General features: G+C 41.6%; 39 protein-coding genes. 23 read left to right on the top strand and 16 right to left on the bottom strand.

Translation table 11 applies throughout. The features are described 5' to 3' along the window. Nucleotides 1-279: 279 nt before the first annotated feature. A complete protein-coding gene (locus IQ246_RS11185; RefSeq protein WP_194002947.1) occupies nt 280-2202 on the top strand; it encodes a DUF1565 domain-containing protein in 1923 nt (640 codons plus the stop codon). Nucleotides 2203-2896: 694 nt separating this feature from the next. On the opposite strand, the gene IQ246_RS11180 is transcribed toward IQ246_RS11185, so the two are convergent. Continuing rightward, nucleotides 2897-3631, bottom strand: a complete 735-nt coding sequence (locus IQ246_RS11180) for a hypothetical protein (RefSeq protein WP_194002945.1) — start codon at nt 3629-3631, stop codon at nt 2897-2899. Nucleotides 3632-3758: 127 nt separating this feature from the next. Further along, on the bottom strand, nt 3759-5849 hold the full coding sequence (locus IQ246_RS11175; protein WP_194002943.1) for an S-layer homology domain-containing protein: 2091 nt from the start codon (nt 5847-5849) through the stop codon (nt 3759-3761). Nucleotides 5850-6150: 301 nt separating this feature from the next. On the opposite strand from IQ246_RS11175, the gene IQ246_RS11170 reads away from it, so the two are divergent. Then, nucleotides 6151-6654, top strand: a complete 504-nt coding sequence (locus IQ246_RS11170; protein ID WP_194002941.1) for a hypothetical protein — start codon at nt 6151-6153, stop codon at nt 6652-6654. Between the two features lie 205 nt (nt 6655-6859). On the opposite strand, the gene IQ246_RS11165 is transcribed toward IQ246_RS11170, so the two are convergent. Continuing rightward, complete coding sequence (locus IQ246_RS11165) at nt 6860-7054, bottom strand: type II toxin-antitoxin system HicB family antitoxin (protein ID WP_194002939.1); 195 nt, start codon at nt 7052-7054, stop codon at nt 6860-6862. Nucleotides 7055-7207: 153 nt separating this feature from the next. Here IQ246_RS11165 and IQ246_RS11160 point away from each other — a divergent pair, with 153 nt between their 5' ends. The 6 genes from IQ246_RS11160 to IQ246_RS11135 all read left to right on the top strand — a co-directional run bounded on the left by IQ246_RS11160 (nt 7208) and on the right by IQ246_RS11135 (nt 13259). After that, nucleotides 7208-8221, top strand: a complete 1014-nt coding sequence (locus IQ246_RS11160) for an ABC transporter ATP-binding protein (protein WP_194002937.1) — start codon at nt 7208-7210, stop codon at nt 8219-8221. Continuing rightward, a complete protein-coding gene (locus tag IQ246_RS11155) occupies nt 8222-9034 on the top strand; it encodes an ABC transporter permease (RefSeq protein WP_194002935.1) in 813 nt (270 codons plus the stop codon). A 70-nt stretch (nt 9035-9104) separates the two neighbouring features. After that, nucleotides 9105-10766: a Gldg family protein gene (locus IQ246_RS11150; protein ID WP_194002952.1), complete on the top strand. Its 1662-nt coding sequence runs from the start codon at nt 9105-9107 to the stop codon at nt 10764-10766. Between the two features lie 123 nt (nt 10767-10889). Then, nucleotides 10890-11513: a DUF4340 domain-containing protein gene (locus IQ246_RS11145; RefSeq protein ID WP_194002933.1), complete on the top strand. Its 624-nt coding sequence runs from the start codon at nt 10890-10892 to the stop codon at nt 11511-11513. 11 nt (nt 11514-11524) lie between these two features. Continuing rightward, nucleotides 11525-12379, top strand: coding sequence for a formyltetrahydrofolate deformylase (purU, locus tag IQ246_RS11140; RefSeq protein WP_194002931.1), 855 nt, complete (start codon nt 11525-11527; stop codon nt 12377-12379). 202 nt (nt 12380-12581) lie between these two features. Beyond that, nucleotides 12582-13259, top strand: coding sequence for an ATP-dependent Zn protease (locus IQ246_RS11135; RefSeq protein ID WP_194002929.1), 678 nt, complete (start codon nt 12582-12584; stop codon nt 13257-13259). Between the two features lie 108 nt (nt 13260-13367). Here the strand turns inward: IQ246_RS11135 and IQ246_RS11130 are convergent, their stop codons facing one another. Continuing rightward, nucleotides 13368-14390 (bottom strand): diguanylate cyclase, encoded by a 1023-nt coding sequence (locus IQ246_RS11130; protein ID WP_194002927.1) that lies wholly within the window; start codon nt 14388-14390, stop codon nt 13368-13370. Nucleotides 14391-15118: 728 nt separating this feature from the next. Here IQ246_RS11130 and IQ246_RS11125 point away from each other — a divergent pair. Next, nucleotides 15119-15529 (top strand): amino acid-binding protein, encoded by a 411-nt coding sequence (locus IQ246_RS11125; RefSeq protein WP_194002925.1) that lies wholly within the window; start codon nt 15119-15121, stop codon nt 15527-15529. Between the two features lie 3 nt (nt 15530-15532). After that, nucleotides 15533-16693: a hypothetical protein gene (locus IQ246_RS11120; RefSeq protein WP_194002923.1), complete on the top strand. Its 1161-nt coding sequence runs from the start codon at nt 15533-15535 to the stop codon at nt 16691-16693. Nucleotides 16694-16800: 107 nt separating this feature from the next. Here the strand turns inward: IQ246_RS11120 and IQ246_RS11115 are convergent, their stop codons facing one another. The 3 genes from IQ246_RS11115 to IQ246_RS11105 form a co-directional block, all read right to left on the bottom strand. After that, nucleotides 16801-18387, bottom strand: a complete 1587-nt coding sequence (locus IQ246_RS11115) for a glucose-6-phosphate isomerase (RefSeq protein WP_194002921.1) — start codon at nt 18385-18387, stop codon at nt 16801-16803. Nucleotides 18388-18499: 112 nt separating this feature from the next. Further along, on the bottom strand, nt 18500-18757 hold the full coding sequence (locus IQ246_RS11110; RefSeq protein WP_194002919.1) for a cytotoxic translational repressor of toxin-antitoxin stability system: 258 nt from the start codon (nt 18755-18757) through the stop codon (nt 18500-18502). Nucleotides 18758-18802: 45 nt separating this feature from the next. Further along, a complete protein-coding gene (locus tag IQ246_RS11105; protein WP_162396960.1) occupies nt 18803-19000 on the bottom strand; it encodes a hypothetical protein in 198 nt (65 codons plus the stop codon). A gap of 204 nt (nt 19001-19204) precedes the next feature. Here IQ246_RS11105 and IQ246_RS11100 point away from each other — a divergent pair, with 204 nt between their 5' ends. Beyond that, nucleotides 19205-20338 (top strand): branched-chain amino acid ABC transporter permease, encoded by a 1134-nt coding sequence (locus IQ246_RS11100; protein WP_194002917.1) that lies wholly within the window; start codon nt 19205-19207, stop codon nt 20336-20338. Next, a complete protein-coding gene (locus IQ246_RS11095) occupies nt 20328-21110 on the top strand; it encodes an ABC transporter ATP-binding protein (RefSeq protein ID WP_194002915.1) in 783 nt (260 codons plus the stop codon). The genes IQ246_RS11100 and IQ246_RS11095 overlap by 11 nt, the downstream gene beginning before the upstream one ends. Here the strand turns inward: IQ246_RS11095 and IQ246_RS11090 are convergent. Next, nucleotides 21099-21347, bottom strand: coding sequence for a hypothetical protein (locus IQ246_RS11090; protein ID WP_244141992.1), 249 nt, complete (start codon nt 21345-21347; stop codon nt 21099-21101). The genes IQ246_RS11095 and IQ246_RS11090 overlap by 12 nt on opposite strands. An 18-nt stretch (nt 21348-21365) precedes the next feature. Between IQ246_RS11090 and IQ246_RS30835 the strand changes: the two genes are divergently transcribed. Continuing rightward, complete coding sequence (locus tag IQ246_RS30835) at nt 21366-21488, top strand: hypothetical protein (protein ID WP_255515525.1); 123 nt, start codon at nt 21366-21368, stop codon at nt 21486-21488. Here IQ246_RS30835 and IQ246_RS31120 read toward each other — a convergent pair. The 3 genes from IQ246_RS31120 to IQ246_RS11075 form a co-directional block, all read right to left on the bottom strand. Next, nucleotides 21477-29816, bottom strand: coding sequence for a hypothetical protein (locus IQ246_RS31120; protein WP_304952580.1), 8340 nt, complete (start codon nt 29814-29816; stop codon nt 21477-21479). The genes IQ246_RS30835 and IQ246_RS31120 overlap by 12 nt on opposite strands. Before the next feature lie 499 nt (nt 29817-30315). After that, nucleotides 30316-31224: a GNAT family N-acetyltransferase gene (locus IQ246_RS11080; protein WP_194002912.1), complete on the bottom strand. Its 909-nt coding sequence runs from the start codon at nt 31222-31224 to the stop codon at nt 30316-30318. Nucleotides 31225-31245: 21 nt separating this feature from the next. Beyond that, the gene (locus IQ246_RS11075) at nt 31246-31494 is read right to left on the bottom strand and encodes a hypothetical protein (RefSeq protein ID WP_194002910.1); all 249 of its coding nucleotides are present in this window, start codon (nt 31492-31494) and stop codon (nt 31246-31248) included. Nucleotides 31495-32346: 852 nt separating this feature from the next. Here IQ246_RS11075 and IQ246_RS11070 point away from each other — a divergent pair. The 3 genes from IQ246_RS11070 (at nt 32347) to IQ246_RS11060 (ending at nt 35648) form a co-directional block, all read left to right on the top strand. Continuing rightward, entirely contained in the window at nt 32347-32526 is a 180-nt protein-coding gene (locus IQ246_RS11070) for a hypothetical protein (RefSeq protein ID WP_194002908.1), read from the top strand. Nucleotides 32527-32750: 224 nt separating this feature from the next. Beyond that, entirely contained in the window at nt 32751-33620 is an 870-nt protein-coding gene (locus tag IQ246_RS11065) for a substrate-binding domain-containing protein (RefSeq protein ID WP_194002906.1), read from the top strand. A 12-nt stretch (nt 33621-33632) separates the two neighbouring features. Further along, nucleotides 33633-35648, top strand: coding sequence for an ATP-binding protein (locus tag IQ246_RS11060; RefSeq protein WP_194002904.1), 2016 nt, complete (start codon nt 33633-33635; stop codon nt 35646-35648). Nucleotides 35649-35685: 37 nt separating this feature from the next. Here IQ246_RS11060 and IQ246_RS11055 read toward each other — a convergent pair whose 3' ends face one another. The 4 genes from IQ246_RS11055 to glpX form a co-directional block, all read right to left on the bottom strand. Next, complete coding sequence (locus IQ246_RS11055; protein ID WP_194002902.1) at nt 35686-36276, bottom strand: Uma2 family endonuclease; 591 nt, start codon at nt 36274-36276, stop codon at nt 35686-35688. A gap of 40 nt (nt 36277-36316) precedes the next feature. Then, nucleotides 36317-36889 carry a metalloregulator ArsR/SmtB family transcription factor gene (locus IQ246_RS11050; RefSeq protein WP_194002900.1) on the bottom strand — a complete coding sequence of 191 codons (573 nt, stop codon included), beginning with the start codon at nt 36887-36889 and terminating at the stop codon, nt 36317-36319. Between the two features lie 100 nt (nt 36890-36989). Further along, nucleotides 36990-38276 (bottom strand): glutamyl-tRNA reductase, encoded by a 1287-nt coding sequence (locus IQ246_RS11045; protein ID WP_194002898.1) that lies wholly within the window; start codon nt 38274-38276, stop codon nt 36990-36992. Nucleotides 38277-38498: 222 nt separating this feature from the next. Next, nucleotides 38499-39536 carry a class II fructose-bisphosphatase gene (gene glpX, locus IQ246_RS11040; RefSeq protein ID WP_194002896.1) on the bottom strand — a complete coding sequence of 346 codons (1038 nt, stop codon included), beginning with the start codon at nt 39534-39536 and terminating at the stop codon, nt 38499-38501. Nucleotides 39537-40007: 471 nt separating this feature from the next. Between glpX and IQ246_RS11035 the strand changes: the two genes are divergently transcribed. The 4 genes from IQ246_RS11035 (at nt 40008) to IQ246_RS11020 (ending at nt 42571) form a co-directional block, all read left to right on the top strand. Further along, nucleotides 40008-40580 (top strand): DUF981 family protein, encoded by a 573-nt coding sequence (locus IQ246_RS11035; protein ID WP_194002894.1) that lies wholly within the window; start codon nt 40008-40010, stop codon nt 40578-40580. A 55-nt stretch (nt 40581-40635) separates the two neighbouring features. Further along, nucleotides 40636-40950 carry a glutaredoxin 3 gene (gene grxC / locus IQ246_RS11030; protein ID WP_194002892.1) on the top strand — a complete coding sequence of 105 codons (315 nt, stop codon included), beginning with the start codon at nt 40636-40638 and terminating at the stop codon, nt 40948-40950. A gap of 253 nt (nt 40951-41203) precedes the next feature. Next, complete coding sequence (tadA, locus tag IQ246_RS11025; RefSeq protein ID WP_194002890.1) at nt 41204-41689, top strand: tRNA adenosine(34) deaminase TadA; 486 nt, start codon at nt 41204-41206, stop codon at nt 41687-41689. Nucleotides 41690-41800: 111 nt separating this feature from the next. After that, complete coding sequence (locus IQ246_RS11020; RefSeq protein ID WP_194002888.1) at nt 41801-42571, top strand: 1-acyl-sn-glycerol-3-phosphate acyltransferase; 771 nt, start codon at nt 41801-41803, stop codon at nt 42569-42571. A 154-nt stretch (nt 42572-42725) separates the two neighbouring features. Here IQ246_RS11020 and IQ246_RS11015 read toward each other — a convergent pair whose 3' ends face one another. Continuing rightward, nucleotides 42726-44828 carry a S8 family serine peptidase gene (locus tag IQ246_RS11015; RefSeq protein WP_194002886.1) on the bottom strand — a complete coding sequence of 701 codons (2103 nt, stop codon included), beginning with the start codon at nt 44826-44828 and terminating at the stop codon, nt 42726-42728. A 173-nt stretch (nt 44829-45001) separates the two neighbouring features. On the opposite strand from IQ246_RS11015, the gene IQ246_RS11010 reads away from it, so the two are divergent. The 3 genes from IQ246_RS11010 to grxD all read left to right on the top strand — a co-directional run bounded on the left by IQ246_RS11010 (nt 45002) and on the right by grxD (nt 46513). Then, nucleotides 45002-45616, top strand: coding sequence for a hypothetical protein (locus tag IQ246_RS11010; protein ID WP_194002948.1), 615 nt, complete (start codon nt 45002-45004; stop codon nt 45614-45616). Nucleotides 45617-45836: 220 nt separating this feature from the next. Next, the gene (locus IQ246_RS11005; RefSeq protein WP_194002884.1) at nt 45837-46094 is read left to right on the top strand and encodes a BolA family protein; all 258 of its coding nucleotides are present in this window, start codon (nt 45837-45839) and stop codon (nt 46092-46094) included. A gap of 95 nt (nt 46095-46189) precedes the next feature. After that, nucleotides 46190-46513, top strand: a complete 324-nt coding sequence (gene grxD / locus IQ246_RS11000) for a Grx4 family monothiol glutaredoxin (RefSeq protein ID WP_194002882.1) — start codon at nt 46190-46192, stop codon at nt 46511-46513. Nucleotides 46514-47196: the final 683 nt, after the last annotated feature.

Below are 47196 nucleotides of genomic sequence, written 5' to 3'. Positions count from 1 at the left end.
GGGGATGGGGGATGGGGCATTGGGCATTGGGTAAGCTAATCGTCATTCATTTTTCCAGAGTGATTCGCTTGTAGCAAGGGCTTCAGCGCTGGTTTTATGCAACTTAAATGCTTATTAGCTTATTGGGTATTTATTCACCTTGTCCCCCAGTCCCTAGTCCCTTCATTTATTACTCTGTATTAAAAATCGTGAATAGGTCAATATGTGAGTAATATTATCGACATATTAGTGTTTGAGAGTATAAGAATTTATTGTTAGTTATAAGGATTTGTGTTAAATATGATTCCCCCTGTTGTATTTCCTAAGTACCGTAAAGAAAATGTCTTACTAGTAAAGCTGAGGTTTCTGGAATCAGCAATGCTTTCAATTTTTCATCCTTCAGTATTATCTTTTACTGTAAGCATGGGAGTAGTAAGTATAGCGTTCCTGGGCACAAGCCCTGACAGCGCCATTGCTCAAGTCCCATCTGCACCAGATTCGAGGCCACTGGGTGAGAAAACAATTTCTCAGGTTAACGTGCTGTTTGTCAACCCAAGTGTTGGAGATGACAATGCAGGTAACGGCGGTGATGTCTCTCGACAAGCCGCTACGGGTTTACGCACTCCTTTGAAAACGATTACCCAAGCCCTGCGCTTAGCTAATGCCAATACTGTAATTATGCTCTCCACTGGCACTTACAGTGCTGAGACTGGAGAGGTATTTCCTTTAATAATGAAATCGGGTGTTTCAATTCAAGGAGATCCTGGGAATAAAGGCAAGGATATTACCATCCAGGGAGGCGGTGAATACCTTAGTCGGAGCTTTGGCGGTCAAAATGTTACAATTGTTGGGGCAAGCCAAGCTGTGCTCACTGGGGTGACGGTGACGAATTCCAATCCTCGTGGTTATGGTTTGTGGATTGAATCTAGCAATCCAGTAATTGCGGAAAATACCTTTAGTGGCAGTACTCAAGATGGGATTTCCGTTACTGGTAAAGCTGCGCCGATTATTAGCAAGAATTACTTTTATCTTAATGGAGCAAATGGGATCACAATTGCTGGTAGTTCCAGTGCTGAGGTACGGGAAAATATCTTGCAAAAAACGGGCTTTGGAATCAACATTGCCCAAAATGCGGCTCCTATAGTGGTAGGTAATCAAATTCAGGACAACAGATCGGGAATTTTAGTACAGGCAAATGCCCGCCCGATTTTGCGGAATAATTTTATTCAAGGTAGTAAAGAAGATGGTGTAGTTGCGATCGCTCAAGCAATGCCAGATTTAGGTAGCGCATCTGAACCAGGAGGTAATGAGTTTCGCAACAACACTCGCTACGACATTAACGCCAGCGCTGCTAAGCAGGTAATTTCTGCCTTTGGCAATAACTTTACTGGCAATAAGATCGCTGGCAATGTAGATATTAAAGGCATAACAGCACCCAGTGCCCAAAATCAACCTACACCTGTCTCCAACAATGTGGGGCGAGAAATCTCCTTCTCAGCTCCGGGAGTCTCTGAAACTCCCAACACGCAAACACTGCCATTACCCAGCAATAGCTTTTCCCAAAATAACGACGCTGCACAATTGAACAGTCAGCTATTGCCACTTTTGCCAGCCAATGCACCGATTTCTGTGCCCAAATCGAATCAACAGCCACCAACCTCTAGAGTTGCCGGATTTCCGATTCCCAGCAGCTTGTTAAATAGACAGATACCGACAGGCACTCAAGGTGCTCCAAGGGCAAATATAATTCCTAAACCAGCAAGTCTGCCTGATGTGCCGCAGATGAATTATGTGCGGATTGATCCCAACACGATTGAGTTTACTGCACCCCAGGCTCCATCGGATGTAGTACAGGCACAAGTACCAAGGGCAAGGGATCAAAGGCAGCCGTTAGCCACATTAGAAGCTGCTCCCCTTGGCGATTCATCACTTTTGCCACCAGGCGATCGCCATCTACAAAAACAGCCAACTCCAACTCTGGCTTATGGTGGAGATTTGCCGCCTGCTACACCGTTTGGTGTTCGTTATCGTGTGATGGTGCAACTAGCAACTGATAATCAGCGTGATTTAGTGCGATCGCTTGCTCCTGGTGCGTTTTCCACAGTCTGGCAAGGTAGAAGAGTCATGCAAGCGGGTGTCTTTAGCAGCGAATATAACGCCAAGGAAATGGTCAGAACACTAAATAGTAAAGGTTTAAGAGCTGTTCTTGAACCGTTGAATTAATCAAGTTAGCAATTAAAAAAAACCTCCATTAACTTAGGTTGATGGAGGTTTTAACAAGTGGATTTGTGTAGTTATCAAATAAGTACAGTAGGAACAATGATTGGCAAAAAATTTCAGGAATAAGCCAGCAGGTAATACCATTTCACCTTAATCACGATACATTCAAATCCTGTATAGCCGTGCCATACCACGTCTATACAAAAAATTATGTTTCCCGTTTAAAGTAACTTGGTATAAGTCCTGACTACTACAGCAAGGCGTACATCCAGCTACGATCCCAATGAACCAGACTTGGGGCTTAAGCCCGTTGTTAAAAGTAGGTAAACTTCCGCCCAAGTAGACTAGCTATACCTGAAATAAGATGCCTATAAAACGAATATTATCAGTCGAATATGACAACAACAATAGACAAGAAACATATATGCAATATCTCTAGGACTTACGCAACTGGCACACAAGGCTTCTGGTATAAGAGTCAAGGGTCAAGGGTCAAGAATCAAGGTTTTTTGGACTTTTGACCTTTGACTCTGGACAACCTCTGGCGTTAAAAATATGACACTTGCGTAAATTCTGATCTCTAAAATATTGCGATTAAAGCACAATTTCCGAATCGAGAATACCTGTTAGTAAAATACTCATAATTCGAGCAATAGTATATTTATCATTTGCGTCAGATGCTTGCTTAAACCAGTGGCTAACGCTGTTCGCCAGACATCGCTTTGAGTTTTGATGTGAAAGATTCAGAGCGATCGCTTTTTTCTGGAGTAAATTGCCCTATGGGAGGATGAATAGCCGCAGGTGGTAGCAGTTTTGTTTGTTTATTGGGGATTGGTGATGGAGCCGGTGGTGGACTCACGTCAGAGGTTGGCTTTTGGCTGACAGCAGACGCCAACTGTCGTGTTGCCAAAGAAGCAAAGTCCCTATAATTAGCAAACTTCGGGACGTTTTTATTGTCCTTACTTTCCTGCTTTACTTCTGCGCCTAAAGGTGCATTCTGTTCTCTACTTATCAGTTGCATGGGTGCAGTATTGCTTTGTTGATAGCCATTACCGACCCTAGCAGGTGGTAATTGAAGATTCTTCGCTTTTTCAACAGTGGTGTTTTTCTTGACAGGCGGTAGGGCTGGTGCAGCCGATGCGGTTAGGCTTTCGGGAAATTTGCTACAAATCAGGCGTTCAAATTCCATATTGAAATGATAAGTAGCTTGTCCCCGCCGTTGCCAAAAGACTAAAATTTGCTGTACAGAAACCGCTTTGTAACGACCTTGATACAGCGCCTCAATTACTGCTAGGTGTAGCCAATAAATTGGATATTGCGTTTGCCAACGGTTAACTAAATCAACGGCGTTATACCCACCAAGATCAAAACTATAGTGAATTAATAAGGCGGTAGCTAAATCGGCGAAAGTATCTGGAACTGTTTTTAACATGGGCTATTAGCTTCAGGCAATAGGTATAAGTTTTTGACCCATCGCATATAGCCTAACGTGCTTTTAACTACATGGATTATTTTCCAAGAGTTGCTAGGTTGATAGGCAGTGTTTCCCATTCTACTTGTCAACTGCTGGAATGCAACACTATATAGGGCGAGTTGATCGCGGGTGTTCGCTTAATGGCAACTAATGCTTGATAAATCATTGCTGCAACTTCAGCGCGTGTTGCTGAACGGGAAGGTTCAAGCAGTTTGGAGTCTGGGTAATTGACGACGATTCTTTGTTGTGTAGCAGTGGCAACAGCTGTCTGTGCATATTCAGGAATGAACTGACGATCGCTGTAGCCTTTTAAGGCATTGTTATCAGCTGTTGATAATCCCAAGCCGTTAACTAGGGAGACAATTACCTGTAATCTTTGCACATTTTGATCGGGGCGGAAGGTGCGATCGCTAAATCCACCGACAAAGCCACCACTAGCCGCGATTTGCAGAGCATTATACGCCCAAAAATTTTTCGGTACGTCCGTAAAATCGGGTGCTGGGCGTTTGGGAGTAGGATTAAAGGCCACCGCCACTAACGCCGCATACTGGGCGCGAGTCATGGGTTTGTCTGGCTGGTAGCTACCATCGTCAAAACCATGAGTTAAGTCCATACTCACTAATGCACGAATGAATACTTCTGCCCAGTGTCCCACAATGTCTGTAAAAGAAGGTATGTCTATCTGGGGATTGACAATATAAGCAGATGTGATAGCATTTTCCTTGCCACTGGCGACTAAGGCTTGATAAATTAATGTCGCCACTTCCGCACGAGTGATATCCCGTAGGGGTTCGAGTTGTTCGGTTTGAGGATAATTCACCACTAATAGCTTTTGGGTGGCAACGGCTAGAGAATTAGTGGCGTAACTGGGAATTTGAGCGCGATCGCGGTATACACTTAACACATTCGGATTCCCTCCACTCAGCTTTAACCCATTGACAACAGATACTATTGCCTGAATTTTGGTCAAATTTTGCTCTGGTCGAAACGACCCATCGGGAAAGCCGCTGATAAAGCCCATATTCGCTGCACTTAAGATGACTGAAGCCGCCCAATAATCCGGCTTTATATCCGTAAAACTACGCTGATTATTACTTGCAGGCAACTGAAAAACCTTGGCAACCAGAGCAGCATACTGAGCGCGGGTAATTGGCGCATTTGGGAGAAAGGTTCCGTTAGGAAAGCCCTTAATCAAGCCTTTACTCACTAATGCTTCGACAAAAGTCGCCGCCCAATGACCATCGAGGTCGGAGAAACTAGTGCTAATTCCTACTTGAGCGGGAGTATCTGCTGTGGTGGCGATAAATTCTACCAGCCCTTGGACTTGGGTAGGATTCAACTGATTGCCAACGGAAACCAGCTTTTGTGATGTGGTATTTTGTAAATCAAATTCGCCACTCTCACGAAAGATATTGTTTGCGGGATCTTGGGCGCTACCTAAGTCAGGGACTGCATTTCCATTGACCAACAAACCACCTTGGGTATTTTTGGCAATCAGATTCTGACGCAGTACAGGACGAGCGTCTCGTGAAAGCGCGATCGCTGTGCGATTTTCTGATAATTTATTATTTGCAATTAAAGGGGCAGCAAAATCACTAACTGCTATGCCCAAAGGATTTTTTTGAAAAACGTTCCGTAAGACTTCCCCCTTGCTATTGCGCGCCATGAACAACCCGCTAGCAAGGTTTTGTACAAACACGTTATCCACAATTGCGGGTTTAGCATTGCCGGTTGTGAATACACCTTCTCGCCCACAGTTAATCAAAGTATTGTTAGCTACAGTAGGCGCAGCCGATTCAATCCAGACACCAGTACCCTTTGCTATAGCATTTGTAACTGTCACACCCAAGAGACTAGCATTGCCTAGTAGGAGCAGCGTGATGTTTTGCATACCAAAGCTGGGACTCTGATACTCACCACTTCCAGCAATTATAATCCCTGTACCTTTGTTAGCTTCGTTACCCACTACTGTTACCCCCCCAGGGATGACCAGTGGAAAAACCTCGCCAGTAGTGGCTTTGTAAATTCCCGATGCTAGTTGAATGATCGCGGGCGTTTGGGTTGCTTTTAAGGCACGGGTGAGGCTTTTAAACGGACTCAACCGTGAACCAGGATTGGCATCATTCCCCGTAACGAGGTTGACATAGATTGTTGCAACGAGGGTAGAGTTCACCATTGATAATCGTGAGTCAACTGTTTAAATTATGACAATCATAAATGACACTACTTATAACAAACTTTTTTAAAGTAGTATCCCTCTGTATAGAAAATATATCCGCCTGAGATTTTCTTGTAAGCGGTTAGTGTACACCACACCAGTTATAGACTCTCATGCAACGTTTGGAGTTCGTTTTAAAATTGGAAGTTTTCAGTTTGGTATTAATAGCTTTAGTTTTTGCGTAGGCGTAGCCCGTCGTAGACATTGCCTCTTTCACTTTGGGAATACTGAATTGAGAGCACCCGAAGGAGTATTGAAAATGTCAGATAATCGCATCAGTGCGAATCTTTCCCAGAGAGATCGAGAAGAAGTCATGCAAGCAATCACTACTATTCGAGAAAAGTTACCGTTTTTGATTGATTTGACCGCAGAGGAGCGCAGATCTTTACCTAAACTAGGTGACAAAAGTCGAGCATTTGTTAGTAAAGCGTTGGAAGTAGCAACCCAAAACCAAGATTTTTTGCCCCGGTCGTTTGATTTAGATGAAATGCGCCGGGATGTAGAATTATTTGATGCATTGTATCCAGTACTGCTATCTTTGACACAACTGCAAGAACTGGTAGATGATACTTTTATTGCATCTGGGAGTGAAGCTTATACAGCAGCTCTCGCAGTTTATAACTATGCCAAAGCTAGTGGTAATGTAGCGGGTTTAGATGCAGTCATTGATGATATGGGGCGCAGGTTTAGCCGTAAAGCTCGAAAAGTTCAACCGCCCAATACCATCGTTAGCTACAAAAATAACTCGGTGATTCAACCTTAAAGGTTAAAATTTTAAGTTTTGAAGCTCGGAGTTTGAGTGTAAAGCTCAAAATTCCGAGCTTTGAGCTTGAAGTTTCAAGTTTCAAGCTCAAAGTTTCGAGTTCCAAACTTGATGCTTTAAGTTCCAATCTCCAAATTTCGAGTTCCCAACTTGGAATGCTCAGCTCTGAGGTGGAAATTCCAAGTTCCAATCTGGAAGTAGGAGCCTACAAGCTGCATATTGGTATCCACTTCAAAACCTCTTGACCAAATGTCTCGACATGGTAGCGGATAGCTGATTTAACATCAGCTAGTGCTTCCTCATAGGTGTCCCCTTCACCAACCACAATCCCCTTAATACCCAAAGGATAGGCTACGTAACCGTCTCTATGTTTTTCAACAATAATTTTGATTGCTCTCATTGATTTTCTCTGTAGTCCAATTTCATCTAATTTGCATATTTTCAGCTTTAGGAGAGAACAGTCAAGGCATAATTTCCGTCTCCTCCTCTGTCAGTTCCTTGGGTGATCTAAGATTGTTGGGTATTCTATAAATTTGCGATCGCCTAATTACCGATGATTGAAGTTGAACATCTGAGTAAGATTTACGGTTCAACCCCAGCGATTACTGATGTCACTTTTAGCGTCGAGCCAGGGGAGATTTTAGGGTTTTTGGGGCCGAATGGTGCTGGTAAAACCACAACCATGCGAATTCTGGCCGGTTATTTACCTGCAACCAATGGTAAAGCCAGGATTGCTGGTTATGATGTCCATGAAAATTCACTGGCTGTGCGCCAACGAATTGGTTATTTACCAGAAACACCGCCGTTATATCCAGAAATGACGGTGGAGGGATTTTTGCATTTTGTCGCGCGAATTAAAGGAGTATCAGCAGGCGATCGCGCGAGTAAAGTCATAGCAGCAATCGAACGCTGCAATTTAGAAGAAAAGCGCCGGGTAATTATCCGCAAACTTTCTAAAGGATATCGCCAAAGAGTCGGCATTGCTCAAGCGATCGTCCACGATCCACCAGCGATCATTTTAGATGAACCCACCGTCGGACTAGACCCCCGACAAATTATTGAGGTGCGGAATTTAATTAAAAGTCTCGCAGGTACTCATACAATTATTCTTTCTACGCACATTCTGCCAGAAGCAAGTATGACCTGTAGCCGCATAGCCATTATTAATCGCGGTAAAATTGTCGCAACTAATACACCCGAAAACTTGATGATGCAGTTGACAAGTGGCTCTGGCTATGAATTAGAGATAGAGGGAGAAGCTGCTTTAGCGAAACAAGTACTGCAAAATGTCGCTGGTGTAGGTCTAGTAGAATCGTTTCCGACAGCAGGAATGCATAGTCAAACCCCTCTTCGAGATCAACGTGCTTACCTGCGAGTGATATCGCAACCGGGAAAAGAACCAGGACGAGATATTGTCACAACATTAGTCCGTGCGGGATTTGGTTTACATGAAATGCGGCGTGTCAACGCTACTCTGGAAGATGTGTTCTTACAACTGACCACAGAAGAAAAGAATTTAGAAACTGAGGTAGATTCAACCGCAGCCAATGAAGGAGAAGCAGCATAAATGGGTGTAGTACTGGGTAATATCATTGCCATTTATCGCCGAGAGTTACAGAGTTATTTTGTATCACCTTTGGCTTATGCGATCGCTGGCGTCTTTTGGTTTATTGCTGGGTTATTTTTCATCATGATTTTGCTGGGCCCAGATGGGATCTTGCCAGCAGTTGCAGCAATAGATTTACAAGGGCAACAAATAGGAGTACCAGTACCGCCAATAGATGTCCCTTACGAATTTATTCGGGCATTTTTGGATCGAATGGGATGGCTATTATTGTTTGTGCTGCCAATTCTCTCAATGGGACTTTATGCCGAAGAACGCAAGCGAGGCACTTTAGAACTGTTAGCCACTTCACCAGTCACCAACTGGGCAGTAGCTATAGGTAAATTATTAGGAGTGCTAACATTTTTTACAGCGATGGTCGCGCCTATGCTAATTTTTGAAGCGATCGCAATTAGTGGATCAAATCCACCCATGTCACCTTCAATTCTCTTGCTGGGTCATTTTGGATTAATCTTACTAGCAGCAGCAATTTTATCTTTAGGAATGTTTATTTCCTCTTTAACAGAAAGCACAATTCTGTCTGCTGTTCTCACCTTCGCAGTTATTTTATTACTATTATTCATTGATTTAATTGCCAAATTCATCCCTGGCCCCATAGGCAAAGCCTTGGGTCATCTATCGTTACTAAAACATTACAACACTTTAATTCAAGGAATTTTCGATACTAGTAGCTTGATTTTATTTGCCAGTTACATTTTTTTAGGCATCTTTCTCACGGCTCAATCAATTGATGCACTACGTTTTCAGCGTCAGTAGTCATTAGTCATTAGTCATTAGTAAAGACAAATGACCAAGGATAAATGACCAAGGACAAATGACAAATAACATGAAAAAAATCGCCAAAAATAACCTGTGGAAATATCTATTTTGGTTAGGCCCGTTCCTATTTATTGTTGGCTTAACAGCTGGTTTAGTGTCTGAACAGTGGGGAGCAATCCCATTCGCATTCCTGACTTCAGGGATTGTCATCAGTGGGTTGTGGGTAGTATGGCAAAGCCAGCAGAGTAACTGGTGGAAGCGTCGTTCTACCCAGGCTGGGACTAATGCCTTGGTGGCAACTTGGGCAATTTTGGCAATTTTGGGGTTGATTAACTTTTTAGGCGATCGCTACCATTTGCGGGCAGACTTAACAGAGACTCAGTTATTTACCCTTGCCCCTCAGTCACGAGAATTGGTGAGTACCTTGCCACAGCCAGTTAAAGTGTGGGTATTTGATGTTACTCAAAATCCTCAAGACCGAGAATTGCTAAATAATTATCAGCGACAAAGTTCAAAATTTAAATTTGAGTATATTGATCCCCAAGCTAGACCTGGATTAGCAGACAAGTTTGGCGTTAAAGATTATGGGGAAGTTTACCTAGAATCTGGAGAGAAACGGCAATTAGTACAGGTGGTGAATGAAAATGAACGCCTGTCGGAGGTTAGGTTAACTAGTCGCCTGCAACAAATCACCAGTGCAACCACAGCTAAAGTTTACCTACTCCAAGGTCACGGCGAACGCCAACTCTCAGCCGCTAAAGGTGCAATATCACAAGCAATTCAGGGGTTAGGCGACAAAAATTACACAACATCACCGCTGAATCTAGCAGAAAATCCCAAAGTTCCTGAAGATGCTGCTGTGGTGGTGGTAGCTGGGCCCAAGCGAGGGCTGTTTGAGAGCGAAGTCAAAGCCTTGCAAGAGTATCTCAATCGCGGCGGTAACTTACTGCTGATGATTGATCCCAATACAGATCCCAAACTTGAGAGCTTGTTGCAAACATGGGGCGTTCGTCTAGATAATCGTTTAGCCGTCGATGTCTCCGGTGAAAAAGTCGGACTTGGCCCCGCTGCTCCCCTAGTCAGTGAATACGGACAACATCCGATTACCAAAGATTTTGGCAATGGTATTTCTTTTTATCCACTTGCAAGACCTCTCGAAATTACGCCAGTAGCTGGTGTTGAAGCGACTCCCCTACTGCAAACTAAACCTTATCCCAACAGCTGGGCTGAAAGCGATCTGCAAAGCGAAAAATTAGAGTTTAATCCCGATAAAGACCTCAAAGGGCCTCTGACTTTAGGCGTGGCTTTAACAAAAAAACTACCAGCCAAATCTACTTTTACTCCGCAACAGCCAACACCTTCACCCCTACCATCACCAACCACCCAAAATAAAACTACCCCCATCCCCCCCCTCTCCCCCTCTCCTCTTCCTCCTCCTTCTCCCTCATCTCAAATAGCCACCGAATCACGGTTAGTGGTTTTAGGAAATTCTGATTTCGCTACCGATGGCTTATTTCAACAACAACTAAATGGAGATGTATTTCTCAACTCAGTTACTTGGCTGAGTCAACAAGATCAGCAACCCCTTTCCATTCGCCCCAAAGAAGCCAAAAACCGACGCATAAACCTGACAACTATGCAAGCCAATCTTTTAATACTGTCGTCTCTATTGTTTTTACCCCTAATTGGCTTGATTGCCGCAGCTATTATCTGGTGGAAACGACGGTAAGGAATGTGGGGGAGTGGGAGAATAAATAATAACCCTTGACCCTTGTAGAGAAGCGATTAATCGCGTCTCTACTCTTAATGACCAATGACCAATGACCAATGACCAATGACCAATGACTAAAAAATGAAATTGCCCCGAACGACTTTAATTTTAATACTGCTAGCGCTGGGTTTAGGTGGTTTTGTTTACTTCTATGAAATGAAAGGTTCGACTCAGCGAGAAGAAATCAAGGAGAAAAAACAGCAAATTTTCTCTTTTGGAGAAGATGATGTGCAGTCTTTAACAATAAACACTAAAAATATCACCCTTAGTCTGGAACGTAACACTCAATCTAGCAATCCTAAGTGGGTAATAAAATCGCCCACATCTGTACCAGCAAATGATGCTATTGTTTCTTATTTGATGGATTTGTTAGTCAAGGGTAAAAGTGAGCGGACTTTATCAATTCCAGCTAACCAACGTGGAGAGTTTGCTTTAGATCAACCCCAAGCAACTATTAATATCACCCTGAAGAATCAGAAAAACCATCAGTTGATTTTGGGTAAACCTGACTTTAGCGATCGTTTCTTATATGCTCAAACTGAGCCTACTGCTAAACCAGATGGAAATATAGATATATTGTTGGTATCTAAAGATTTTGCAAATGCGGTGAATCGGGAACTATCAGAATGGAGACAACCTGTAGATAACAGTCAGAAACTACCTCCACTAAATATTCCTCTTCCGACTCCGACAAAGAGCAACTAAGCAATATTTCCATGACTAACCCGACCGCAACACTGCTAATTTCTTGCCCTGATCAACGGGGACTGGTGGCGAAAATTGCTAATTTTATCTATGCAAATGGTGGTAATATTATCCACGCAGATCAGCATACAGACTTTGCTGCTGGATTGTTTCTCACCCGTATTGAATGGCAGTTAAACGGGTTTAATTTGCCACGAGAGTTGATCGCACCAGCATTTAATGCGATTGCTCAACCTTTAAATGCCAAATGGGAAATACGCTTTTCTGATACAGTACCACGCATTGCCATTTGGGTAAGTCGGCAAGACCACTGTTTATTTGACTTGATTTGGCGGCAACGTGCCAAAGAATTTATTGCAGAGATTCCTTTAGTTATCAGCAACCATCCTAATTTAAAGGTAGTTGCAGAGCAATTTGGTATCGATTATCAGCATGTTAATATCACCAAAGATAATAAACTAGAACAGGAAGCCCAACAACTAAAATTACTCCAAAGTTACAAAATTGATTTAGTTGTATTAGCAAAGTATATGCAGATTATTAGTGCAGATTTTATTGCTAAATTTCCAAAAATTATTAATATTCATCATTCATTTTTACCAGCCTTTGTAGGTGCAAATCCCTATCACCAAGCTTTTGAACGTGGTGTCAAAATTATTGGTGCAACGGCTCATTATGCCACCGCTGATTTAGATGCCGGCCCCATTATTGAGCAAGATGTGGTGCGAGTTAGCCACCGCGATGAAGTTGACGATTTGGTGAGAAAAGGCAAAGATTTGGAGCGAGTTGTATTAGCTAGAGCAGTGCGCTTACACTTGCACAATCGGGTGTTAGTCTATGGCAATCGTACAGTAGTGTTTGAGTAATTAGTTGGATTATTCTATATATTTTAGATAAAAATCAATATGATTCAGTTCAGGTTTATTATTGATTGATTTGTTGATAATTAATGTGGAATTTTATTTGAAAAACATATATAACCCACGGAAAATTGTCTAATCACACTTCCCCCGCAGCTAATTTCGCCTCATAATGAAGAAAGATTAATCTGCATTTAAAAAATTTGCAATGAGCCAGACTGCCTTAAATTTAGTTGCAATATCTGTCTTTTTGATCACTTTTTCCAGCCTATTGGGGCCATTTATTCATTTGTCGCCCACAGTACCAGCACTTGCAACCTTCACTATCTTGGGTATAGCCACATTAGATAGTTTCGGCTTGCAAGGTAAGGGAGGTACTATCTTTTTAGATTGGATTGCTAGTTTCTCTCCTGAACACCGCGATCGCATTATCCATCATGAAGCAGGGCATTTTATCGTTGCTTACTTGCTAGATATTCCCGTTACCAACTACACACTCAGCGCGTGGGAAGCCTGGAAACAGGGACAGGCTGGGCAAGGTGGCGTTACCTTTGATGATGCGGAATTAGCAACTCAACTGGAAATGGGAAAAATCAGCGCCCAAATGTTAGAACGCTACTGCACTATTTGGATGGCGGGTATTGCTGCTGAAACCCTAGTTTTTGATAATGCTGAAGGTGGAGGTGATGATAAAAACAAGCTCGCAGGTGTATTGACAGTTTTGGGTTTTTCTGAATCTACTTGTCAGCAAAAACAGCGGTTTCATGCCCTTCAGGCAAAAAACTTACTCCAAGAAAATTGGTCTAGTTACCAAGCCTTAGTTAAGGCTATGCAACAACGCGCCTCGGTAACAGATTGTCTGAGTGTAATTAGTAGTGCTGAGTGAAGAGCACTCAGTACTGTTAAGTAATCGGACAGAAATATTTACACATTAGATTTTATGCTACATAAGGGTTTCAGGTCGAAATTTGTGTAATTAATTTTGTCTTACTACTTAAGAAGAAACAGCTTTTAAATGTGAGACATGGTATGAATATTCCCAGCCGATCGCCCGGTTACGTCCAGCAGCTTTAGCCTGCAATAGGCATTGATCGGCACGATACAGTAAACTTTCTCCCTGATCGTCATCTTCTGCTTCTAGAGATGCTGTGCCCAGGCTAATTGTAATATTAATAGTGAGTTTATTGTTGAGTGCAAACGGTTGCTCGCTAACTATGCGATTGAGACGACGTGCCACAATTAATGCTTCTTCACTGGTAGTGTGAGCCAGAATAACCACGAATTCTTCGCCACCATAGCGAAATGCAGTGTCTTGAAAACGCAAATTGTGTCGCAGCCGTGTACACAGCAATTGTAAGAGGCGATCGCCAATTAAATGCCCATGAGTATCATTGACTTTCTTGAAATAATCGACATCCAAAATAATCAAACTCATCTGCTCTCGCTGAGTCCTGGCTCTTTTAATTTGCCTGGGTAACTCCCATTCCAAAGCACGGCGATTATTCAATTCTGTTAATGAATCAGCCAAAGCGATCGCTGACAACAAATCATTTGTTCGGATCAGATCGCGGTATTTTTGCGCTTTCCGCAAGCCAACTGTCAACTGAGCTAGTATTAGTCGATGATTGGTGATCAATGCCAAGTCAGAGTCTGTTTGATCTTCAAGAAGCTGCCAAATATAAGCATCGGCTCCTTGTTTTAGTGCAGCAGCAGTCATTTCTAGTTCTCTGTGCCAGCCATACATACTTCTATCTGTAAGCTGTTGAGGACGATCCTCGAAAAGAATACAGTATATCCAGGATAACTTTGTCTGGTTTTTCAGCCAATAACATAGTTCCATACTGCCATCTAAGCTAGCTTGCACAAATATTACATCGGGCGGCGTGATTTGAATACGCGATACTGCCTGATCCAAATTGGTAATAACTTCTACACTAAAAGCGCTTGTAAAACGGATCTGATCTGGAAGTTTAGCGAGAAAATTATTACTTCCAAAGACCAGAATAGAAATATTCATTGCTTTGCTTTTATTCTATTTTTACTTCAAGTGGATTAACTTAGTAAAACTTGCCGCTATTCTTGCTAATAATAAAAACTCTGGGATTTTTGGTTAGCGTATATTCCTGGTATTTACCCATTTTATTGTTAAATTCACAGTAATATTGCATTTTTAATCTCCTCTTAAGATATAGTCCGTAGGACTGCAACTTATGTTTTATGTTACCTAATGTCATCTTTACAGTATGTTTTTAAAACGGTATAAATACTGAATATTCTTCTTTAACATAAAAGTATTACTGTAATTTCCAGGTGTTAGTTATCTCAACTAATGTCAAAACAAACAGTTTTCACTATTTACCATATCAAGTAGGAAGAAAAATTTTATAGAGATATAAAGCTAAAGATTTTACTAAATTTTTAACTGAACTGCAAAATTCAAGATATTGTATTGTGGACTATTAAAATGCCAAACTCTAGCAAAATTAATTAACATCCAATCAATAGTTGAGATACCCGCTAAAATCGCATTTATTTATTTTAGAAAGCACGCGCATTAATTGATCTGCGGCAATGTCGGCAGTTTGTTTCACAAAAGCTTTCCCGATGATAGTCTACACATCTGTGCGAAATTGTTTAAGCTTCTCTAATGTCATGGTCAAATGGAAGTGCAATTATTAACCTAACTAATACGACAGCAAAGTGAGATAATTAAACAAGACCACAGGTCAAAGCCTTCTTTTATATATGCACTTTAAAATCCAACGTCAACTGACAGTAGCACTGGAAAACTACCCTGGTCGCCTAGCTGCCGTCAGCACTACGATTGCCAAAGAGCGAATTAATATTGAGGCAATTTCCCTGCTCGACAGCATAGACCAGGGTGTTATTCGTTTGGTGGCTAGCGATCCTAATAACTGTAAAACCCTTTTGGTGAAAGAGGGATTCTACGTGATTGAGGCAGATGTTTTAGCCATTGAATTAACAGATAATCCCGGTCAACTAGCTCTGTTGAGTCATGCTCTGGCGGCTGCCAAAATTAATATTGAATACATTTACGGAAGTAATGTCCATCCTGGTGAAAATATGCGCCTGATGGTCAAGGTTTCCGATTTAGGCAAGGCTTGTCAAGTACTTGCTGAACTCACAGAGAATTGAGGTATGAGTTCCTTAATTTCAAACAGCATAGGAATCTTACCAACTGGAGCGTTAGGAGTCGGTTTTTTCTATCATTTAACAAAGCAGCTAACGCAGATAGATGATCACGTGTATTTTATAGAACGACGAGGGTCTGTTAGTGCTTCCTCCTTGAGACAGAGTGGTAAAATTGCGATCGCCACCCCTCAAAAAATTCACTCTATCCCCACAGATACAATCCTCAAACCAGACTTGCTCACCTGCTATGGGTCTGGTTTGTTACCAGAAGTGGTTCTTGTCTGTCCCAATCCTGACCAACTCTTAAACGTAATCACCACTCTTGTAGAATTATTAGTGCTGATTGAAGAACAAGAAAAGCTATTGCAGCCAGCCACATCGTTTCCCTTGTTCGTCTTCTGTTCTAATGGCATTTATTTTCAGCGCTTCCGACAAATTTTTATTGAAAAAATCGAAGAAGCCACACTTTTTGGTCGTTTACCAGACCTTTGGCCCTCTACAATGCCCCAAATAGTCTGTCGATTTCTGCGTGGAGTAACAATTCAAACTGGACTACGCGAAGGGAGTGGGTCTGAAACCATCTATCGACCAGGGTCAAAAGGACGAACTCAGATTGCTGGGGGAGATGCTAACACTAGGGAACGCTGCTGTCAGATTTTGGTTGAAAGAGGAGGTTGGTTTGAAGAGGCTCCCTCCAGTTCCGCTACTCGCCTAGAATTTGATAAGGCATTAGTAAATCTCGTATGTAATTTGCTAGGACAGATTTGGGCGATTGATTCGGGAGGCAATTTTAAAGTCTTAACAGTCAAAGACATTCTGGAATCTTCTGATGAAATCCGAATGCGCGAATTAGTCTATCAAGTATTTCGGGTTGGGCAAATGGTAAAAGTCTACGATTTACAAGAAGATTTTGAGGTAATTTTCACTCAAGTTATAGAAACCTGTCGAGAACACGCTGAGCATATTCCTTCTAGTTTGCAATGGCTAGACTTGAATTTGCGCCTCGGCACACTAAAACCTCAAATGACTCCTACAGAAGCTTGGCTAATAGAACCTTTGATTCGCTATGCTAAAGCTTCCAGTTTGAAAGATGCTGCTAATTACTTTCAGAAACTCAAGGCTGAATTGGTTGAGAAATTAACTTTGGCGAAAGATAGAAATAGTTAAGCATCCCCGTACCAAAGTTTGCACTTTAAACAAGGATGCTTAACCATACAAAATCGTTGCATTAGCAACAATACTGAAACTCAACTGCAATGTAAAACTTATGCTTATCAGCTAGCAGAAACTGTTAAACTACCAGGCTGTCCCAAATCACCTTGCAAAACTACACCGCGCTGATTGACGTGCAGATGACGCAAAATCTTGTAAATTGCCTCAATTTGATCAGATGCGCCAGCTTTGTCGGCGAGATCGGAAATGGAAAGAGCAGTTTTTTCTTTTTGCAGTACTGTCACCACTCGTGTTTGCAAGTCGAGAATAACAGCGGCAGCTTTTTTGCCAGCTTCTACCCCTGGTTGATGGTAGGCGTTGACGTTGACTAAGCTAGCATACAAACCAACAGCACGCTCATACAAAGCAATTAATGCCCCTACAGTTCGGGGGTTAACTTGGGGAATGGTAACTGTAATTGAATCACGGTGATTTTCAAAAAGTGCTTGTCGGGTTCCTTGAAGAAAACCGGAAAGATAATCGCCTGATGTAACTCCCGGATCTATTTCAGGGGATGGGCCTTTATGATCTTCTAAAACTTCAACGAAGGTAGCAAATAAATTCGCCACACCCTCACGCAACTGCTGCACATAAGCGTGTTGATCTGTTGAGCCTTTGTTACCATAAACGGCGATGCCTTGATGGACTACGTTGCCGTCTAAGTCTTTTTCCTTACCCAAGGATTCCATCACCAGCTGTTGCAAATAGCGACTGAATAAAAATAAGCTGTCCTTGTAAGGTAGGACAACCATATCTTTTTCACCCCGTCCATTGCCGGCAAAGTACCAAGACAAGGCTAATAAGGCCGCTGGGTTATTTTTCACATCTGGGATGCGGGTAGCATCATCCATTTCTTTTGCACCATCTAGCATGGCACGAACATCAATTCCCTGTAATGCCGCTGGTACTAACCCCACAGAAGACATTTCTGAGGTGCGTCCTCCTACCCAGTCATACATGGGAAATCGGGCTAGCCAACTTTCATCTTTGGCTATCTTATCTAGGTTGCTATCAACGCTGGTAATAGCTACCGCATAGTGAGAAAAGTCCAAATTTTGTCCCGCGTAGGCTTTTTTAACTTCAATCATGCCGATGCGGGGTTCCGGCGTTCCTCCAGATTTGGAAATCACCAATACCAAAGTGCTGGAAAGGCTATTTCGCAAATGAGTGAGAACGCGATCAATACCTGCGGGATCAGCATTGTCGATAAAGTGAATTTTCAGGGGCGGGAAATCAGGGGCGAGGGCTTCAGCGACGAATTGGGGGCCAAGAGCGGAACCACCAATGCCAATAGAAATAATATCGGTGAAGCGATTTGCTCTGGGAGGATGAATAGCACCTGTTTGGACTTTTTCAGCAAAGGCTTCGATTTGTTCTAGGGTTTGGACAATTTCTTGTGTAAGCTCTGGAGTTGGCGCTAAATCAGGGTTTCGCAGCCAATAATGTCCAACCATGCGGTTCTCGTCGGGATTTGCGATCGCACCCTTCTCAAGTTCCGCCATATCCGCAAACGCCTTGTCAAACTTCGGCTGCAACGACTCCACGAAAGGATCATCGAACCGCATCCGACTGACATCTAGATACAGTCCCAATCCCTCGTGGAAATATAACCAATTTTGGTATCGTTGCCAAAGTGCCCTAGCATCCATAGGGAAATCTCAAGTAAAGTGTTTTCCAAAAACCAGTTTAATGTAAGGTTATAGCGATCCCTGCCTAGCCTTATACAGTTTACAGTTTTAAGTGTTCGCTTAACTCTTCACCTTAAACATCTGGCATAGGGATGACACGTAAAAATTTCACAATTTCGCCTCTAATTTCTATACCAATCAGATAATTATCTAGAGTAAAGCGGTGAAAAATCCCTTCACTATCAAGCTGTCGCAGTTCTTTGAGGCAATGCAGTTGACAGTTTTGAGCAAACTCGACAAATACAAAATCATACACCCGCTCGTAGGCAGCAGGTTCTAAATTTTTTAGGTCTAGCAAAAAAGACCTGGCATAGCGCACTTCCAGACTCACTAGGCGTTACCTTAAAAAATAGTGCTGACTAAAAGCGCTTCCTCTTCAGAAAAACATTAACAGTCGTATCGCTTCATCATGGGTTAAGATATCCCACGGTTGCTGCGATCGCTTAACTTGTTGTATAGCTTTCAGCATATAAAAGTCACAATGTAAAGCTTCGAGAACACTCCAAATGGTTTGCAAATCCTCATCGGCTAACTGCTCGATTAAATGATGCATCCTAAGTCGCAGCAAATTCATATTTCAGTTATTACTTACAACCCAACACCAACAATAAATAGTATTCCCAGAAAATCAGCAAGGTTTAACGGCGATACAGTACTATCCTCAAGCTAAGCTAAAATTTATTCGCCCCGGAGTGGCAGAGTGGGAGAGTGGGGAAAGAATAAAAACAAATGACTAATGACAAATGACTAATGACTAATGACTAATAACTAAATACCTATGGTTGAATATCTCATTTTCTTAGCAATTTCTACAGCAATTTTTGCTCTATTCGGTCTGGGACTTAACTTGCAGTGGGGCTTTACAGGGTTAATTAACTTTGGTCACATTGCTTTTATGACTCTCGGAGCATATACAACCGTGTTATTGAGCTTAAAGGGCGTTCCCCTACTAATATCGACTGTGGCGGGGGCAATTGTAGCAGCTTTTTTGGGCTTGATAATTGGTTTTGCTACTTTGCGCTTGCGAGAAGATTACCTAGCAATTGTGACTATCGGTGTTGGGGAACTAATTCGTTTGGTTGTGAATAACCAAGATTTACCTGTAGGTGACACCTGGACATCTGGGGCATTTGGCGTGCAAAGTTATCCTATACCGTTATCAACAGAACCAAATTTGTTTTTCAGATTTGTGATGATTGCGCTTTTGACACTACTGGCTACCGTAACTTTCTTTACCTTATGGCGATGGATTCGGACTGCTCAAATATCTAGGGTTGCTGATTCAGCTAAAAAGTTAGCAAGCAAGCAAGAATTATTATCACGCTTGGTAGTAGGAATTTTATTCGCGCTTTTGGTAGCAGCGATTTATATTTCTGGGGTAATTTCACTATATAATTACACTCCAAAAGCGGGTTTAATGCTACTGCTGCTGTTAGTTTTAGCATTGGTATTTTGGCGGTTAGAAATTTTGGTGCGATCGCCTTGGGGTAGAGTTCTCAAAGCTATCCGCGAAGATGAAGAAATTCCCAAAGCATTGGGGAAAAATGTCTTTTGGTATAAATTACAATCTCTCATGCTTGGGGGTGCGATCGCAGGTATCGCTGGTGCTTTCTTTGCTTGGCAAATCAGCGCCATTTACCCGGATAATTTTCAACCGCAGCTCACCTTTGACACTTGGATTATGGTGATTTTAGGCGGTTCTGGTAATAACGTCGGTACTATCTTAGGCGCGGTGATTTACTTTGCTTACGATGCTATAACGCGGGAAGTTTTGCCGAAAATCGTCCCCCTTGATGAAGCACGTCTGGGTGCATTTCGGATCATGGTTATTGGTCTAATTTTGATGGTACTGATGATTTGGCGTCCTCAAGGTATCTTAGGGAAAAAGGAGGAACTTACCCTTGGTAAATAACCAATCATCTCAACTTCCCCTGTTGGTAGCCACTGGACTTTGTAAAACCTTTGGTGGTATCAAAGCAGTCAATGACGCGAAAATTGAAGTTACTAAAGGTAGCATTACAGGCTTGATTGGCCCCAATGGTGCTGGTAAAACTACTTTATTTAATTTACTCTCGAACTTCATTCGCCCCGATAAAGGACGAGTGATTTTTGATGGCGAACCGATTCACGACTTGCAAACATACCAAATCGCTCAGCAGGGTGTAGTACGTACCTTTCAGGTAGCCCGGACTCTCTCGCGGTTGTCGGTGTTAGAAAATATGCTGCTGGCGGCGCAAAAACAAACAGGTGAGAACTTTTGGCAAGTGCAGTTGCAACCGCACATTGTTGCTAAGGAAGAAAAGCAACTACAAGAACGGGCTATGTTCCTGTTGGAATCTGTGGGTTTGGCAAAAAAGGCACAGGACTATGCTGGTAGTTTGTCTGGTGGACAACGCAAACTACTAGAGATAGGACGGGCGCTAATGACTAATCCTAAGTTAATTTTGTTGGATGAACCAGCAGCTGGTGTGAATCCTAGACTAATTGATGATATATGCGATCGCATTATCGCTTGGAACCGGATTGACGGTATGACTTTTCTGATTATTGAACACAATATGGATGTCATTATGTCCTTATGCGATCGCGTTTGGGTGCTCGCGGAAGGGCAAAATTTAGCTGACGGAACACCAGCAGAAATTCAGACAAATCCGAAAGTTCTAGAAGCCTATTTAGGAAAATAATTTGTGAACTAAAAATATATTTAAAAATGAAAACCATAGATACCCGACTTCTTTTAAAAGTTGGGTATCTTCTTTTTTGTCCAAAGTCCAATCCAAATCAATCCCTGCCGTTTTCAGACAGTAATGAATGGAATGCAATGGCAGTTCATCAAATTTATCGCAGCGTGCTTTTTTTCCATGTTTTTTGCGATTGAAGCGTTCTTCTTCGGCAACGGCAATGATAACTCCATCTTGCAAGAGGCACGCAGATGACTCGTGAAATACAGAATTAATACCTATTCTATACATAGACTTTCCTTGGCCTTTGGTATTTTTGGTCAGGCGATCGCAGCGCTTGTGAGAAAGACGGATGCAGGTGGCTACCAGCTAACTGAATAAAAAATTAGTACCTAAAAGGTTGACATTCACATCAGTATCACTAAAGCCAGATGTGCCGGATAATTTAACTAATAACTCACCTGTACCAAAACCAGCATTGCCAATAGTACCATCACCCAAACGCAGTAAAGTACTAGTACCTAATGTTACTACATCAATATTCGTAATCCCTGTAAATTGAATTTGATCGCCACCGACACCACGCACAAACTGATAAAGAGTATCTGCACCATCACCGAAGGCATAGTTAACGATATCAACAACACCATCTTTATCACCTAGATAGAGTTTATCGTTGCCAGTACCACCGGTTAAGTAATCGCTACCAAAACCACCAACTAGAATATCATTACCAGTGCCACCAATCATTAAGTCATCGCCGATACCACCATCGAGGTAATCATTACCGTTTTTGGCATCAATATAGTCATTTTCTGCTGTTCCAACAAGGTTATTGTTATTATCATCGCCGTTAATAAAATTAGCAGTAACACTATTGTAATTAATAGCATTACTGAGAGATTGCCAATTCAGGTCGGAGATATTTTCAACAATAGTCTTAATTTCGGGATCGGATTTCCAGATTTCAACAACATTCTTTAGATTGCCAAGCCATTGTTCTAGTCCATTTTGCTCCAGTGCCAGAACTTGACCTGATTTAACACTATTGCTAATATCTTGCCAAGATAATTGGTTATTTTGTTGTAGCTGGATTTGGAAAGCCGTTTCATCTTTCCATAAATCAATAACTTGATTCGTAACGGCTAACCAATCCTGAGAATTATTACTTGCTTTAACTTGATTAACAAGATTATTGGTTTGTTGCAGTTTATCTTGCTGTTGGGGCGTTAAGGTCGTAGTCTCAGCCCAAATATTAATGATATTTTGTAGAGCCGTTCCCCAGGCGGGTACAGTATTAGCTTGAACGGCTTTGGCCAGATTTTGACCTGAACCAACACTCGCTTTGATGTTTGTCCAGTCAATATTATATTTATCTTTGAGAACCTCACGCAATTGACTATCTTTTTCCCAAATACTTAAAATTTCATCACTGGCTTGAATCCATTGCTCGGTTTGATTATCTGCGATCGCCTTGGCAATAATTTGACCCGATTGAGCAACTGCTTTTACCTGTGTCCAAGATAGACCAATACTTGACTCTAATTTTTGTTGGAAGGTTGTTTCTATGGTGCTTATCGTGTCTTGGATATTGGTTTGAATGGTCTCTCGACGATTTTTGGTATCTAAAGTGTTTTCCGCTTTGAAGATTCCTTCAACCTCACTCCAAATAACTTTGCCTGCATCGGTTGCTTTTTGACGCAGAATCGGATCATCTTTCCAAAGCTGATAAACATCTTTGATCCCATTTAGCCAATCTTGGTAGTTATTACTTTCCAAGGCTTGATCAATAATTTTGTCAGCTTTCCCGTAGGCTTTGTATAAAGCATCGCTGGCTTGACCAATTTTGTCGAGTTGATTCCAATTTAAGCCAATTAAACTTTCTAAGGATTGATTTAATGTTTGGTCAGTAACCCAGAAGTTGACCGTTTGTTTAAGAGCATCCCGCCAAGCGTCATAGGTTTTTTGATCAATGGCCGTATCAATTGTTTTGCCGATCGCCACGAGGTTTTTTAGTTCTTGCCAGTCTAAATTAGTTAAGGTTTTGACTTGATTTTGGAGAGTAGTATCTTTTTCCCAGAGAATTAAAATCTGATCGGCAGCCTTAAACCAACTGGTTGCATCACCACCTTCATCCGCTTGACGCAGGGCTTCATAGGTCGAACCAATACGGGTTAATTGTTCCCACTTGAGTCCGGTGGTGGTTTCAATTTTTTCTTGTAAGATGGCATCATTAACCCAAATATTCAGAGTCGTTTTGAGGGCATCTCCCCAATTAGTAAAATTGCCCTTCTCAATGGCAGTGGCGATCGCCTGGCCAGCATTAATAATTTGTTTGAACTCAGCCCAAGTAACCCCTGTAATTTCACGCAGTTTATTGCGTAAGGCTGTTGCATCTTCTGCCACGCCTAAAAGTTGATCTACCGCCGTAACCCAGCTGTCGGCATTGTTGATTTGTTGGGCGGTACTGATAATTTGCTTGACTTTTTGATTATCGAAGGATGTATCCTTTAAAGCCCAATCTAAGGTAGTTTTTAGCGCATCTACCCAAGCATTAATACTCCGTTGATCAACCGCTACTACAACGGTTTGTCCAATCGCCACTAACTGTTTAAATTCTGTCCATTCCAGATTGCTCGTGTCTTTGAGATGTTTCTGAAAGGCAGTGTTAGATTCCCAAGTAGTTAGGAAATCACCCGTTGCTTTCACCCAAGCTTCGGTATTGTCATTGCGAATGGCTGGAATCAGAATATCTCCTGTTTTAGCAATATCGGTTAAATCTTGCCAATCTAAACCGAACGCTGTAACTAACTTACTATTAAGTTCGTCATCAGTGACCCAAACCTTTGACAAATCATTGAGAGCGACAGAAATATCAGTAATATTTTTGGCTTTAATTGCCACTCGTAGGGTTTGGGAGGCATCAACAATCTTCTCAAACTCTGACCATTCTAGCCCTGTTAATGTTTTTAGAGCCGTTTGACCTTGATTGTCTATTTTTAGGGCAAAACCTTCATCAATGATTTTAACTGTTCCCCCAATAGCTTTAACCAGATCAATCCAATCTTTATTTGTAATGGCATTGTAGGCGTTACCACCTAAATCAATAATTTGATCGAGTTTTTGCCATTCTAAACCCGTTAAATCTTCTAATTTGGCTTTAGCGGCTTCTTCTAGTCCTAAACCAAAATTCTTGCTGATTGTTCCCAAAGACTGACCCAATGCCTGAATGCCTTGAAGAATATCGCCATCTTCGATCGCCTGAATACCTGCATGAACGACGGTGGAAATTTGGGAAGTGGTAATTAAAAAAGTTTTGAGATTGGAAACCTGGGATAAATCACTTAAATCAACACCATCAGCAGCGATCGCTCCAATACCCTGAATTGCGCCTAATAAAGTACCAATCGAATCTCCTCCTTTATAGGCAGCATAGGCAGTATTAAGAGACGTTTTGAGAGTATTAACGGTATTAGAAGACAGTCCAGCAATGTCTTTTAAACCATCAGCAAAAGATAAACCGACTTTGAAAATAACCGTTGACCAGTCTTTATTGTAGGCTGCTTGGACTATACTCAGGGTAGAGCTAATGGTCTTAAGAGTAGTAGCAATAGAGGAAATGGTGCTAACTGATACGCCTAAAACAGTTGCGTTAGCGGCGGCAGCTGTGGCGGCAGCACCAGATAATCCTGTTGTGGCAGCATTAACGGCTAAAGAGGCTCCGGCAGTGAGAACTGCGGCAACAGCACTAATAACCAACGTAACCGTGCCAAAAATCTCGTTAAAAGCTGCCTTTTCCCGTGCTTTGCGCTCTTCAATCCGTCCTGCAATAACTTGTTCGAGAATCTCTTTAGCTTGTTTCGCTAAGTCGCTGGACAGATCAACCGCTCCTTGAGCATAGCCAATTTCGTAGAGAATCTCTAGATTTTGGGCATTCAGCAGAGTTTTTTCTGAGTCTAAGACCGCCGATTTTTGGATTTCATCGTAGAGAACTTTAGTTGCACCTTGAAGATCGGTTTGTGATTGGGTTAACAGGTCTAAATAACGCTGTTCCTCCTGCTGAAGTTTAGCGACATCTGCCTTGAGTATATTGGACTGTTCAATCAGGGCATTGGCACTTTTGAGTAAATTGTCCTGAATGATCAGGATTTCTTTCCCTTGTAGGGCTGTGTGAATGTCCTGAATGGTATTATCTAAAAGGGTTTTGGTTGCTTCAGGTAAGCTAGGTTGTGTTTGTTTCAGGTCTTCAATCTCGGCTAAAATACCTGCCAATTGCCCTTTATAGTCCGCGAGTTGAATAATCTCTGCAATGGGATTGACCCCTAAATCGGAACGCAGATTATTGATTGCCGTTTGTAGTGCTTCTTCGGTTTTAAGTTGGTTTAGTTGTTCGAGTTTAACGATAGCAATCTGGCGATCGCGTTCGATATCGAGGCGTTGTTTATTGAGTTGGGCTGTAACAGCATCGTCAATTAAATATTGACGGTTTTTAGCAATCTCTTGTTCAAGTTGAGCCTGGGCTAAATTCAGTTGTTCGACGGATAGCAGTTGCACCTGGGTTTGTTCTGTCCAGTTTCGTAGTTGAGAAAGAGCATCAACTCGGAATTGAGCGATCGCCAGTTCTTCTTGTTTGGCGTTAATCTGGTCTTGATTATTACCTATACCTTGCTGAAGAAGGGCTAATTCTTGAGCAGCGAGGGTTTGTTGTTGTTGGAGAGCAGCCGCCTGACTTTCGGCTTGGGTACGTAGTTGGGTAAATTGAGTGACTTGCTGTTCGGCTTCGCTTTTGAGTTGCCGATATTTCAGCATTTCGCCGTAGTAATAGTTGGCTAGTTGAATGTCTTCAGGACGAGCAATACCACCGGAGCAACTACCGCCTTGATCAGTCGCCAGATCCTGATAGTCGCGGTGATAGAGTTCGGCAACAGTGGCAAAGTCGTTATAACTGGCAACTTCTAGCAGTTTAGCCGCTTCTTGGCTGCCGGCATCGTTGGCTTGTTTGAGGATACCGAGCAGTTGCGTTTGCAAATTGTTGAGTTCGAGTTGTTTTTGGGTAGCTTTGAGGGTATCGTTTTCTTTGAGTTCGGTAGACTGGAGCAGGTCTTGTAGGGTTTTTTGTTTATCTTTGATAGCACTGAGATATTTATCGTTTTGTAATAAGAGCGAGACTTGCACATCCTCGATCACCGCAGTTAAAGCGTTGCTGCTGGCTTCGGCTTTTTCAGCTAGTTTTTGGATTTCAGCCAGAGTCACGCGAGTATCAGTGAGGAGTTTTTCGAGATTACTGGTATCTTTATCAGGATTTTCTAGGTAGGCATCGAGAAGTTGATATTGGGTTTCGATGACTTTTTTCTGGGTTTCGAGGAGAGTTTGTTTTTGGGTGAAGGTGCTTTGTTCGGCACTGAGGACGATTTGTTTTTGGGTGAGGAGTTGGATGGATTCGTCTAGTAATACTTGCAGAGTGGTGACTGTTTGCGCGTCATTCTCAAGGTCGGGAATATGATCGCGTTGAGTTTTGAGTTCGGTGATCAGGGTTGCAACCTGAGTGATTTCGTCACCCAGGAGAGTGTTTTGTTGCTTTACCCACTCGTCAACATTATTGATTTCCTGTAGCAGGATTTGCCCCTGGCTTTGCAGTTCGGCGCGACGGGTAAAAACATCGGCGAGGGCAATTTGATAGTCATGCTGGCTGGTTTCGTATTCTGTCCATTCTTGGGTGACATTATTTTTGGCAATTTCTGCGTCTTGGATTGCCTGTTGCAGTTGACTTTGCAGAGTGGGCAGAAGTGTTTCCCAGTCGGCGATTTGTTGTTTTTTGTCGCCGTTGAGTTGGCGATTTGCGTCGAGTTGGTTGAGGAGGGCGATTAAATCAGCTTGAGTGAGGGCGGTTTGGTCAGCAACCGCACTGGCAGCTTGCCATTGAGTGAGGATGTCAGTGGCTGTGTTTTGGTTGGTGGTGTTGGTGGCGATGCCTTTGAGTAGGTTGGCAGATTGTTCCCGTAGGCTAACGGCTTGGTTGGTGTATGTATCCCAGATGATCCAATCATGATCAACGTGGGTGACAGTAATGGTTTTACTGCTTCCTGATTTGCCTTTTGCTTTGCGTTCTTCTGTCCAGGTGGGGCCAGCTTTGCGACTAAGTTGCCAATGGGTTGCAGCTTGTTGTTCATACCAATCGGCTTGGGAGAGGGCGGCGGCGGATTGAGCTTGTTTTTGGGTGATGTCTGCTTTCAGCCCTTCAATTTGTTGTTGAGATTGACTGATTTCTTTGTTGATTTGTGTTTGAAGTTTAGCAAGAGTTGTCGCTTGGTTGAGTTCGGGGAAATATTTTTTACGAAGAGTTTGTAGAGTCGTAGCTGTTTTGTCGCCTGCTTCGTACTCCTGTAAAAAATTTTGAACTTTGTCGGGATTTTTTTCCGTTTGTAAGGTTAGGTGTGCAATTTCTAATCGTAGATTTTCGAGAGCATTAATCTGACTTGAACCATTAAGAGTTCCTGTAATATTGCTCTCTTTTTGCTGAATGTATTTCTGTAAATAGGTTTCTATCCATTGCTCTTGCTGATCATTGGTTAAATCAATTTCAATGATTAATTTTTGAGTTTCATTGGTAATTTCTTTTGTCAATTCGTTAACAAGTAACGGACTTAACTGATTAAACCTTTCATCTAATGTAAATCGTTGCAATTCCAATTGTTGAAGAGATTGTAAAGCTGAGTTTTCATTGCTTTGTGCGATTTGCAACTCTTGCTTGAGGTCTGTAATCGCTTTTTCAATAACTACAATTTGCTTTTGAATTCTTGATGTTAATGTAACTATAGGGATACGACCGAAAGATATTTTAGTTTTCTTAGCCTTTTGATATTCTTCCATTTTTTTAGAATATTCTTCTTGACTTTTGGCTAATTGCTGTTCTTTTTGCTGACTAATGCTTAATTTTTCGTTATAATACGTCGATAAATTATGCCACTGCTGATTAAATATTACATACTCATTTTGTAAGGTAGCGAATTGTGTGTCCAAACTTCTTAACTGTGAAATATGAGTCAATTGCGTTGATAATAACTCTGTTTGTTCAACGGACTTCTTCTGAAGTTCAATATTTTCTCCCAAATCATCTACAGTTTTTGCTAAAGCATCCTGATACTTAACCTGAGCATCCTGAATGGCAATAGCTTCATCCAACTGAATCCCATTCAATACATAATCACTATATGGATCAGCTAAATTACCCTCAATATAACCAGCTATACCCTCAAAATTTGTTAAATTTAACTGGAATAAATTATTAACATCAACCGTAAATTGATGATTATCCTTGAGATTTTCTGCCCAAACATCACTTAACTCCGTTAACTGTTGGACAAACTGGGGAAGCAAAGCCACATAGCCCCCAATCGTATTTACCTGCACCGCATTATTTGTTGAAGTTTCTGCTGCAAGCTGACCATTCAGAGACTCCAAACGCCCCTGATTAACCTCTAAAGCTTCCAAAGCAAACAATTGATACTGTTGCTTTAACTTTTCTAACTTACCCTGCTCAAGACCTAATGTCTGAGTTAACCCATTTAAAATATCTGTAGATTGATTCGGTTGCGCTAAATTCTCCTGTAAACTCGTAATTTTTACCTGAACCTGAGTAATAGAATCCTGCAACAAATTCAAAGACAAATCCGTTGTTAATAACTCCTTATTATTTTCAACAAACGTATCTAAATCCTGTTGAGCAGACACCTTCTGTGTTTTAAATTGATCCAACTCAGACTGCACCTGAGTCACACGCTGAGTTGTACTATATACAAGCACCTTTTGACTCGGAATGTCGGCATCCTTTAACTGCATCAAATCCGTCTGTGACTGACTCAACTGCAAATCCAATAACGCCAAATCATTCCCACTTTGGTTACTCGCAAAAGACAACAGATTATTTTTAGCCTCTAGCTCATGGTAATAGAGCCAAACCTGATCCGTTTTACTATTTTTCGTTTCCTCTAAAACAGGCAAAGACTCCTTAAAACTATCTACTTGACCCAGAATACTAGCAGCCTGTTGATTAAATTGATTCGCCTGTTGCTGAAAAGAATCTCGCAGATTTACCTGCTCCGTATCCGTCACCCAGCCATATATATCGTCATGTCCTCCAGAGCGTTTCTTCTTCTCTCCCACCTTCACCCACTTCTGGACATACTGATTATGGTAATTAGCCTGCTCCTGAGACGTTTGAGCCTGCTGAACAAATGACTCATAACTGGCAACCAATGTCAAGCCATCAACAATCTGCTGTTGAAGTGCCACCACCTCAGTCTCAGTTATGGCAATATTCGCCTTAATAGCCTTAATTTCAGCTTTAATTTCCGTCTTCTTACTATCCCCATTTGCAGAAATTATCTGCTTACGATCCTGTAAACTCTGAATCGTAATTTCTAATTCATTCTGTTGCTTTTGTAAATTGGCTAGACGTACTTGCTCAATGTCCTGATTACTGAGCGCCAACGACAACTCATTTTCTATCTGTCCTAACTTACCTTCAACTGTATTAAGGTTACTGCTTAACTGTTGATGCGTCTCAAAGGCTGTTTCAATACTTTCTTTAACCTTTAGCTGGAGGGAAGAAATAGTTTCCCCATTGCTCAATAAACCTAATGCAGCTAAAGTATTGCTCAAATTATTGGAATTTTCAGTGAGTAAGTTGATTGCTAGTTTGGTATTCATGGCTAATTTTTGCTAACAGTTATAGGAAATAATTAGGTAAAAACAGATATATTTAGTTGCTAGATTTATTTGTCCTAAAATCAGGTTTTCATACCCCTAAAATCCTCTTTAAGAACCTATTTATCAAGTAAATATGATGTAGGATGTGTTACGGCTATGTAAGAGGTTGTTTGAAAAGTCTAAATTTATTACTAGCCTTGGCACAGGTGCGGCTACACAATCAAAACCCACCTGCGTGGGTTAAAAACCTTGATGAAAGTGTTAGTCCACGGAGGTGGACTTGGCTTGTGTAGTAGCGAATTATATTCGCCCAAAACTTTTCAAACATCCTCTAAATATTTAGGAGTTTGAGAGAGTCATGATTAGCCGTAACGCACCATATTTTTCGGTGCGTTAACCGTTGCTGTAACACACCCGACAATTTCAGGTTTACTTTAGTAAGTGATCTCTAGAATGGGAGGACTGATTATTTTGACAAAATGTCTATTGGCAAAACCTTTTATACAGCAAAGACATATTGACCTTCGCTGTCTCGTTTCAAGGCTAATTTGCCTTCTTGGTAGTCATAAATCGGTAAACAAAACTGGGGAATACCGTCCAATTCCTGAATTTCTCCTTTTTCATTGAGGGCTACAGGACACACAACTAACTCGCTACTTTCATCAAATATCCACTGCTGAGTTTGTGGATCTCGGATGGGAATCGGATAAATGGGTAGCCCCCGCGAACTCTTTAACCACTTTCCTGATTCATCAGTTAAAGGCTGGAGATAAACTGTTTCTCCCTTGACATTTTGAACCACTTTTTGCGTTTGGGGGTCTTTGAGCGGAATTCTCCCAGGATTAGGTACTGCAATCTCCAAGTCTTGATAGGAAGGGCGTAAATTTGGAAGATTATTGCCCGTAATGTCGTAATGTTTGGTGTATTGGATTGCTGCTTTCGTAAAACCAAAACGTTCCAATAGGGCATGAAGCCCCGTTTGTTCAATGGATATCAACAAATCTATATCTGTTACCTTCAGTTCTTCCGCTTTGGCGATCGCCGCTTCAATCAATAAATTAATAGTTGAAGGCTTGCGGTGAGCTTCTTGAACATACAACCCCAATACTGCTCCGACACGACGGGGTACGAAGGGATTTTCTAACATCTCTAAGGCTGAAAGCTGGGGAGGGGGGGTTTCATCATAGATATAGATAAAAAGAAATCCGACGATTTCTTCGGCATATTCCAATAAAAAGCCAAAAGACAACGGCTTTTTTAGCTGGTAAGTAACATAACGTTCATAGTCAAACTCTGTCTTCAGCCGCATGGAGGAATCAGCCTGCGATCGCGCCAGGGCAAATGCTTTCCATAAAGGAGCGATCGCGCTTGTATCAGCTAGGGTAGCAATTCGTTGAATGTATGACATAATTTTCGCTGTTTTCCGTACTTAAGTATGATCAAAATCAGGAAGACATACGGCTCGCAAAAAGGGGCTTGCTACTGTCACAGCCCAAGCAACTTTAAGAACTTCATCTTCCCTCTGCAACCTAGCCCTTGGCTGTGCAATCTTTGCCAAAAGACCACGCAAGTGATGAAACGGTAGCAATTTTAGCCTTACTCTGATGACTGTAAGTAAAAGCACAGCCTTAACCATAAGCAGGCGATCGCTTGATGTCAGACTGAAAAATTTACGCAACTATTTCATGAATTTGTCAAAAGCTACCTATAGATTTCATCAGCAATAATTGACGAAAATCGGGAAAAGTAGCTCGTTTGAATTGATTTATCCAGTATTCTTTCATACAACTATTTATTTATCACCCTTTCTAGTCCGTGTTAACTTCTTTACCCAATCTTAAATATATAAATTTTTGTAATATCTTATACATCATGCGATGAAGATCATATTGACTTTATCCTTTGCACAGATGTATTTTGTTCGCTGATTAAAAATTCTACATCTTCTGAAACTTTGTTTGTTTATTGACGAAAGCGCATTACTCTGTTGTCAAAAACGCAACTCCTTTTTGTGAAAGTGATAATTGTGTGATATCGTGTTGTGCTTAAAAATGCATAAGTTAATTTTATGTGTAAATTTAAGATATTTCTGCACAAGCAAATATCAAGTTTATACAAGCTTTATATAATGCTGTTAACTGTAAATAAACTGCTCATTACCTGTATGAGATGCTCAACCTCTAGCCAGTTGCGATGCCTAGGTTGTGCTGCGTCTACGTATAATGAAGCGCTGTATTAATTATGTAGAGCCTTGACTACAGCACTTAACGAGAGCAAATAACCTCCACGGTAACTGTAGAAGTGGAAAGTTTTGCCCTATCCCTCGTACAACTTCTTTGCTGTCCCTTCAGGTTGCTAACTCCATTGAAACTGCAACCCAAAGACATTGAATGCCAAATTGTCAAAATTGCTCAGGGTTTTCTCCCATACTCCGACTCCAGAAGCGTCAACAATTTCTCTTCCACAGCAGTAAGATAGGGACGATTCAGCTTACCCAACGACTGCAACAGATTTTTGACTGTCTCCTCAAGTGAGTCGGAATAGATTTGAACAATGCGATCGCAACCTTACAATACTCCCTGCCCGTTCTCCCAAAACCAGAGGAAATTCAATCGGTCGAGTTCAAGATCAGGCTCAAACGCAACGAACCAAGCATCCTGTTGTCAAGAAACAGTCAAAATCAACACCTGATAAACAAAAAGCCGCGTAAATTTTCTTAGGCTTTAGGCGTTTAATTCAGTTGGACTCAGTTTGAAAAATAACTGGGGTAATTTATGATGCCTAGATTTTTTGTTACGCGAGTAATTTACGCGAACACTTCTTTTTGTCCAAAGTCCAAGTCAAAGCCATAGTTACATTTCATAATTATTCGGGAATATTAAGCTATGAAAGCTTAGATCCGATATCGGGTTTTAGATATTTGGAAATTTACTTATGAAAAAGATTGCTGAATCAATGATCATTAGCATCCTCCTCCTTGGGCTTTGCAGTTGTAATTCAGTCAAATCGACTGAAATTAAAGATTCTATTCCAATTGTCAGCCCAGCTGATTCTCAAGCCAAAACGATCATCAAAATTGGTGGTTCAAGTTCAACAGTAACAGTTTTAAAAGTTTTAGCACAAGCGTATCAAGCCCAACATAAAACTGTCAAAGTTGAGTTTATTTCCCCTAGCCAATCTGAAGGAGCGATCGCAGCCCTCAAAAACGATATTATCGATATCGCTGGTAGTAGTCACCAGATCAAACCAGAAGAAAATGACGGTAAAATTCAATATCGTGAACTGGCACAAGATTTATTACTAGTTGCCACCAACAAAAGTGTTAAAGGTGTTAACAACCTCTCAACAAAGCAGTTAAAAGCAATTTATAAAGGTGACATTACAAATTGGCGAGAATTAGGCGGTGTTGATGCAGCCATTGTAGTGTTGGATAGACCCGAAGATGAGTCAGCGAAAAAGTTATTACGAAAATATTATCTAGGAGAAGAAAAGACCACAAATAAAGCTGTGATTTTGAACAAAGAGGGAGAATTAATCGAAACATTACAAAATACTCCTAATTCCATCGGCACTTTTTCTTTAGCATTTTCTCTGATCAATCAATTGCCTGTCAATCATCTTAATCTCAATGGTGTTGCTCCCAAAGCGCAAAACTTCGCTACTGGTCAATACCAAATGGTGCGTCATATAGGTATCCTCTGGGATAAAGCACCTTCAGCACCTACTCAAGGTTTTATTAATTTTATTCTGAGCAAAGAAGGTGAAAAATTACTCCAAAAAAATGGCTTTGTTCCTGCCAAATAAATTGAATATGTTATGCAAAAATTTTTCAGGGGTTTGAGACTTAGCCAAAAGATTGTTCTACCAATGCTTGCAGTTTGTATGAGCGTATTTATGCTGGGCTTAGTAGTGCTAGGAAATTGGTTTACCGATAGTTTGCAGCAGAATTTTCGCCAAGAAATTGTAAGTTTTGCTGAACGAGTTTATCAGGATTTTCGGTATGAACAGCAAACACTAGAAACTGAAATCGAACTGATTGCTAATCGAGATATACTGAATCAAGCTGTTAAAAAGCATGATCGAGGTTTGCTTTTGCAGATATTACTACCACTTAAATCTATTTTGAAATTGGATTGTATTAAGGTAGTTGATACTCAGAGTAATGTCCTCGTGGATTTACGAAACAACTCCTTGAGCCAAGCCAATATCTTAGATGAAGTAGTTACCAGAACTGCTAGTAGAGGAGCGCATTTAGTTGATTTGGTAGATGTAGAAGGTGAGGAACAAGTCCTCCAAGTGGTAACAAATGGGATTAAATCATCAGCAGGACTCTTAGGAGGAATCATCATTGGTCGTTTAGTAGATGATACTCTACTACAAAAAATTGCTAATGGTTCTTCTAAATACCTGATTTACCATAGACAAAATCGTGTAATTGCGACAACCTTGTTAGCAATAGCCAAGGGAGAAAATTGCCAATTTCCCTCTCCTGATTTGCCTGCTACACAAATCGCTATTGGCAACAAAAACTATTTAGCTAAAAGTATCGTATTTACAGGCGCAAGTCAGTCTTTAACAACCACAGTGTTATATCCTATCTCGCTGCTAGAAGTTGCTCAATGGAAGTTATGGGAGCATTTAGGAAGGTTGTTTTTATTGGGAAGCAGTATTGTAGCAGTTATTGGATTTTTAATTGCACGAACAATTACTCGTCACCTAAAAGCTGTTACACAAATCGCACAACGAGTCACCCAAGAATCTAACTTTGATCTCCAAGCTCCGGTAACAACTGAAGATGAAGTTGGGATTTTAGCTATTTCTTTTAACCAATTAATTCAACAGGTAAAGCGACTATTAGCAGAACAACATGAAGCGAACCAAAAACTAGAGGATTATAGCCAAGCGCTAGAACAAAAAGTAGAAGAACGGACGCAAGCACTGCGAAAAAAAAATATCGACCTGAAGCACATTTTACATGAACTCAGACGTACCCAGTCACAATTAATTCAAAACGAAAAAATGTCTTCTTTGGGACAGTTGGTTGCTGGCATTGCTCATGAAATTAACAACCCAGTTAATTTCATCTACGGCAATCTCAAGCATACTGATGATTATACTCAACAGTTATTGTGGTTACTTCAACTTTATCAAAAGTATTACCCCTACCCAGAACCAGAAATTCAAAATGCTCAACAAGAAGCTGATATTGAATATTTAACAGAAGATTTGCCTAAAATTTTGACCTCAATGAAGATTGGAGCCAATCGCATCCGTGAAATTGTTCTCAGTTTGCGAATCTTCTCTCGTTTGGACGAAGCGGAATTTAAAACAGCTGATTTGCATGAAGGGATTGAGAGTACCTTATTAATTCTACAACACCGTCTTAAATCCCAAAGCTTAGATGCAAAGCGGCTTGTCGATAGACATCGCCCTCAAATTACAGTAATAAAAGAGTACGGTGATATCCCTAAAATCCAGTGCTTTGCAGGACAATTGAATCAGGTATTTATGAACATCTTGGCAAATGCCATTGATGCTTTAGAAGAGGCTTTTCAAAACGGGCTTTGTCCAGAACTTATAATTCGTATTTCTTCAGCCCTGGTTAATGAAAATGCCGTTATTCATATTGCTGATAATGGAATAGGTATTCCAGAAGCAATCCAGTCACATTTATTTGATCCCTTTTTCACGACTAAACCTGTTGGTAAAGGTACTGGTATGGGATTATCAATTAGCTACCAAATTGTTGCTGAAAAACATGGTGGTTCGTTACGGTGCATTTCATCACCGGGACAGGGTACAGAGTTTGTAATTGCAATCCCGATTCGATAGATGATTTTGCACAATAGTTCTAGAAAATTGCTTTTTTTTAATCTTCGTTATTTTCTGCAAAATTGACTTGCTCATAAAGGTCGCGCAATTCAATTTCAAAATCAACCGTTTGCAGTGATAAAATTGCAGATTCATGTTCAAGTTCAGTAAATGACCATTGACTTTCCGCAGTTTTTACATACTGCATGACATGATACTGATATTGGTCAATTAAAATATATTCCTTGAATTCGGGAATAGAGCGATAATAAAGAAATTTATCACCTTGGTCATAATTTTTAGTCGATTTAGATAAAACTTCAGCAATTAACATCGGGTTCATAACCGTTGTTGTGCTAGTTCCTGTATAAATAGGTTGTCCCTCAATCACCATCACATCGGGATAGGTATGCTGCCGATAACGGGGTATCCACAAACGCACATCACCAATATAAACATCATAATTTTTGCCTCTCAAACCAAACTTCAAATAAGCATAAAAGTTGCCTGCAATTTTATTATGATTTGTAGTGCCACCTGTCATCGTTACAATTTTGCCATCACGGTATTCGCTTTTATATTCTGCCTTTTCTTCAATTTCTAAATACTCTTCAGGTGTGTAATATAATTTTTGTGTTTCTAACTGCATAAATATACGACCTATAATTGTGCGGTTGCTTATTCATCTTTCATACGTATGTTATACGCCAATAAGCCCCATTCTCTCGCTGCATTAACTGGCAAGCAATCAACTCCCGTCGCAGGGTGGCGCAGTCAGGATGGTAGCGCTTAAGAATGTCATTTACCAAGCGTTCAGGATAGTCTACTCCTACATCAAACTGGTTTGCTAACCATTTAAGAATAACTAGACGCTTTTTTCGACTAGCAGGAATTTCTTTGAGGCGTTGAGTATCGCCCTCGAAATAGTTTTTCAACACTTTGCTTTCCCAAGCCTCAGTATCCACATCTTCAATTAAAGATGCTATCTTCTCAGGTGTGAAAATTTCCTTACTGATGCTTTGCAATGCTTCGCTATCCAATTGATAGAGGCGACTATTACCGTCCGGGCGCATTGTCACCAAATTTAGCTCCTTAAGTTTTGCTAAATGATGAGATACCGTCGGTTCTTTGAGTTGCAGTAGCACCGCCAATTCTTCGACGCTGCACTCCTGATTTGCCAGGATACCTACAATCTTCAATCGGCTATCATCCGCTAATGCTTTGAAAAAGCGCAGTAAGATATTAAATTGCTCTGGTTGCATAACTAACTTCTAATTAGATAGATATCTAATTAGAAGTATATCTAATTTAAAAACTCAGATCCCCGACTTCTTTAAGAAGTCAGGGATCTTATAGTTCAGTTTAACTAAATTGCTCCCCTGCATCGAGGTTGAACAACATTTGCAGAGTTTGCATACAGCGCCTTCTAGCTTCCACATCTTGCTGCGATCGCAACTGTACCATCGGATCATGTAAAATTTTGTTAACAATTCCTCGTGTTAAAGCTTCGATCACCTCTTGATGTTTGTCAGCAAATTCTGAACCCAATCTTGACAAAGCTTTTTCTAATTCTTGTTCGCGGATAGTTTCGATTTTATTTCGCAAAGAGCTGATAGTAGTAACAGTTTCTAAACTGCGCCACCAAATATCAAAAGCTTCTACTTCTTCGTCTAAAAGTCGCTCTGCTTCTTGAGCCATCTTCCGGCGACTTTCGTAGTTTTGCGCCACTACGGCCTTCAAATCATCCACATTGAACGCCTGTACGTTTACTAGTTCATTCACATCACCATGAACATTACGTGGCACAGAGATATCAAATAACATCAGAGAGCGCTGAGGTTCTAAAACCATTTCCAACTTGGCACGGTCAAGTATCGGTTCTGTTGCTGAAGTACTTGTAAACACCAAATCGCTATCGGCAATTACGGTCATCATTTCCGATAGCAGATAAGTTTGGATAGGTTGTTCGGGAAAATGTTTAGCCAACTCCTGGGCACGTTCTTGAGAGCGATTTACAATGCTAATTTGCACAGCACCTTTAGAAAGCAAGTGTTGCACTAACAACCGTGACATTTTCCCAGCACCTAGAATTGCCACTCGGCAAGCTGCTAAATTTGCTACTTTTATTTGCGCTAACTCTACAGCTGCCGAACTGATAGAGACAGCGCCAGTACCAATACTAGTTTCAGTGCGAACCCGCTTACCAGCTGTCAGCGCTTGTTTAAATAATCGATTCAAAATGGTTTTTATACCGTTATATTGCTGTCCCAGTTTGTGAGTAGTTTTCACCTGAGCCAGAATTTGACCTTCTCCGAGTACCAGGCTATCCAAACCAGCTGCTACCCGCATAATATGCATTACTGCGTCATCATGCAGCAACATAAACAGATGTTGTCGTAGAGAAACCAGAGGTAGTTTGCTGTGTTCCGAAAGGAACTGAGTAACTTCTCGGATACCTTGGTCTGTTTCAGTAGTAACAATATAAATTTCCAGCCGATTACAAGTGCTAAGGATTGCGACTTCTTCAATATGAGGATAGCTGGTTAGATGAGCGATCGCGCTTTCAGTTTGTGGTTCTGGAATACTCAACTTTTCCCGGACTTCAACTGGGGCTGTTTTATGGCTTAACCCCACCACTGCTATATTCATTTGCTAAATCGTAGTTACTAGTTGGTAGTTGAAAATAGGGAATAGGGAATAGAGAATAGGGAATTGTTGATTGTTATAAGGAACAAACAACAATTAATTACTAACTACTAACTACTAACTACTGTATGGGTGAAGCATTTAGCTGACTATTTTTCGATTTGATGGAAAAATTTATTTCCAAATGCTTAGTCCCTATTTTTACCATTCCCCATTCCCCAAAAATTAGTTCAGTTGGAGAGTCTTCGGTTCGCCAAACATGTGGATTGTATCCACAAATCGAGCAGTTTTCGACTGGTTGGAAATTACCAAGCTTTCAGTTCTGGCTCCGCCTTTGAAGAAACGCACGCCTTGCATTAGATTACCAGTGGTGATTCCGCTGGCAGCGAACAAAATAGTTTCGCCAGATGCCAATTCATGAGCATCATAGACCTTATCAGGCTCATTGATATTCATAGACTTTAAACGATCAATGTTGGCTTGTTTGCTTTCTCCAATCAGACCTGTTTTCACGACTTCTGGATCGTAAATCAGTTGACCTTGGAAGTGTCCACCCAAAGCACGCATTGCTGCTGCGGAGATTACACCTTCAGGAGCAGCACCGATACCCATCAACGCGTGGATATTAGTTCCGGCAAAACCGCAGGATATGGCTGCACCTACATCACCATCTGAAATCAGTTGTACTCTCGCTCCAGCCTTACGGATTTCTTTAATTAAATCATTGTGGCGATCGCGCTTCATTACTACGATCACAAGTTCTTCAATAGAGCGCTCCAAACACTCAGAAAGAATCTTGAGATTTTCCGTTGCTGACTTGTTGATGTCTACCTTGCCCTTAGCTGCGGGAGGTGCTGCTAACTTCTTCATATAAAAGTCAGGAGCAGCAAATAATCCACCCTTTTCAGAAATTGCCAAGACAGCCATCGAACCAGGTTGTCCATAAGCTACCAAGTTCGTACCTTCACAGGGGTCAACAGCGATATCAATCTCGATTAATTCATCCGGGTTACAGAAGTTTTTGGCATCTGGTTGGGTACAGATACCGACTTCTTCTCCAATGTAAAGCATTGGAGCGTCATCGCGTTCGCCTTCTCCAATGACAATGCGACCGCGCATATAGATTTTATTCATCCGCTCCCGCATAGCCTCTACCGCTACCTGGTCAGCAGTATTTTTTTCGCCTTTACCCATCCACTTTGCGGATGCGATCGCTGCTTGCTCTACTACTTCAATAATTTCTAAACCAAGTGTATTTTCCACAGAGTCTGCCCCCTTAACTGCTGGTCTTCGCGTCTTTTTATCTGGCTATTTCAGTTTTCAAGTCTACCAAAGGGCGGATACACGTGGAGGAAAGTTAAGTTTTACTGCTAACTGGTTAAAAAAGTGCCAGTTGTGACATCCTTTTTCTGCTCATCTGATTTCAGCACATAGCATGAATAATAGGGCTGTACAGAGGCGATTAATCGCGTTTGTATAAGTGAGTATTAAGTACTACAGTAATCCGATTTAATTTGTGAATTGACTTGTAGAGACACCGAATGGGGGACAGGGGATAGGGAATGGGAAATGGGAAAAAAGGGAGTTAGAGGTGTACGCAGTTCTTTCAAAAATCAAATAGGAATCCTACTATAGGTGTTAAGTTTCTCTGTGGTTCTAAATAAGAGAGTCAACAAAGCTGGTAAGTTCAGTCAAAATATTAAACTAACCCAGAACGATATCAAGAGGTTAATCATGTTTATTGACTACATCACACTAATGTTGATCAATATGGTAGCCGGGTTAGTTTTACTGGCTGACTATGTGAATCGTGGAATAGATAGCCCTCACCAGAAACAATGGATTCCTGGATTTGGGATGACAGGTGCGATCGCATTCACAACTGGTTTACACATGATCTTCACCTGGCCAGTTACTGGTAGCTTTAATATTGCTTTTGGTGAAACAAGTGTTCTATTTGGAATTTTATTTGTTACAGCAGCGATCGCCCTTTCTCAAAGTTGGGATTTGCTGACAATCGCAATTTATGCTTTCTTCGCTGGACTGGTTGCGATCGTGGTAGGTATACGCATCATCAACTTGAACTTGACAAAGCAACCGCTTTTATCAGGAATCGGTTTTATTCTCACTGGGTTGGGTGGTGTCTGTGCTGCACCAACTCTCTATTGGAAAACGAGCCGAACTTGGCGGCTAATTGGTGCAGCTGTGCTGATAGTAGCCGCTCTAATTTGGGCATTAACTGGATATTTGGCTTACTGGAATCATTTAGAGGGTTTTGGAAAGTGGGTTCCAGCCCCAATGCGTTAACCAATGCCAGTAATGATCTAGGCTAGAGACAGATAAAATCGCTCTTAAGAAAAATATGCTGGACTTTCTTAATCCCCTCTTAAATCGCCATCCAGAGCGCGTTAAAGCCAACGTCGAAATTTATACTTGGCAAACCTGTCCTTACTGTATCCGCGCCAAAATGCTGCTGTGGTGGAAAGGTGTAAACTTCACCGAATACAAAATTGACGACAACGAAGCAGCCAGAGCTAAAATGGCAGAACGTGCTAACGGACGCCGTACTGTACCACAAATTTTCGTCAATCAGCAGCACATTGGCGGCTGTGATGACCTCTATCAGTTAGATACACAAGGACAACTCGACCCCATATTAGCCCAAGCCACTATCTAGACAATTAGCTCACTTTTACAGGCTTGATAAACTAGCCCCAGACTTTATTTTCAGTCTGCGGGCTATTTGGTTGCCCAAACTCAGTCTGACCCTAAATATATCGCAGTTCTCAATTGACTGCGATATATTCTCCCAAGGTCAGAATTCAGATACAACTCAGAGATTCAGAATATCTTTAACTCCTAACGGACGCCATTAATCGCGTTTTTACTCCTAGCTCCTATTTTCTCTGCCAGGATATTTCACTCATACTATGTTACCTGAATACACAGAATATCTTATACATAGAAAATGGATGAGTCGTGCCCTGGAACTGGCACAAACAGCAGGTGATGCGGGTGAAGTTCCTGTTGGTGCTGTTATTATTAATTCAACTGGATATTTGCTTGCTGAAGGAGAAAACAGAAAAGAACGCGACAATGACCCCACGGCTCATGCTGAAATTATTGCTATTAAGACAGCTGCTACAACTTTACAAAATTGGCGTCTTAATGAATGCACCCTCTACGTAACTCTAGAACCTTGCCCAATGTGTGCAGGCGCTATTGTGCAGGCGCGTCTAGGATTGCTTGTATATGGAGTGGACGATCCAAAAACTGGTTCAATTCGTACAGTTACTAATATTCCTGACAGCGCCGCTTCTAATCACCGCCTACAGGTAATTGGAGGCATTTCAGAGTCAGCTTGTCGTCAGCAATTGCAAGCCTGGTTTGCTACTAGAAGGCATAAGAAAAATTAAGGACAGAGGCAAAACTGTCCAGTTGGTACGACACAATTCATGCAAGAAAATCTACGGTGTAACTAATCAGGCTTTTCGTTAAATCTTACCCGTCAATCAGCTGCCACCGTCATGATGGAATTTCACTCTTCATCCGATATTTGCCAGTACACACCAGCGAAGACTCCAGAAAATCCTCAGGTGGCTCCTACTACCTCAAGGGTTTCTCCTTGGTTAAGTCCTCTGGCGTATTTATTGGGGCGTCACTTCCTACTACCATTATTCTTTGGCCGGATTAGCATAACCGGACGAAAAAACATTCCCACAACTGGCCCTGTTATTCTTGCTCCTACCCATCGGGCGCGTTGGGATGCATTGCTTGTACCTTATGCTGCTACTGATTGTTTAACAGCAAAGGACTTGCGGTTCATGGTGACTATTACTGAATGCCAAGGATTGCAAGGCTGGTTTGTCCGACGCTTGGGGGGATTTCCTGTAGATATTCAACACCCATCAATCCGTACCCTGCGACACGGAGTTGAACTACTTCAGCAAAAAAAAGCCTTGGTGATTTTTCCAGAAGGCGGGATTTATCGTAATGGGAAAGTTCACCCTTTGAAGCCGGGAATTGCTCGTCTTGCTTTAAGTGCTGAGTCTAGTCATTCAGGACTAGGAGTAAAAATTATACCCATCAGCATTAACTACAGCCAACCATATCCTAATTGGGGTACAGATGTGAACATTCACATTGGTTCAGCAATAGAAGTAGCAGATTACGTCAATGGCTCCATTAAACAAAATGCTAAATACCTCACGGCTGATTTAGCAAAGGGGCTGCAACAATTAAGTCATCAAGAATCAGAAATTACCAGTCATCAGACAGTGCTGAGTAATGAGTGCTGAGTGCTGAGCAATCAGTATCTAAAGAAAAACGGATTTTTGGTATGAAGCTATCGAATTTATTTGTGGATAAAAAAGTATTTGCAGAAATGCCTAATTTTTAACTTTTCCTTAGCAAAGGACAAATGACAAATGACTAATGACTAATGACTAATGACTAAATACCCAAAGTTAATTTCCAAGTATTTAGTTTTCCTACATCTTGTGGTACATAGTCGATTACCCACAATTGCCAACTTCCTTTAGCTGGTAAGGATAGTAGCTGCTTGAGGGCTGGGTGTGATCGCACGGTGTAAGTTGTTTGTAAACTAGTACGGCGGCCTAATGTGCGACTTTGCAATAAGACTTGCTGATTATTAGGGGCAATTAAATAAATTTCTAAATCGCCTAAAAAATCGTGGTTAAGGTTAATTGTTACCTGAATATCCCTAACTGAGCCAGCTTCAGAAATTGCGATCGCACTTTTTACCCCTTGTTGGTGATTATCTGGAATTGCTATTTGGTTATCATTAACTCCCTGTACTTGTCTGCTAGCATTTGATGCAGACGCAAGCTGCTGTTGCGCTGCTTGCACTGCCTTAACTGCATTCACTTTGCCATAACCAAACCACTGGCAATGACCATTACCATCGTAAGTCCCTTCACGCAAACCCAGTTGCGGGTCAGGGTCAGGGTCAACAATTTTATCAGCGGTTTCTTGGAGGATACGTTTGACTTGTTGAGCGGTTAAGTCAGAGTTTGCTGACAAAATTAGGGCTGCCACGCCCGCAACTACAGGAGTAGCACTAGAAGTACCGCCGAAGTTGTCGGTAAAGTTACTTGGATCGTAGCCAGCGGCTCCCAGTTGGTCAGTAGTAAACACTCCTAGCCCAGAAAGCGAAGTGGCGATCGCTGGTTGTGTATAAACAAAACCCGTTTCCTGAAATGATATACCTGGGGGAGCATTGTTACTAGGAGCACATACTGAGATATTAGTGCCCCAATTACTGTAAGCAGCTTTTTTGCTCAAGCTAGTGGAGGCAGCAATAGCCATCACATCTGGATGTACCGTAAAACCACTTAACCAGCTTGTATTACCTTCTAAAATATTCTTCGGCCAATTCCGTTCATTCACAGTACCACTAACTGGGCGGTTGGCATTTCCCGCAGCAAATAAAATCACACAACCTTTACCATTGCGCCCTTTGGTTGCGGCGCGGGTAATAGCAGCGCGTTGACGCAAAGACAAGGGAAAATAAACAGCAGATGCTCCCCAACTGCAAGAAATTACACTAGCTCCCTTTTCGATTGCCCAGTTAAATATATTCTCAATGGATTCATCATCCAAAAACCCCGTGCTGCGAATCGGCATCAAAGCACAACCAGGAGCAACTCCTACAATTCCCGTACCATTTTCTTCAGCAAGCGCTATTCCCGCACAGGCGGTACCGTGACTAGTTTCCTGTTCATCAGGTAAGGGTAAAAAGTCATTTTCCTTCAAGTCTCTAGGGGCGACTATTTTCCCATTACCTTGAAAATCTGGATGGTTCAAATCAAAAGAATCATCCACAACAGCCACAATCACAGAACGTAAACCGCGAGTGATATCCCAAGCTTTTTCTACAGAAATATGAGAACCCACTACCAACTGTTTACCGCCGTTGTGGTTGAGATACCATTGCTGAGGATAGAGGGAATCACTGGGTTTGTAATGGGTTTCACTTTGCACCAAAATGTTAGGTTCAGCAGCTAAAACTTCTGTGAATCTTTGCAACTGGTTGGTGATTTTGATGGGATTTTCTACTGCTTGTTTGCTGATGAGAAACACGAAAGCATTAGGAAGACCAAGAATTGGTTTTTCCTGGGCTAAGCCAAATGTAGTAGCGATCGCATTAATACTGTCAGTGTCTGCCGCTGAGGTAAATTGAATCGTAATTTGGTCATTGAGATAAACGAAAGTCCCAGGATTATCCTTGATTTTGTAAACGTGGCTAGCAAAGGCAATATTTTGGGCGGCGCGTGCTTGGGACATCGCCATGTCTAATTGATTGGGTGCAACTGTGAATAGTTCTAGCCGTGCTTGGGGAATACTGCGCTGCCAAATACCCCAACTAACCTGGGATAATTGTTGGGGAGGAAAATCGGTAGCCAGACGGACGGTGAAGCGGTCTAAAACCTTTTCTAAAATCAACTCTTCACCACCGCGTTGTAAAACTACCCCCAAGCTGCTTGCTGGTACACCTATGGTTGGAAAATCAGAGGAATTGACGCGATCGCTCATAGGGACGATTTTAGTTAATTAGTATACACAGGCAATGGGAACTCTATGAAACCGACTTTCAGTCTAAATCAGAGAAACTTAGGATGTGGCTTTGCTTTGTTCAAGACAAAAACAGAGGTAAGATACCCGAAGTTTCCATACCTTTCTATATAGTTGTCACACTAATTGACCCCATGAACTTTGCTGCCATTCCCTTGATGCGCTTCACTGCCTTGTCAGTTATAGCAATTCTCAGCCTACTATCATCATCAGTTAATGCTCAGGTACCACAGTTGCCAGGCACTACCGGACAACCACAACCCATTGACCCCAACGCTCCTAATAACCTCCGTCCCATAACCCAAAATAACAGCCTTTTGAGCATTGAAGGGGGCGATCGCCTCATGAAAGATGCAGAACAAGCTGTTTCTGCCCAAAATTATCCTTTAGCTGCGAAAAAGCTTCAAGAAGCACGTCAGGTTTATAATCAGCTATCTAATTTTTATCAAGAGTTAAACTCCAGCTTTTCTGGAATTGACAATAGAGTTTCTGATTCTCAACGTCAAAAGGCCTTATCAACCGCTCAAAAGCGAGATGAAGCCACTTATCAGCTAGCATTGGTACATCGGGCGCAAAATCAACCGGAATTAGCCGTGCCATTGCTAATTCAAATTGTTAAGAGTCAGAACCCAACGCGGGATTTAGGTAAGAAAGCTTACCAACAACTATTGGAGTTAGGTTTTGTTGATGCTCCTTACCCCAGACAAGGCGGTAGTTCATCTTCCTCAACCCCAAAAAAAGCAAATTAAATTCCTGTTGGTTCTTTCTCCTCTCCTCCATCTTTTTAAGCGTAGCTTTGGACTAACCCAATGCTAGGATAGGGTTATCCCCCACAAGGTAAACCCAGCGTTCTCAAAATATCCGCGTTCAAAGCGCGTTTATCCTCAGCCTTGCCAAAACCTGAAGTTAGCAAAGGTATCTGCTCTATATCTGTTAATAATAGAAAAGTAAGTTTTTTCAGGAATTGCGATGATTAGTCCGCAGCAGGTTGAGGCAATGATCAAGGCGGAACTGCCAGACGCACAGGTTCAAGTGCAAGACTTGACTGGTGGCGGTGACCACTATCAGGTAACAGTAGTTTCATCGCACTTTGCAGGTAAGGGACTAGTGCAACAGCATCAGTTAGTTTATGGTGCGTTGGGGCAAGCTATGTCAACCGAAGCGATACATGCTTTGGCTGTAAAAACGTATACACCTGAAGCTTGGCAAGCAACAGCTGCTTTGTAAAATTAAGAGTTAAGAGTTATGAATTGTTAACTCCTCACTCCGCAACGCAGTGGCTCACCTCACTCTATTAATGCAGAATAGGAAACAGAAAAATCATGACACCAGAACTCAAAGAAAAAATTGACAACTTGTTACAACAAAATAAGATCATGGTTTTCATGAAGGGAAACAAGTTGATGCCCCAATGTGGATTCTCCAACAATGTTGTGCAGATTCTCAATACTTTGGGAGTCCCCTTCGAGACGGTTGACGTTCTCTCCGACTCTGAGATTCGTCAGGGAATCAAAGAATATTCTAACTGGCCGACAATTCCCCAGGTGTATATTGATGGTCAATTTGTTGGCGGTTCAGACATCTTGATTGAACTGTACCAAAAAGGCGAATTGCAGCAATTGGTGGAAGTTGCGCTAGCTTCATGACACTCTTTTTGTAGCAAACTAGAGCCTATGCTGGCGACTTTTTTTGTTCTAGTTCCAATTGCGTGAAACATAGTTCTTTAGTAGGGGCACAACCATGTTCCCCACCGCATATTATCTCGTTCCCAGTCGTAGACTGGGAATGCTCATTTAGAGGCTCCCGCCTCTCTTCCTCGTGGTAGAGCCTATACATCTGGCATTTATTTTAGGTTTCTGTTTAGAAATGAGATTTTAGTTTAGTGGGACAGCAATTAACTGTCATTGTGCTCCTAACTCGTGTTGCATTCAAACAGATAAACCGCGCCTCATAGATTGCAGCAATTGTAAAGTTTAGATCAATATACCAATCATTAAAAAAAATTAACTATACCTCATAAATTTAGTCAAAGTATTGAGATAGATAGATTTTGGTGATTTCTTTGAAAGAATATTAAAAACAGCAATGTATTTACTTCATAAAGAACATACTTAGACGTTGCTTTTTCTTTATATCTACTGGCAGTATTTAATTGGAAAAATACTTGTGTGACCAATGTTAAGTAAACTATCCTGGAAAAAATTATAAGAACGGCAGGGTGAAAACCCTTGAGGAACAGGCGCACCGCGCCGTATTCCGTACTTCAGGCAAGGGATGAAAGCCGCCTGAGAAGGCTTTAGCCTTCCGTGAGGTTATGTTTTTGTGGTTC

The organism is aff. Roholtiella sp. LEGE 12411 (assembly GCF_015206995.1).
Taxonomy (GTDB): domain Bacteria; phylum Cyanobacteriota; class Cyanobacteriia; order Cyanobacteriales; family Nostocaceae; genus Komarekiella.
This window is presented reverse-complemented; position numbering and strand designations above follow the sequence as displayed.

Bases quoted from the DNA above. Each gene is read 5' to 3' on its own strand.
- IQ246_RS11150 (WP_194002952.1), top strand. From the start codon at position 9,105: ATGAAAAAAATCGCCAAAAATAACCTGTGGAAATATCTATTTTGGTTA.
- IQ246_RS11165 (WP_194002939.1), bottom strand. From the start codon at position 7,054: ATGAGAGCAATCAAAATTATTGTTGAAAAACATAGAGACGGTTACGTA.
- IQ246_RS11005 (WP_194002884.1), top strand. From the start codon at position 45,837: ATGATTAGTCCGCAGCAGGTTGAGGCAATGATCAAGGCGGAACTGCCA.
- IQ246_RS11160 (WP_194002937.1), top strand. From the start codon at position 7,208: ATGATTGAAGTTGAACATCTGAGTAAGATTTACGGTTCAACCCCAGCG.
- IQ246_RS11175 (WP_194002943.1), bottom strand. From the start codon at position 5,849: ATGGTGAACTCTACCCTCGTTGCAACAATCTATGTCAACCTCGTTACG.
- IQ246_RS11100 (WP_194002917.1), top strand. From the start codon at position 19,205: ATGGTTGAATATCTCATTTTCTTAGCAATTTCTACAGCAATTTTTGCT.
- IQ246_RS11045 (WP_194002898.1), bottom strand. From the start codon at position 38,276: ATGAATATAGCAGTGGTGGGGTTAAGCCATAAAACAGCCCCAGTTGAA.
- IQ246_RS11120 (WP_194002923.1), top strand. From the start codon at position 15,533: ATGAGTTCCTTAATTTCAAACAGCATAGGAATCTTACCAACTGGAGCG.
- IQ246_RS11115 (WP_194002921.1), bottom strand. From the start codon at position 18,387: ATGGATGCTAGGGCACTTTGGCAACGATACCAAAATTGGTTATATTTC.
- IQ246_RS11065 (WP_194002906.1), top strand. From the start codon at position 32,751: ATGAAAAAGATTGCTGAATCAATGATCATTAGCATCCTCCTCCTTGGG.
- grxD (WP_194002882.1), top strand. From the start codon at position 46,190: ATGACACCAGAACTCAAAGAAAAAATTGACAACTTGTTACAACAAAAT.
- grxC (WP_194002892.1), top strand. From the start codon at position 40,636: ATGCTGGACTTTCTTAATCCCCTCTTAAATCGCCATCCAGAGCGCGTT.
- IQ246_RS11185 (WP_194002947.1), top strand. From the start codon at position 280: ATGATTCCCCCTGTTGTATTTCCTAAGTACCGTAAAGAAAATGTCTTA.
- IQ246_RS11125 (WP_194002925.1), top strand. From the start codon at position 15,119: ATGCACTTTAAAATCCAACGTCAACTGACAGTAGCACTGGAAAACTAC.
- IQ246_RS11170 (WP_194002941.1), top strand. From the start codon at position 6,151: ATGTCAGATAATCGCATCAGTGCGAATCTTTCCCAGAGAGATCGAGAA.
- IQ246_RS11135 (WP_194002929.1), top strand. From the start codon at position 12,582: ATGAGCCAGACTGCCTTAAATTTAGTTGCAATATCTGTCTTTTTGATC.
- IQ246_RS11035 (WP_194002894.1), top strand. From the start codon at position 40,008: ATGTTTATTGACTACATCACACTAATGTTGATCAATATGGTAGCCGGG.
- IQ246_RS11105 (WP_162396960.1), bottom strand. From the start codon at position 19,000: ATGAATTTGCTGCGACTTAGGATGCATCATTTAATCGAGCAGTTAGCC.
- IQ246_RS11010 (WP_194002948.1), top strand. From the start codon at position 45,002: ATGAACTTTGCTGCCATTCCCTTGATGCGCTTCACTGCCTTGTCAGTT.
- IQ246_RS11180 (WP_194002945.1), bottom strand. From the start codon at position 3,631: ATGTTAAAAACAGTTCCAGATACTTTCGCCGATTTAGCTACCGCCTTA.
- IQ246_RS11130 (WP_194002927.1), bottom strand. From the start codon at position 14,390: ATGAATATTTCTATTCTGGTCTTTGGAAGTAATAATTTTCTCGCTAAA.
- IQ246_RS11055 (WP_194002902.1), bottom strand. From the start codon at position 36,276: ATGCAGTTAGAAACACAAAAATTATATTACACACCTGAAGAGTATTTA.
- tadA (WP_194002890.1), top strand. From the start codon at position 41,204: ATGTTACCTGAATACACAGAATATCTTATACATAGAAAATGGATGAGT.
- IQ246_RS11080 (WP_194002912.1), bottom strand. From the start codon at position 31,224: ATGTCATACATTCAACGAATTGCTACCCTAGCTGATACAAGCGCGATC.
- IQ246_RS11050 (WP_194002900.1), bottom strand. From the start codon at position 36,889: ATGCAACCAGAGCAATTTAATATCTTACTGCGCTTTTTCAAAGCATTA.
- IQ246_RS11060 (WP_194002904.1), top strand. From the start codon at position 33,633: ATGCAAAAATTTTTCAGGGGTTTGAGACTTAGCCAAAAGATTGTTCTA.
- IQ246_RS31120 (WP_304952580.1), bottom strand. From the start codon at position 29,816: ATGAATACCAAACTAGCAATCAACTTACTCACTGAAAATTCCAATAAT.
- IQ246_RS11155 (WP_194002935.1), top strand. From the start codon at position 8,222: ATGGGTGTAGTACTGGGTAATATCATTGCCATTTATCGCCGAGAGTTA.
- IQ246_RS11145 (WP_194002933.1), top strand. From the start codon at position 10,890: ATGAAATTGCCCCGAACGACTTTAATTTTAATACTGCTAGCGCTGGGT.
- purU (WP_194002931.1), top strand. From the start codon at position 11,525: ATGACTAACCCGACCGCAACACTGCTAATTTCTTGCCCTGATCAACGG.
- IQ246_RS11020 (WP_194002888.1), top strand. From the start codon at position 41,801: ATGATGGAATTTCACTCTTCATCCGATATTTGCCAGTACACACCAGCG.
- IQ246_RS11015 (WP_194002886.1), bottom strand. From the start codon at position 44,828: ATGAGCGATCGCGTCAATTCCTCTGATTTTCCAACCATAGGTGTACCA.